Source organism: Rugamonas fusca, from assembly GCF_014042365.1.
Taxonomy (GTDB): domain Bacteria; phylum Pseudomonadota; class Gammaproteobacteria; order Burkholderiales; family Burkholderiaceae_D; genus Rugamonas; species Rugamonas fusca.
On sequence record NZ_JACEZS010000001.1, the window covers coordinates 170,867 to 227,958 of the forward strand.

Below are 57,092 nucleotides of genomic sequence, written 5' to 3' on the forward strand. Positions count from 1 at the left end.
ATCACGGCCTTCGGCCTGGTGCCGCTGCTGCTGGCCAGCGGGCCCGGTTCGGAAATCCAGAAGCCGCTGGCCATCGTTGTCACGGGCGGCCTGCTGAGCGCAACGTCGCTGACCCTGATCCTGTTGCCGCTGCTGTTCCGCCGCTTCGGCGTGCCGCGGCAAGGCTGAGAGAAAGAATGAACAGAAAATGAGCAGAGAATGACCATGACGACCGATACGAACTACGAGGCCATGCTGACGCTGGCCATTCCCGGCGCGCTGGAGGGCGACGTGCTGGATTTCCTGCTGCTCCACCCGGAGCAGGCGCCCGGATTCTCCGTGGTGGACGCCCACGGCATGGGCCAGGGCGCCACCCTGCATACGACGCTCGAGCAGGTGCAGGGCCGATGCCGCCGCAAGCTGGTGCACGTGGTGGGCACCGTGGACGGCCTGAAAACGCTGGTGGCCGCGCTGGCGGCGGAACTGCGCAACGCGGAAGTGGCGTGGTGGCTCACGCCAGTGCTCGCGTTCGGGAGGATGGTATGAAGCGCATCGCGGCCTTATCGATATGCGCGCTGCTGGCGAGCGCACCGGCCTTTGCCCAGCACCCGGCCGAGCCGGGGCTGGCGCTGCTGCCGCCCGAAGCCACGGTGCGCCAGGTGCTGGCCGCCATGCCACAGTTGCGCGAGGTGGCTTTGCAGGGTGAATTGGCGCAGGCCACCAAGGCGGGGCTGGAGGCTGGCCGGCACGAATGGACGGTGCGCGCCGGTATGAGCACGCGCAACGAGCTGGCCGGCCCCACGTGGCGCGAGCAGGAACTGGCGCTGGAGCGGCCCGTGCGCTGGTTTGGCAAGGCGGCCCAGGATGCGGCCATCGGCGCCACCGGCGTGGCCGTGGCGCAGGCGGCGCACGAGGATGCGTGGCATGAAGCGGGACGGGCCCTGATGACGGACTGGTTCGCCGCCGTGCGCGAGAACGTGGCGGTGGCACGGCTGGAGCAGCAGCACGCGCTGGCCGGGCAACTGGTGCGCATCGCTGTCCAGCGGGTCAAGGCGGGCGACGGTGCGGCGCTGGAGCAATTGCAGGCCGAGACGGAGCAGTCGCGCGTGGCGGCGCAGTTGCAGCAGGCGCGCCAGCGGGGCGCGCTGGCGCAGCAGCTGTTGCACTCGACTTATCCGGGCTTGCCGGCCGCGCCGGTGGCGGACTTGCCGGTGCCGCCCGAGCCCCAGGGCACGGCCGACAGCTGGGTCGCCAGCATCGTGGGCCACAATCACGAGCTGGAACTGGCCGAATCGGAGGCGCAACTGGCCGCGCAGCAGGCACGCCGCACCAGCGCCGAGCGCATGCCCGATCCGACCGTGACCGTGCGCGCCAGCCGCGAACGGGGCGGACAGGAACGGGTGCTGGGCGTGATGCTGTCGGTGCCGCTGCCGGGCGCCGGCCGCGGCGCGGACACGCGTGCCGCCACCGCGCGCGCCGGGCAGGCCAGGGAGCGGCTGGACATGGCGCGCATCCGGGTCGATGCGGCGGCGCGCCGGGTGGTGCTCGACAGTGGCCACAGCCGCCAGATCTGGCAGACCATGGACAGCATCGCCCAGCAAAGCGAGCGCCAGGCGGCGCTGATGATGAAAGCCTACGCGGCCGGTGAAATCAGCTTGAGCGAGGCGTTGCTGGCGCGCCGGCAGGCACTGGATGCGGCGCTGGCCGCCCAGACGGCCCAGCTGGATGCACTGCAGGCGTACGCGCGGCTCAAGCTCGACGCCCATATGCTGTGGGCATTCGAGGAGTGAAGGCCCGCCCTCCGTCAGGCCGCGCCGCCCGTCCCGGACGCGCGTTGCTGGGCGATGGGCAGCACGATCTCCACGCACAGGCCGCCCTCGGGCCGGTTGCTGGCCGTGATGCCGCCGCCGAGCGCCTGCAACACGTGCTGGGCGATGGCCAGGCCCAGGCCGTGGCCATCCGTATCGTTGCGCGTGTTGGCGGACCTGAAGAAGGGCTGGAAGATGGATGCCAGTTCTTCCACCGCCACACCGGGCCCGTTATCGAGCACGCGGATGCACAGCTGGCGCGCGTGGTCCCGTGGCCGCAGCTCAAGCCGCACGGTGCCGCCTTCGGGACTGTGCTTGATGGCGTTGCGCACCACGTTCTCGATGGCGCGCGCCAGCAGGTCGGCCTGGCCGATCACCACCACGTCGGCTTCGCCGTCGCATGTCACGCTGCGGTGCTGGCTGGACGCCTCGAAGCCGGCGTCGTCCACGATCTGCTGCAACAGGTCGGCCATGCTGATTTCCTCCTGCCCCGCACCAAGCGCGCCCGCTTCCAGCCGCGATAGCGTCAGCAATTCGCCCACCAGCTTGTCCATCCGGACGCTCTCGCGTTCGATGCGGGCCATCGAGGACGCCATCTTTTCCGGTTGCTGGTGCGCCAGACCGATGGCCGCCTGCAGGCGCGCCAGCGGCGAACGCAGTTCGTGCGAAACGTCATGCAACAGGCGGGTCTGGCCGTCGATCAGGCTGCGCAGGCGCGCCGTCATGCGGTCGAAATCGCGCCCCAGGTCGTTCAGCTCCGTGCCGCGCTTGCCCGACGCGTCGACAAAGCGCGGCGCCAGGTCGCCGCCGGCGGCCGCCTCGAACGCGGCACGCAATGCCCGGATCGGGCGTGAAAAGTACCATGCCAGCAGCACCGCGAACAACAGGCTGGCCAGGATGGCCGCCACGATGGGGACGTAGGGCGCCAACGGCTGGAAGCGGGGATTGCGGCCATCGGGCGGCGGGCCGGCGTGTGGTGGATGGCCGTCGCTTTCGGCGCCGGGCGGCGGCATGTGCGGCGCGCCACCATCGGGCGTGGGCCGTTCGCCACCGTCGCGTGGCATTGGCGGCGGCCCGCCGGGACCGTCGCCGGGACCATGGCGCGGTGGTTCTCCCATGCGCGGGTCGGCCAGGCCGGCCAGCAGCGGATTGGGATAACCGCCGTCGAATCCGCGCAGGCGCTCGTGGGAGGGCAGGAACAGCAGGTAGTGCCGGCCGCCGCCATCGCCGGCACCGCGCACGTCGCGCACATCGCGTACAACAGGGCGGGCATCGTCTTCTTTCAGCAAGGCCCGCGCCTCGGCCAGCATCGCCGGGCTGACGGCGCGCCCCAGCAGTTCCTGGCCCTGGGCATCGACGGCGTACACGCGGTGGTGCCGCATGGACGCCAGCAGGCCGCGCAGCGCCTCGGCACCACCGAATTGCAGCGTGGCGGCGGCCGAGTTGATGGCCATTTCCGCCGGCGGGCTGGTATCGATGACGGTGCCGGCGGCTGCGTTGCGGTTCTTGAGCCATACGGCGCCGCCGATGCCGACCGTGGCTGCCAGTTGGGCCAGCAGGATGGAGAGGAAGAACTTCCAGAACAGGCGGCCCACGGCTTAGTCCTTGATCAACTGGTAGCCCTGGCGGTACACGGTCTGCAGGCAGGAGCGGCCGTCGGCGATGGTGCCCAGCTTGTGCCGCAGGCTGCTCAAATGGACGTCGATGTTGCGGTCGAAGCGGGCCATGGGCCGGCCCAGGCCCTGTTCGGACAGGGTGTTCTTGCTGACGGGCCGCCCGGCGTTGCGGGCCAGGACTTCGAGCAGGTTGAATTCGGTGCTGGTCAGCTGCAGCTTGACGCCGGCCCAGGCGGCGCGCCGTTGTTCCGGCCACATGGTGAGCTGGCCGACCGTGAGCGTGGCGAGGCCGCCGCTGGCATCGGCCGGCACGGCCTGGGCGCGGCGCAGGATGGCGCGGATGCGGGCCGTCAGCTCGCGCGGGGTGCAGGGCTTGGCCACGTAATCGTCCGCGCCCAGTTCCAGGCCGACGATACGGTCCGTGTCGTCGCCGCGCGCTGTCAGCATCAGGATGGGCAGCTGGCTGCTGGTGCGGATGCGGCGCAGGGTTTCCAGTCCGTTCATACGCGGCATCATCACGTCGAGGATGGCGATCGCATAGAGTCCCGTGAGCGCTTCGGCCGTGCCGGCTTCGCCATCGTGGACGGCCTTGACGTCAAAGCCTTCCTGCTCCAGGTATTCCTGGAACATGCCTATCAGTTCAACATCGTCATCTATCAGCAGTACTTTGCTCATCGCAGCGTGGGTGGGGCAGTGTGGATGCGGCCATCATAACGCAAGCGGCGAGCCTCCCGGCCCGGTTTTACCCGCTTTTACATGAGCGCAGGCCATCGTCTTTACACGGATTTACCTTGTCCTAACGGCGCTTTACACCTCCCGGCCAGAAAATGGCGGCTCCAATGCATAACCAAGGAGCTCTGTCATGAATATCAAGAAAACCAAGCTGCAAGCACTCCTGCTGGCCGCGATGCTGGCCCTGCCGCTGGCCGCCAATGCCGACGTGGCCGCGATGGCCGATGGCGCGCCGGGCGCCGGCCCATTGTGTGGGCATCCTCCCGGTCCCGGCGTGGATGACGGCCATCCGATGCGCGGGCCGGAAGCCATGCGCGGTGGCCCCGCCATGCCGGGCATGATGCCGTTCGGCGGTCCCGGCATGGCCGGTGAACCACCGTTCCTGCGCGGCCTGGACCTGAGCGAAGCGCAGCAGGACAAGGTGTTCGCCATCCTGCATGCGCAGGAACCCTACCTGCGCGACCAGGGTAAGGCCGCCGCCAAGGCCCATGCCGCGCTGCGCGAACTGGCGCATGGGGCGCAGTACGACGACGCCAAGGCCGCGTCGCTGGCCCAGGCTGGCGCCCAAGCCATGGCCAACATCATGCTGCAGCACGTGCGCATGGAGCAGAAGCTGCTGGCGCTGTTGACGCCGGAGCAGCGCAAACAGCTCGACGAGCGCGGGCGCCCGCAGGATCAGCCACGCCAGCCGCTCCGCGCCCCGCGCCAATAACCAACCCTACGCATTCCACGCCCCCCAATTCAGGAGAACACGATGTCGATCAATGCCCTCAGCGCTGGCAGCAGCGCCGTCAGCCAGATGAATTTCTTGAACCGTGCCAGTGCCACGTCCGGCGCCGGCGACAGTGGCCCGGTACGCGGCGGTCCTCCGCCGGGCGGCCATCCGGACGGCGGTGGCTTTGTCGCGGCCATTGCGAACGCGCTCAAGGAAATCGGCGTGACCAGCGCCAACGGTACGTCGGGCACGGATTCGTCGGCCGGCGGTACGGCCAGCGGCACCAGCGACACCGCGTCCGCCAGCGACACGTCGTCCACCGATGGCGGCAACGTGGCCCAGGCGCTGGGCAGCTTCCTGCAAAGCCTGATGGGCGCGCTGCACGCGCAAGGTAGTGCCAATGACGACGGGCCGCCGCCCTACGGCGAAGGCCAGCAGGGGCAAGGCATGGGCGCTGCGGGCGGCCCCGGTGGCGCCGGTGGGCCGGGCCGCTTGGCGTCCGACCTGCAAAGCCTGATCTCGAAGCTGGGCAGCGGAACGTCTACATCGTCCACCAGCGATGCGGATGGAACCACCTCCACCGATACCACTTCTGACCTGTCGAGCACATTCAAGAACTTGCTGGACCAGTTGAGCGGTAACAGCAGCACCAGCAGCACAGACAGCAACGACAAGCTGGCCAGCTTCCTGCAGGCGCTGTCGAATAACCTGTCGGGTGCCGGCAGCAGCGGCAACTTGATCAACACCACCGTGTAAGGGCGGCGCAATGGAGACCAACCGCGCGGCACATGGCCACAGCCTGGCCGATGATCTGGCCGCCATGATGCGGATGAACGCCAGCCGGCGCCAGTCCCTGCGCTGGCTGCTGGCCGGCGCTTCGGCACTGCCCGTACTGGGTTGCGGTGGCGGATCGTCCACCACGGACACCAGTATGGCCGGCACCAGCGCAAGTTCCGGCACCAGCGGAACCAGCACCAACGGATCGGCCGGTTCCTGCGCCGTGATACCGGAGGAGACGGGCGGCCCGTACCCGGCCGACGGCACCAACAGCAACGGCACGGGCAGCGGCACGACCAGTGTGCTCAACTTGTCGGGCGTGGTGCGCGGCGACATCCGTGCCAGCTTCAATGGGCCGACGGCGGTGGCGGCCGGCGTGCCGTTGACGATCAAGCTGCAGATCATGAACGCCAACGGCAGCTGCGCGGCCCTGCCGGGTTACGCCGTCTACCTGTGGCACTGCGACCGTGACGGCAACTATTCGCTGTATTCGAGCGGCGTGACGGACCAGAACTACCTGCGCGGTGTGCAGGAGGCGGACAGCCATGGCAACGTCACCTTCAGCACCATCTTCCCCGGCTGCTACGCGGGGCGCATGCCGCATGTCCACTTCGAGGTCTATCCCACGCTGGCCAGCAGCGTGAGTGCGGCCAACCGGATCAAGACGTCGCAGTTCACGTTCCCGATGGCGACGCTGAACGAGGTCTACGCAAGCGCCGGTTACAGCGCCAGCGTGCGCAACCTGGCCCAGATCAGCTACGCGACCGATAACGTGTTCGGCGACGGCACGTCCTTGCAGATGGTGGCCGTGACCGGCAACGCCACGGACGGCTACGTCGCCACGTTGACGGTGGGCGTCAGCGCCTGATATCGCGCTGGCCACACGGCGGCAAAGGCATGCGGCAATGCGCCGCATGCCTGTCTGCCGGCGGGCCATTCCTTCCCATCATGGTCTTCTCCATGTCCTCAGCCCGTGGGCGAAAGCGATTTCGCCGCCACGGCGTCAAATAACGGGCTATCCGAACCTGATTTCGCGACGTAGGCACGGTTGCCGCCGCACGCGCGCTGGCATGGTGCTTGCGATACCTCGGTCACAGGCGCGTGTGCGCCCATTCAACCGGAGTCCCTATGAACCTGCGCCTGCTCGATTACCGCCCCGAGCTTGAATTCCTCGAAGCGCCCGGCGGCGCCGGCCTGGCCGGCGGCGATGAACTGACGCTGGCCGCGCGGCTGCTGGAATTGCATGGCGGTGCGCAGCTGGATCGCTTCATCGACGCCATGGTGCGGGGTGGTGGCGCACCGGCGCCGCTGGCGGAATCGCTCAAGCGGGCGGCCCGCCAGGTACTGCCGCTGCATGGGTGGCCGGGCTCGCCCCTGATCGAATCGTTGCGGCGGCGCGGCAAGAGCGACCCGATCGCACGGGCGGCGCGCATCTTCGGTGTCGAACTGGAGGGCTTGAGCCCGGAAGACAAGGAATTCGAACTGGCGCAGCGCTTCGTGCGCTTTGCCCGCGAGGCGATCCGGCTGGCCGCCGATGCCTCCAGGCCCGCCGGTGCCGCGGCGGCGCTGGCCGAGGCCGCGCGCAGCCATGCGCCCGGCCTGCTCCATTGCGCGGCCGGGCGTATGGGCCGATGGCAGCGGCAGGGCGACCGTATCGTCGTGTACGACTGCTGACAGGTTGTGGACGGATAGTCTTAGCGGCGCGCCGGGCGGCCTGTTCGCCCGCGCATTTTTTGTTTGACCACAGATGGGGAGTTCACCATGCATGACATCGATCGTACAACGCTGGAATTCGGCCAGCAGGAAATGTCCGGCTACGAGGCCGAACAGTATGAATTCGGCCAGGGAGAGTGGGGCGGCGAGATGGGCCAGCAAGGCATGTTTTCGGAATCGGAGGAGATGGAATTGGCCAACGAACTGCTCTCGGTCAGCAACGAGGCTGAACTCGAACAGTTCCTGGGCAGCTTCCTGCGCAAGGCCGCGTCGGTGGCCGGGCAGGTGATCAAGTCGCCGATCGGCCAGGCCATCGGCGGCGTGCTGAAGGGCGTGGCCAAGAAGGCGTTGCCGCTGGCCGGAGGCGCCATCGGCGGATATTTCGGCGGCCCGCTGGGCGCCAAGATCGGCAGCGGCCTGGCCTCGGCGGCCGGCGGCGCGCTGGGCCTGGAGGCGGAATCGATCAGCGGCGAGGACCGCGAATTCGAGGGCGCGCGCCAGTTCGTGCGCCTGGCCGCCGATACCGTCAACCGTGCCGCCGCCGCGCGCGGACCCGGCGATCCGCGCGCCATCGCGCAAGCGGCTGCCACGGCGGCGGCGCGCCAGTTCGCTCCCGGCCTGCTGGCCCGCGCCGGCGCCATGGGTGGCGCAGCGGGCGGTTTCGGCGCCGCGCCCGGCATGGCCGCTGGCGGGCCGATGGCCGCCCACGGCCGCGGCCAGTCGGGCCGCTGGATGCGCCATGGCCACAAGATCGTCCTGTACGGAGCTTGAGCGCCATGGCCATCAGCGCATTCGCCGTGTGGATGCTGACGCAGGAGGCGCGCTCGCTGCAGGCGCGGCTGGAGCGCCTGCGGCCGTTCGCGCTGATCGAGCCGATGGTGCCGGCGGCGGCGCTGCTGCCGCAAGCCCAGACGGCCATCGAAAGCTACCTGGCGCGGGGGCGGCGCGAGCTGCATGGCATGGTGCACGACTATCTGGCCTGGCTGCGGGGGCCGGCCCGGCGCACGGCCAGCGCGGCCGACGCCCAGCGCCGCTTCACCTTTGTGCGCCTGCGTTTCAACGCCGCACTGACCCAGTTCGACTTGTTCAACGAAGTGATCACCCAGCGCAGCGAGCACGAAAACGGAGTCTGGCTGTCCGGGCTCGATGCGGTGGCGGCCGATGCGCTGACGCTGGCCGGCGCGTATTACCAGGCCCCGCCCGTGGTGTGCTATCTCGATCGCGGCCCGGGCGCGGCCATACGGCGGGCCCGCACGCGCTTGCCCGGCGGTGGCGAGAATCCCGTGGCCATCGTGCGGGTGCCGCGCGAGCGCATGGTGGGCAGCGGCATTGCCTCGTCGCTGGTGCATGAGGTAGGGCACCAGGGCGCGGCGCTGCTGGACCTGGTCAACTCGGTACGGCCGCTGCTGCAGGCCATGCAGCGCGGTGGCGGCGGCGCGCCGCAGGCATGGCAGTTATGGGAACGGTGGATTTCCGAGATCGTGGCCGATTTCTGGTCGCTGTTGCGGGTGGGCGTGGGGGCCACGCTGGGACTGATCGGCGTGGTCAGCCTGCCGCGCGCGTTCGTGTTCCGGCTGAACGCGGACGATCCCCACCCTGTGCCGTGGATACGGGTCAAGCTCAGTTGCGCCATGGGCCGCAGCGTCTATCCCCATCCGCAGTGGGAGCGCCTGGAACGCTTGTGGGAGTCGTATTACCCGGCGGCCGGGCTGGCGCCGCCGCAACTGCAAGCGCTGGCTCAACTGCAGGACAGCATGCCGGCCCTGGTTGGCCTGCTGGTGCAGCACCGGCCGCCGTCCTTGCGTGGGCGCTCGCTGCTGGACGTGATGGACGCGGGGGCGCGCCAGCCCAGGCGGCTGCAACTGCTGTTCCGCTTCTGGAACCGCAACCCGGCGCGCATGTACCGCGCCGCGCCCTCGCTCGTATTCGCCGTGCTGGGTCAGGCCCGGGCCGACGGCACGCTGGCGCCCGAGGACGAGGCGGCGCTGCTCGAGCGCCTGCTCACGCACTGGGCGCTGCGCACCACCTTAGATACCAGCGCCGTATGCGGCGCGCATCAACATCGTTTGTCCACCCTGGAAGGAGCATGATATGACAACCAAGAACCCGGCGGCCGCCGATATCCGGCCCGGCGCGGTCCAGGTCAGCGTGCATGACAAGGCGACCGGCGCGGTCGTCGTCAACGCCGCCATCGCCCTGTATCGCGGCGCAGGCGACTGCGCCAAGTTCGATCCCGTAAAATGGAACGGCGCCCAGGAAGCGCCGATCGACGTGCGCGTGACCGACGCGCGCGGCTATGCCACTTTTTCCGACCTGCCGCCGGCGGCCTACGTGGCCGTCTACGACCATTTTCCGGTTACGCCACCCCAATGTGCGCAGGTCCATGCTGGCTGCGCCGCCTTGCTGTGTTTTGACCTGGAGGTGGACCCGGAGGTGACGCTGAGCTTCGAGACGCCCGATTGCCAGCCCAGTGACTGCCACACGGCGCGCGTGAGCGATCGCGTGACGGCGCAGGTGGGCTTCTTTGGCGACGCTACCGACGAAGTGCGGTCCCATATCGACGTGGTGCCGCTCGCGCCCTGGAGCAAGGTGCGCGGCGAAGACTACCAGTTTACCTGCACCGTGCGCCGGCCCGGCGTGCAGCGCTTCGAGGCGCAAATGCTGCTGGGCCGGCGTGCCGGCCCCGCGCTGGCCGGGGTGGCCGGACCGGGCGCGCCAGATGCTGGCGGGCCGCCGGCGATGATCGCGCTGGCCGCCGAGTTCGAGGCGGAGGAACGCACGCCCCAGCTGATCGCCGGTAACGTGGGCGTCTCGCTGTCGCGCACGGAGACGGAACCGACGGAGGATTTGCCGCTGTGGACCCTGATCCGCAACAGCACCGAGGCGATGAGCTTCACCAACTACCTCCATTTCATCGACAGCCTGTTCTGCGCCGAGCCGTCCAACAGCAACGTGTTCGGCCCGGCCGGCTTCGAAGGGGAGCGCTTCCTGAAGAAGGCCGACCGCTTCCACCACCTGCGGCACCGGCGTGCGCTGCCGTTCACGGACGCCGAATCCTACCGCGTGCTCAAGGCGGCCACGGAGGCGTTCGTGATGGTCAACTGCGGGGTGCTGAGCAAGCCGCTGGCCTTCAATCCCGACGAGGACAACGCCTACCTGGACCGGCGCGATATCCCGCCCGGCAAGGACCTGGAGACCGTGCTGCTGAACGACTACCTGGAAAAAGTGGACGGCACGGCCACCTTGCCCTACCTGGCCATCATCCGCCGCAAGCTGCACGACATACCGATCCAGCTGGCGCATGGCCGCGAGCATGACGCCGACCTGTGCTTCGGCATCCTGCAGGACAAGCTGGCCAATCCCTGCCTGCTGGAGCTGATCTGGTCGTACTGGCACGAGGAAGGCATGCTGGTGCAGACCATGAACGCGATCACCCAGCGCTTCCAGAACGTGCGCGGCCCCGGCGCCAACGACCCGCTGGCCAACACGGAGATCGACATGCTGCGGCCGTTGAGCAACCTGATCTGGGGCTACACGCAGGACGAACAGCACCGGCTGACGGTGGTGCGGCGCAATTACGAGTACGACCACCACTACGGCGTGCGGCTGGACGGCAAGGCCGTGCAGCGCATCCGTGCGGCCGACACCCGCTCCAAGTTCCTGGAAGCGTTCCACCACCTGCTGCGCCAGTGCACCCAGTTCTACAAACAGGACGACGACACCACCGTCAAGGCCGATGCCTTCCCCGTGCTGAACGCGCTCAAGGAAGTGCACCTGATCCTGTCGCAGGGCGCGCACAACCAGTTTGGCGACTTGCCATCCACGGCCCGCATCGAGATGCTGATGCAGCAATGGCTGCTGGCGCGGCCCGAGTTCCGCGAATTCCTGCCCACGCGCCTGATGGTGGCCTACCCGGAACCGTGGATGGACCGGGTGGACGCGATGAAAAAGCTGCAGGGCTGGACCGACACCAGCGTGGTGCACTTCCGCAGCCTGGCCATGTTCGGCGAACAGGTCCTGCTGTCGGTGCGCTATGGCGCGTGGGCCGATATCTACGAGCCGACGCCGGCCTTCAACTGGGCCCGGTTCTGGCGGCCGCAGGTGCAGGGCTATATCCACGCCTACCGGGCCGCCACCGGCGTCGACCTGTCGGTGGAGAAGGTGGACGCGGTAGCCGAGGCGACCATCCCGTCCGTGCTGCTGCGCCAGCGGCTGGCCGAGCAGGTCCGCAGTACGGCCTGATGCGGCATGGCTGATTTTTGCAGCGCGCTCTATCTGGGCCTGCGCCATCCGTCGGCGGCGCTCGCTGACTGGCCAGCGCTGACGCTGGGACGCCCGGCGGCGCTGGAGGAGGCGCCGGGCGCGGGGCAGGTGGCGGCGGATCTGGCGCGCTTGCAAGGCAGCGAGGCGGCGTTGCTGATGCCTTCCACGCTGCATCTGTTCTGGGATCTGTTCGGCGTGCTGGCGGACCAGCCGTTGGCATTGCTGGTCGATGGCGGCGCCTATCCGATCGCGCGCTGGGGGGCGCAACGGGCCGTGCTGCGAGGAGCGACAATGCAGATCTTTCCGCATGGCGCGGCGCAGGTGGCGGACCGGCTGGCGTGGCGGGCAGCGCTGGCGGGGAGACGGCCTTTGATCCTGGCGGACGGCTATTGTCCGGGCATGGATACCGGGCCGCCGCTGGCGGCCTACGCGCGTATCGCGGCCGACAAGCACGGCTACCTGGTGCTGGACGATACGCAGGTATTGGGTGTGAAGGGCGGGCAAGGCGGTGGTTCGCTGCGCCTGCCGGGCGTGGTGGGGCCTCACGTGATGGTGGGAGCCTCGCTGGCGAAGGGCTTTGGCGCGCCACTGGCGGTGTTGGCCGGCAGCGCCGCAATGATGAAGCGGTGCGCCGATCGCAGCGAGGTGCTGCGTCATTGCAGCCCGCCGTCGGTGGCGGCGATCGCGGCGGCGGGGCGCGCGCTGGTCATCAACCGGACCTGTGGCGACAGGTTGCGCGCCCGGTTGTGGCGCAACGTGGCGCGGTTCCGGGCCGGCGCGGCGCTGCGTGGCATGTTTTGCCGGGGGGGCGCGTTTCCCGTCCAGACGGTGCCGCTGCCTTGCGGGGCTGCGCCGGCGCGGATGCAGGCGGCGCTGGCATCACGGGGTATCCACGCCGTCGCCCAGTGGACGGGTCGGTGCGGTGCACTCACATTTCTGCTGCGTGCCGACCACCGGCCGGAGCAAATCGAGCGGGCGCTGGATGCGCTTGCGATTTTGTTGGAGAAGGCATATGAACCAGAAATTTGACACGTTGCCGTTTCCGGCCCAGGGCGGGGCGGCACAGCAGGAAGGGGAGTACGAGCTGGAAGCGGAGCGCGGCCGCCCGATGTTGCGGGGCGGCGCATTCCGCGCGGGCGCCGGGGGCACGATGGGTGGCAAGGGGCGATGGCGGCAAGGGGGGATGCGGGGACCGCAGCCGCAGCGCGGCCACCATCCTGGCCATCCCTGGCCACACCACCGGCCGTACTACCGGGGCTATTACAACGCGGGGTTGTGGCCATCCGACGATACGCCGGTGATGCATCCGCCATACTGCGATTGTTCGCAATGCGGCGGCGCGGCGACATTCGATGTGCTGCCATTCGGCGCGACGCAGGACTATCCCGGCTTGCCGTTCAGCGCGGACCGGGAGCAGGAACTGGCAATGGAACTGCTGTCCGTGTCCAGCGAGGCGGAGATGGAGCAATTCCTGGGGAACGTGTTCAGCAGCGTGTGGAACGGCGTGAAGAAGGTGGCTTCGCCGCTGGGCGGCGTACTCAAGGCCGTGGCCAAGCGCGCCTTGCCCTACGTGGGCGGCGCGTTGGGATCGTTGATTCCGATACCGGGTGTGGGTACGGCGCTGGGGCGGGCGGTGGGGGCGGTTGTTAGCCAGGCGCTGGAAATGGAGTTCGAGGGCATGGCCCCGCAACAGCAGGAATTTGAAGCGGCGCGCCGTTTCGTACGGCTGGCCGGCACGGCGGCCCAGCTGGCAGGGCAGGGAGATGGCAGCCCGGCCTCCGTTCGTACCGCCGTGCTGGTGGCGGCCCGCCGCCATGTCCCCGCATTGACGCGGCCAGCGCGTGCCGGCGGGGCCGTCGGGTCGCAAGGCGCCACGGCCATGCCAGCGGGCGTGACGGGGCGCTGGCGCCGCCGTGGCAATCGGATCGTGCTGAGCGGCGATTTCTGATGGCCACGACCAGTACGCACGAGGCTCGCCGTGATCATCGACTGCCATTGCCACGCCGGACCGGGCGACGGCTTGACCGGCCCCTGGGATGCCAATGCGGGGCTGGAGCGTTACTTGCGGCGGGCTGCGCGTGCGGGCATCGGGCGCAGTGTGCTGTTCGCGGCGTTTCACTCGGATTATGCGCGGGCCAACCGCGCCGTGGCTCGCATCGTGGCCAGCGCGCCCCAGCGGCTGCTCGGCTTCGCCTTCGTGCACGCCACACGCGACCGGGGGCGCATCCGCGCCATGTTGCGCGAGGCGGTGGAACAGTTCGGTTTTGTGGGCGTCAAATTGCATCGCCACGACGCGCGCATCAGCGGCGAAGTGTGCGACGCGGCCCGTGCCTTCCGCCTGCCCGTGCTGTACGACCCGGTGGGCGAGGTGGCGGTGGCCGAGTTGCTGGCGCAGGATTACCCGGACGTCGATTTCATCCTGCCCCACCTGGGCAGCTTCGCCGACGACTGGAGCGCGCAACTGGCCATGATCGACCAGCTGGTCCGGCATCCGAACATCTACACCGACACGGCCGGCATCCGCCGGTTCGACCTGCTCCAGCAGGCCGTGCGGCGGGCCGGCGCACGCAAGGTGCTGTTCGGGTCCGACGGGCCGTGGCTGCATCCGGGCCTTGAACTGCACAAGATACGCCTGCTTGGATTGTCGCAGGAAGATGAAAGCCTGATCCTGGGGGATAACCTGCGGCGCTTGTGCCGGCTCGCCTGACCGGAAGCGGGTGCGCATACAGCCATGGTTCGCTCAAGGCTGGCGACCATCGGCGGGACGCGCCTTGCGGCGTATTTGCAGCGCGCGGTCCGTCACGCCCAGCCGCTGGGCCGCGCGCTGGTTGCTGCCGCCCTCCTGTTCCAGCACGATGCGGATCGCCGTGTCGGCGCTGGCCTGGGTAATGCGGGCCAGGCTCATGCCCTGGTCCAGCGCGTGGCGGATCGCGCCCGCGAAGGCAGCGTCCGGCCACGGCGCGGCCAGCGTTGCGGCGCATGGCGCGCGCTCATCGGGCGGCACGGCGCCCGGTGTGATGGGGCCGCAGCCGCAATGGCGGTGCCACAGCCGGGCCACCGTCTGGCGCAGCTCACGCACGTTGCCGGGATAGTCTCGTGTGAGCAGGTAATCGCGCACGGCCGGATCGAGCTCGCAAACGGGCTGGGGCGCCGCATGGGCGGCAAGGAAGTGCGTCACCAGCGGCAGGATATCGTCGCGCCGTTCGCGCAAGGGCGGCGTGCGGCAACGCCAGCCGGCGATACGGTACAGCAGATCGGCGCGGAACCGGCCGCAGGCCACGTCCGCTTCGAGGTCGCGGTTGGTGGCGCAGATCAGGCGGAAGTGGCTCGGCTGCCAGCTGTTGCCGCCCACCCGTTTGTACTTGTGCTCCTGCACTACGCGCAGCAATTGCGCCTGCAGCGGCAGTGGCAGTTCGCCTATCTCGTCCAGGAACAGCACGCCCTGATCGGCCTGGGCGAAGGCGCCATCGCGCGCGGCGACCGCACCTGTGTAAGCGCCCCGTTCATGGCCGAACAATTCGCTGCCGGCCAGTTCGGGCGCGAGCGTGGTGCAATCGAGGACGGTCAGCTCGCCCGCGCAGCCGCTGAGCCGGTGGATGGCCTGGGCGATCAAATCCTTCCCGGTGCCTGTTTCACCCGTGATCAGGACGGATGAGCTGCCGAACGCGGCCACTTCCACCACATCATCGACGAGGGCGCGCCAGATGGCGCTGCGGCCCACGAGCGTCTGGCGTACCGTGTCCGATGCAGCCAAGCGGGCGACGGCCAGCCGGCGCTGGATACGGGCCAGCAGCGGAGCGGGATCGGCATCTCCGGCCGGCCACCACAGCACATCGGCCGCCCCGGCGGCCAGCACGGCCCACGATGAGGCGGCCGGCGGCGGGGTCGCGCCGCACAGCAAGGCGAAGACATGGCCGTCGTCACGTTGCGGCGCCAGCGCCGCCAGTGGCGTCGGGTCGGCATCGTCCAGCAGCACGATGTGGCAGCCAGGGCCGTCGCCAGCGCTGTCGAGCACGGCAACGCCGGCGCGCACCAACCGCGCCGCCAGCAGCGCGGCGCGCTTGGACAGGGCGGGCTGGGCGTGCAGCCATACGGCGGTGGTCGTGGGAATCATGTCTGTGCCGCAAGCGGACTCGCGCGGGCGCACAGTGCACCGGCACGAGGAATCGTGCTGCACTATAGATTGGCCGGCCATGCCCACGTTTGAGGTGTGCCAATAGTGCGCGGCCAAAAAAAAATCGGGGACGTACCCCAATTTCCATCATGTGAAAATTGGGGTGCGTCCCCGATATTTGTTTATGCCGGCTTACTGTTTGACGCAGTCCACGAAGTAGCCGCGCTTGCCGTCCACTTCGCGCTTGACCAGGCCGTGCACGTCCGTCTCGAAGCCGGGGAAGCGCTCGTTGAAGTCGCGCGCGAAGCGCAGGTAGTCGACGATGGTCTTGTTGAAGCGCTCGCCAGGAATGAGCAGCGGGATGCCGGGCGGGTAGGGCGTCAGCAGGATGGACGTGATGCGCCCTTCCAGTTCGTCGATCGCCACGCGCTCGATCTCGCGGTGCGCCATCTTGGCGAACGCGTCCGACGGCTTCATGGCGGGGATCATGTCCGACAAATACATTTCCGTCGTCAGGCGTGCCACGTCGTAGGCCTTGTAGAAGTTGTGGATCTGCTGGCACAGGTCGCGCAGGCCCATTTTCTCGTAGACCGGATTGGCCGCCGCGAACTCGGGCAGGATGCGCCACATTGGCTGGTTCTTGTCGTAGTCGTCCTTGAACTGCTGCAGTGCGGTCAGCAGCGTGTTCCAGCGGCCCTTGGTAATGCCGATGGTGAACATGATGAAGAACGAGTACAGGCCGCACTTTTCAATGATCACGCCATGCTCGGCCAGGTACTTGGTGACGATGGAGGCGGGGATACCCGTCTCGGCGAACGTGCCATCGAGCGCCAGGCCGGGGTTGACGATGGTAGCCTTGATCGGGTCGAGCATGTTGAAGCCCGGTGCCAGCTTGCCGAAGCCGTGCCAGGTGTCGTCGGCGCGGATGATCCAGTCCTCGCGCGAACCGATGCCGTCTTCCGCGAAGTGGTCCGGGCCCCACACCTTGAACCACCAATCCTTGCCCCATTCCTCGTCGATCTTCTTCATGGCGCGGCGGAAGTCCAGCGCTTCGACGATCGATTCTTCCACCAGGGCCGTGCCGCCCGGTGCTTCCATCATGGCCGCGGCCACGTCGCACGAGGCGATGATGGAGTATTGCGGCGAGGTCGAGGTGTGCATCAGGTAGGCCTCGTTGAAGGCATCCTGGTCCAGCTTGACGGACTCCGATTCGCGCACCAGCACCTGCGACGCCTGCGACAGGCCGGCCAGCAGCTTGTGGGTGGACTGGGTCGAGAAGATCATCGACTCCTTGGCGCGCGGACGGTCCTTGCCGATGGCGTGCATGTTCTTGTAGAAGTCGTGGAAGGTGGCGTGCGGCAGCCACGCTTCGTCGAAGTGCAGCGTGTCGATCTTACCGTCCAACATTTCGCGCAGCGTTTCCACGTTGTAGATCACGCCGTCGTAGGTGGACTGGGTGATGGTGAGGATGCGCGGCTTCTTGTTGGCCGCCTCGCGCGCGAACGGGTTCGCTTCGATCTTGCGGGCGATGCTCTCAGGCGTGAACTCTTCCAGCGGGATGGGGCCGATGATGCCCAGGTGATTCCGGGTCGGCATCAGGAACACGGGAATGGCGCCGCACATGATGATCGAGTGCAGGATGGACTTGTGGCAGTTGCGGTCCACCACCACGATGTCGCCGGGGGCGACGGTGGAGTGCCACACCATCTTGTTCGAGGTCGAGGTGCCGTTGGTGACGAAGTAGCAATGGTCGGCGTTGAAGATGCGCGCCGCGTTGCGCTCGGAGGCGGCCACGGGGCCCGTGTGGTCGAGCAGCTGGCCCAGTTCTTCCACGGCGTTGCACACGTCCGCGCGCAGCATGTTCTCGCCGAAGAACTGGTGGAACATCTGGCCGATGGGCGACTTCAGGAACGCCACGCCGCCCGAGTGGCCGGGGCAGTGCCACGAGTAGGAGCCGTCGTTGGCGTAGTGGACCAGCGCGCGGAAGAACGGCGGCGACAGGCCGTCCAGGTAGGACTTCGCTTCGCGGATGATGTGGCGCGCCACGAATTCCGGCGTGTCCTCGAACATGTGGATGAAGCCGTGCAGCTCGCGCAGGATGTCGTTGGGGATGTGGCGCGAGGTGCGCGTTTCGCCGTACAGGTAGATGGGGATGTCGGCGTTCTTGTAGCGGATTTCCTCGACGAAGGCGCGCAGCGATTTGAGCGCCAGGTCGGTTTCTTCCACCGAGCCGCCGCCGAATTCCTCGTCGTCGATCGACAGCACGAAGGCCGACGCGCGCGATTGCTGCTGCGCGAACTGCGACAGGTCGCCGTAGCTGGTCACGCCCAGCACTTCCATGCCTTCTTTTTCCATCGCGGCGGCCAGGGCGCGAATGCCCAGGCCGGACGTGTTCTCGGAACGAAAATCCTCGTCAATGATGACGATGGGGAAACGAAATTTCATGCTGTCTCCAGAAAAGAAGACCGCCCCTGACTGTTGTACAGGGGCGGGCTGGGCGCCCGTGACGGTGTTTCGGGGCGGATAAAAAAATTAAGAACGGGATTCTCGCAGAAATGGGGGCGCCGTGGTGAAAAAAATGGGCCCTTTTTTCCGCGTTGCTCCGGTTCCTGTCAGTGGCCGGCGGCGCCGCCGCCCAGCTTGAGCAGCAGGGCGCCCAGCGGGTCCACGTGCAGCCACGCGAACGCGCCCAGCGCGATGCCGACGCCGGCCACGCCGTAGGCGGCCGCCTGCAACCATTTCTTCCTTGTCAACAAAGTGATGGCCGCCAGCGAGATGGCGATCTGCTCGGTCGTGGTGGCCAGCGCCCACTGGTGGTGGGCGTGCATGGCTTCATCGGACTTGTGGTTCCATTCCTTGGACGATTCCTCCCACTTTTCCGCTTCCTTCTTGATGTCTTCCTTTTCCGACTTGTAGCGCGCCACTTCCGATTTGTAGCGCTCGACGTCCACGCCGGGCAGGGTCATGGCCAGTTCGGCCAGGTTCTGCTTGTTGGACTTGGCCTGGTAGTAGTTCCAGCTGTTGGCGGCCTGGGTCTTGTCGATGGCGGCGTTGTTCTTGAACAGGGCCGCGTCGTTCTGGGTGGCGCCGCCCTGGTAGCCGAACATGGCGCCCACGGTGGCCAGGATGGCCGTCATGACGGCGATGTTATTGGAAAAGCTGTCGCCACCGTGGGCGGCGTGTTCCACCGCGTGATCGTGGGGGCCGTGTACGTGAAAGCCGTGACCTGACATGGTTGTATGTTTCCTCTAAAAGATATGGATCTGGCGTTATTGGGCGGCCCGGCGGCGCAGCGTGACGAAGGCGTATTCCAGGCCGGTGGCCGAAACGTGCGCCTCGCGCGCCGTCTCGACCCACGCATCGTCGGCGATGGCGGGGAAAAAGGCGTCGCAGGAGAAGGTTTGGTTGATGCAGGTCAGATCAAGCTGATCGGCCAACGCCAGCGCCTGTGCGTAGATCTCGGCGCCGCCTATGATGTAAGCCGGAATGTCTTGTACCAAGGCAATAGCCGCCTCCAGCGAGCTGGCCGTTTCCACGCCGTCGTGGCGCCAGCCGGCGTTGCGGGTGATGACGATGTTGCGCCGGCCCGGCAGCGGGCGGCCGATGGATTCGAAGGTCTTGCGGCCCATCAGGATGGGATGGCCGGTCGTCAGGCGCTTGAAATGGGCCAGGTCTTCCGGCAGGCGCCAGGGCAGGGCATTGGCGATGCCGATGCCGCGCTGGGCGTCCATGGCGACGATGATGTTCAGTTGGCTCATGTGATGGTGCGATTTGGAAAATGAGGGTCAATGAGGCGGCGTGCCCACATTATCGTTGAATTCGGCTTGTGCCGGGGGAGCGTCACGTTCACTTGCAAAATGATATTTATATCAATTATTCCAGAGTGAAAATGTGTGAGTTTCAATTGTGATTTTTTGCGTATTGTACGAGGGAATTGTTAGCGAGTTCTAGTTGGAAATTTAACAACCACAGGGAAGCGACTATCCACCAAGAACAATATCAAGGGAGAAGACATGTTCGCGAATCTGAAAATCAGGACCTTGGTGACCGGCGCGCTGGCCGTGCTGCTGGCCCTCTTGCTGGCCAATGGCCTGATGGGTATCTATGGGGCCGGCCATTCCGTGGGCCTGGTCCAGCAGGTCACGCTGCGCGACCAGCGCAACAGCACTGAGCTGAACGCCATGCGGCTGGACATGGAGCAAAGCCGCAGCCAGATCCTGCAGGCGCTGCAGCACAACCCGGAGCTGGCCTGGGCCAAGCTGCACGACCATCCCTTGACGGTGCACTTTGACCTGATCGCCACATTCACGGCCCGCACAGCCAAGCGCTGGGACGCATACCTGGCGGGCATCGCCGCGCCCGAGGAGAAGCGCCTGGCCGAGCAATGGTACGCCGACAGCGCGGGCCTGGGCCTGGAAGCGATCAACGCGGCCGGCGCGGCCATCAAGGGCGACAAGTGGGACGAAGCGGAAGCGATCCTGATCAAGCAGATCAACCCATCCTACCGCAAGGGCGACGAAGCCCTCAAGGCCTTGACCGAATTCGCAGTGACCAAGGCCAAGGCCAATGATGCTGCCGTTGGCGCCAGCCTGGCCTCGACCACCTGGACCATGGTGGCGGTGCTGGCGATCGGGCTGGTGGTGGGTGGTGTCGTGGGCTGGTCGTTGCTGCGCGCCATTTCCACGCCGCTGGAGCAGGCCATGACCATCGCCACGCGGGTGGCCGGCGGCGACCTTACGGGCCGCATCGAATCGCACAGTGACAATGAAATCGGCGCGCTGCTTGCGGCGCTGGACCGGATGAAGGGCAACCTGGCCGGCATCGTGCATGAAGTGCGCGGCAGCACGGACACGATCGCCAGCGCGGCGGGACAGATCGCGGCCGGCAATATGGACCTGTCGGCCCGCACCGGCGAACAGGCCGGTTCGCTCGATCGCACCGCCCACGCCATGGAGCTGCTGACGGGCACCGTGCGCCAGAACGCCGACAACGCGCGCCAGGCCAACCAGCTGGCGCAGTCGGCGTCGGAAGTGGCCGTCAAGGGCGGTACCGTGGTGAGCGAAGTGGTGCAGACCATGGGCTCGATCAACGATTCGTCGCGCAAGATCGTCGACATCATCGGTGTAATCGACGGTATCGCGTTCCAGACCAATATCCTGGCCCTGAACGCGGCCGTGGAGGCGGCGCGCGCCGGCGAGCAGGGACGCGGCTTCGCCGTGGTGGCATCCGAGGTGCGCAACCTGGCCCAGCGCAGCGCCGGCGCGGCCAAGGAAATCAAGGAACTGATCGGCGACTCAGTGGAAAAGGTCGGCACGGGCGCGCGCCTGGTGGACGAGGCCGGGGCCACGATGCAGGAAGTTGTCACCAGCATCCAGCGCGTGGCCGACATCATGGGTGAAATCACCCAGGCCAGCCAGGAGCAGACGGCGGGGCTGGACCAGATCAACGCCGACATCGGCCAGATGGACGCCATCACCCAGCAGAACGTGGCGTTGGTGGAGGAGGCGTCGGCGGCCGCCAGCTCGCTGCAGGAGCAGGCCGGTTCGCTGGCCCAGGTGGTGAGCGTGTTCAAGCTCGATGGCATGGCACCGGCCCGCACCGCGACGCCACGCCCGTCGCAACCGGCCGTCCGGCCCGCGCCTGTGAAAGCGCTCAAGCCGGCGGTCCGGCGCGTTCCCAAGGCCGCGCCGGTGGCGGCGCAGGCCCGCGCCAAGGCCGTGGCGAACAGCACGCAGGGCAACGACGACTGGGAAGAGTTCTGACGCGCGGCCTCACCAGGAGCTAGCGCACACGATCGCAGGCGGCGAGTGCCGGACGACGGGTGGCCGATGACGTGTAGGCGTTTAGGCTCGTGGTGGTCGCGAGTGAGTTTTCGGGCAAGTTTAAGGGGGAGTTTTGAGACCGTTACCGCCCCATTGCAGACCTTTTGCGGGAGGGACAACCACGCTTTCAATGTATGAGTCGCGTGAGGTCAGTTTGATCTGGGCCACCCCACGGGTAAGGAACATACGAATTCACGAATTGTAGAATCGACCTACTCTCGGGATCATAAACTTCAAGAATGGATTTCACTCGGAATTCCTTACCTTTATAGCGTACTAATGCAACGGGACTATTCGAAAGTCCACGCGAGCCCCAGGTTTCTTTAGTCGCATACCACGTGGAAATAACGGGAGTGGAGCTAATCACGAATGCCTCGCCGTTGTAGATGGTGTCAATTCGCGTGACTCCCATGATGGGGAGAGTAGCGTCAAGACCGCGAAATCGTTCGCTCAAAAATGGGAACTGCCCCGGTGAATGTGCAGAAGCATCGGTCGAAACGATTTCCTGTTCCGGCGCCGCTTCCACATCATTAAATTGTGCGAAGTAGTGCCTTGATGTCTCAGTCTTGCCCCAAAAGTTGGGTGCCATCACTGTGACAGTGACACGCTGAAAGCCATGCTGTGCGCGTCGAACAAGTTCTTTCAGCGCGACCTCCGTCGTTGTTGGCCCTAAGGTGCTATCCATGCGTTCCACGCGCTTTACTGACTCTTGTTCTATGTTGAATGGTCCGGTACTCGCGCCTCTAGATAGAACAAACAGTTTGGTTGGATGGGAACGATCATCGATAACTCGGGATGCGTCGTTCATGAAGGGATCCAAATCTTTATCAGCGCCGGACGAAAGGTCCTGACTTTGCGCTTCACAGTCCCCCCGTAGGTTATAGATCAAGACTTTATTGCTGCCGATATCTGATGTAATAAACCCGGCGCCGCTTCTTTCCCAGCGCTGGTGTAGCTTCCCATCAGCTTCGCTGGCCTGCAATGTTCCTCGACATTCGAAATAGTGCCGAAAACTATATTTTTTACCATCGGCATTAATAACTATGTCATGCTGAAAATACTGCGTGCTACCGGGTATAGAAGCGCACCCGTTCAGCGCAAATAGTGTGGCAAAGCTGATCAGCCAGCGTATCTGCCCCATAGAGGCAAACACAGCGGACACGTACTCTCCAAGCTGGCGCGGCTTAACACCGCGACATATGCTCAGCTTCTGCAGACGCTGCATTTGGGTCTGATAAGCCATCATTCTTTTCTCTTAAATATAGCTACTTGATGATCTATATCGAATGACTGCTTGTGGCCATTGTCGGTCAGCTTTCTAGGCTTACTTTCTTATCACGACAACAAACGTAAATGCTGTCGCAATGCCTATTCCGACGCCAAGAGCGAATCCCAAAGTAGAACTGTGCAGGGCAACAGCGAGTGCAGTTCCGGCCCCGGCCCCGACGCCAGTACCAAGTATTAGGGGTAGTATCATTTTCGTTCCTTGTTTAGGAAATCATCTACGATTACAACGGCGGCTATTGGCCGCTGGCGGCATGTAGCATCTACCATAAGGTCCACAAGGTCCTATGGGGGCCTATTTCATTGGCGCTTGCATATTCAGCTTGGCGGCCCCTACATTTTCCTGGAATCGTTTGTCGATAATGGCAACAGCTCCCACCTGCGGCGGTTGAGCGCGCAATTCCCATTGCAGGCAAATCTGGTTGTAGCCCCCCTGGCATCCACCTGTTTGAAACGAGAAGTACCTTGTTTCCCCCGCCCGCACATCGATTTCAAATTCGACGGCCTTCATTGTCACATCCACTGGCCACTTTTGTCTGAGGGTGTGCCGCCCCGGGGAAAGTGCCACCCATGAATAGCCACCTTGATCGAGATCGAATACATTGACGCCATCCACATAAAAGTAAGCGCTACGGGCACCCAATGCAAAGGCGGGGCCCCTATATACATAGACTAACGCCTTATTCGCGTCAACATTCTCAGCAGGCTTGTAAATAGGCCCAGTAGCGGCGCAGGCCGAGATGAGCGAAGAAATGAGTAATAACAGGATTCGATTCATATTAATTATTAAGTTGTAATGGTAGGCCGCTTCTGGCCGGATGCAGCCGAAAAGTCCCAGCATATCATCTTGCTCAAATGGAAAATGCACAGATTCTCACGCCGCTTTGTTTATCGCTGCGGCGCACCGCAACACGCTTAGAACGTAATCCGTCCTGAGTGTTTTATCAATTGCGCAACAGTGCACATAAATACATAATGCTCAGGATGGATATCCTCACTCGACTTCGTCGTATTGCCGCACTATGCCTCGCATTCGCGACAGTACCTGCCCACGCCACGGGAAACCAGGCAACGAAACCGCTTCCGTTAAAGCTGGTGTTGTCCCAGGAATGCGGCACGGCCAAGGGCGAAGCGCTGGAGACCTTTAAAGGACGCCTGCTCTCCTGGTGCCCCTTTGATGGCACAAAGTTGACGGCCGAAACGAATGATGCAACTGCACTAGCAGGACGGCGGCTGTATGTAAGCATGGACTTGGCACCGGTGAGCCAGTCTAAGCTGCCGATTGGGCTCATCCTGTCCACTTTTAATTCAACTTGGCAAGTCAAAACGCACATCGGCGCAATTTTCCAAGTCATGGAAGGGAGGCTTGAAGCCAGCATTTATGTGCCGGAAGATGCTAAAAACGTCTCTTGGACACTATCAGGCGGCCCCTCACATGCGCTGCCCGCTGGCCTCGTCATCCGCGACGCACAAGCCTCGGTCAGCGAGGCGAAATTCCGTCCAGGTGAAATGTGCGCCCCCTGCCGCCAACACCTGGATGAGGTCATGGAACGGGTACGCCGCGAATTCCTGTTTGCCGACCGCATGCAATTGAACGAACTGGAAGGCGCCTTGACCCTGGCGGCAACGGGAGCCCGCGATATACATGAGTTGGATGGCCCCATGAAGGAGCTGGCCCGCCAATTGAGCGCAGTAACAGTGGCTGCGGGCTTGGCCCCGCACGGGACCTATCTAACCAAGGCCGAGTTTGCCTCGAACGCATTCTCCATTCCAGCCTCTCCAGCGCCCCAACTGCAGCGCCAGGAAGCCCACGCTCCGCTGTTCGAAACCAAGCTCCTGGACAAGCCCGTCGGCTATATACGGCTACGCTCTTTTCTACAGGCCGACTTCACAGCGGGCGAAACGTATGCGCGCGCCTTGCGAAATGCCATTGTCAGTTTGCACCAGGAGGGAGTCAACCGTTGGATTCTCGATTTGCGTGAGCATGGCGGCGGCACGCTTTTCCCTGCCATTGCGGCGCTGCGGCCGTTGCTGGGCAATGGCGGTGTAGGGTACTTTGTTGACGCAGGTGGCAAGCAGGGCGGCCCTTGGCTATGGGGAGTTCTGGGCCTGCCCCGCGGGACGTCAGGCGTTTATTTTACCGACCAGGATCCGGCGTTCAACGGCGAAAATGAAGCAACGGCAATCCTGCTTGGCCCAGTAACAGCCAGCAGCGGAGAAATGGTGGCCATCGCCTTCCATGGCCGTTCCAATACCTGAAGCTTCGGTACGCCAACCGCTGGATATACCACGGCCGTCAGCGGAACAACTGATCGCTATGGAAATTTCTTCGGTATCGCATCTGGGTACGCGGCTGACCGCAATGGGCAGCGCATTTTCCCCAAAGTTGTGCCTGATGTCCTGCTCGCTGACCAGCCTGAAACGCCGGATCCGGCACTCAGTGCCGCCATCAGCTGGCTGGGAACCCAACAATGAATTCTGACCAGGCCGGGCGCTAGCTTACGAACATGCCTCCCTCGCACCATGTAATGGGCGACGTTTTCAGCAAATCCATATCGCCAATTTGGGACGGCCGCTATTGTCGTACTCGGCCGACGACTCTCAAGGTAACATGTTGCTGAAGCGAAAACTTCGCAAATTGTCACGCCAAGCGGAGGTCCCCCTCGCTGTCACTTGCTATCAAAGAACTGGGGCGGCGCCGTTTGCCAATGCTTCAACGCGTGAACAGGCCATGAACCATTCCGCCTACCAACAGGGCAACGGCAAGTTTGCCAATTCTGAAGCTCCGTTTGCGTTTCTCGGAGAACAGGTAACACGACATGGCAATGCGCGGACGTGCTGCGATTCATGTTATTTCAGGCGCCCGCCGACAGCACTGTTGGCGGCGTCGGGCTGCGCCCCTTTAGGGTAGCCGCTTGCCGGGCCGGGGGCGGCCATCGACAAAGGTCAGGGTTTGCACCGGCTGGCCGCCATTAGGATCGAATCGCAGGGTCGCGTCTTTTTCCCGGAAGAAGAAGCCATGGTCGCCCGCGGGCACCGCTTCCAACGGTTGTGGGCCGAGTGGCGGACCGGCCACCAGCAGGCGATCGCCGTCGCGGAAGACGCGCAAGGTCGTGTTCGATACGCGATACTGGCCCACGTAACTGTCGAACAGGGCGGTCTTTGCCGGCACCGCTGGACGTTCGATTGGATGGAAGTCTTCCCAGCCATATTCGATGGCGATGCTGCGCATGATTTCCTCCACCAGGGGCCAGCCGCCATCGCCATTGGCGAGAATGACGGCGCCCTGGCCGGTGCGCGCGTAGGCGAACAGCAGGGCTTTGTAGCCGATGTTCGAGCCGCTATGGTGGAAAGCTGGTTCGCGGCCGGCGTGATCGAGTTCGACTCCCAGACCGTAGTCGTCGCGTACCGTCGTGAGCATGGCGCGCGCCTGCGCTTGCGGCAGCCACGTGGGCAAGGTGCCGGCGGCGGCGCGCTGGATAGCGATCGCGAAGCGGGCCAGGTCGGGCGCGGTGCTCCAAAGCCCGTCTGCGGCCAGTTCGATATGACGGCGCCAGCGGCCCGGCAACACCGTGCCTTCGAGATCGTGGCCAGCCGCGGCGCGCGCGGCGACGGCCGCCGGCAGGGAGGGGGCAAACGCGGAATCGCGCATGCCGAGCGGGGCGAGCGTCATCGTGCTGGCCAGCATGTCGAAGGGCTGGCCGCTGGCGTCGGCCAGTGCCTGCTGCATGGCGGCATAGCCGAGGCTCGAATAGGCGTAGTCGTTGCCGCCGCTCGGCGTGACGGGAGGATTGATGGCCGGCTTTTGTCCGTGCAGCACTTGCAGCAGCGTTGGCATGGGTACGTCCACGCCGTAGCCCGGCAGATCGAATTCCGGCATGCCTGCCGTGTGGCTGAGCAGCGCACGCAGGGTCACCGGTCTTGCCGTGGCGGGGACTTTCCATGTAAGCAGCCGCTGGTTGACGTCTTCGTCGAGCTTCACTTTGCCGGCTGCGGACAGCTGCAGGGCGAGTACGGCAGCAACGGGCTTGCTGACCGAACCAACCTGAAACGGTGTGTCAGGCGTGACGGGCTGGCTGCCGCCGGCGTCGGTGACACCATAGCCGCGCGCCCATTCGATGGCGCCGTGGTTGATCACAGCGATGCTCACGCCAGGAACACGCCATTGGCGCATGCGATCGGCCAGGCGCATGGTACGCGCGGCCTGACCTGCCACGGCCACCGGTTCGCGCAGGCCATTCTCAATGCGCGCGATGCGTTCCTGCAGTTGCGGGTGATCTTCCTGGGCGGCGGCCGTCCCGCAGGCGGCGAGCATCAACATCAATAAGGGTCGTAACATGATCTCGTTGTCAGCTAAAAGGTGCGCATCCTGGCAATCCAGGGCGCAATAAAAAACAGTTCAAATGTTATTGATGCGGTGCACGCGGGCCACAAGCCGATTCTGCGTTCGTTCCGCTTGGTGGCAGGCTGCCGCCGGCGGCGGTCAGGATAGCAGTTTGCCAAACCGTAAAGATCACAGATTGTCACTTGCGGGCAAGTCTGGCCGTAAAGTCTGGGCTACGACAGTTGTTGGACATTGCCAGCCGGTCGTCATTGAACGTGCGCCGCACAGTATGATCTGGCACAGGACCGCCATGCGCGGACCGTCTTACGATGGGCATTTCCGCCGGTGCGCCCGTCATGTTGTTCAATTCGCAGCCATTCCTGTTGCTGTTCCTGCCCGTCGTCCTGGCCGGCTTTTTCCTGCTGGGCCGCCGATCGGTGACGGCCGCTGCGTGGTGGCTGGCCGCCGCCTCGCTGTTCTTCTACGGATACTGGAACCCGCGCTTCCTGCCTTTGCTGCTCACTTCCGTCGTGCTGAACTACCGGCTGGGCGCCCGGTTGCAGCGCAGGCCAAGCCGGCGTTGGCTGGCGGCCGGGGTCGTGGCCAACCTGCTGGCCCTCGGCTGGTTCAAGTATGCGGGCTTCCTCGCCGCGTCAGTCCACTTGCCGGTGCCGGAAATCGTGCTGCCGATCGGGATTTCATTCTTCACTTTCACCCAGATCGCCTTCCTCGTCGATACCTGTGTAGGCAAGGCCAGCGAGGGCCGCTTCGCGCACTACCTGCTGTTCGTGACCTACTTTCCCCATCTGGTGGCCGGCCCCGTGCTGCACCACAAGGAGATGATGCCGCAGTTCGCGGACCCGCGCATCTACCGTCCCCGTGCGCTCGATTTTGCCGTCGGCGCCACCATCTTCTTCGCCGGGCTGGCGAAGAAGGTGCTTATCGCCGACAACATCGCGCCGTATGCGAACGCGGTGTTCAATCACAGCAGCAGCCCGTCATTGCTGCTCGCATGGGGCGGCGTGCTGGCCTACGCCTTCCAGTTGTACTTCGATTTTTCCGGCTATTCCGACATGGCGATCGGGCTTTCGCGCCTGTTTGGCGTGCGCCTGCCGCTCAATTTCGCGTCGCCGTACAAGGCGGCCAGCATCAGCGAGTTCTGGCGCTGCTGGCATATGACCCTGTCGCGCTTCCTGCGCGATTACCTGTATGTCCCGCTGGGCGGCAACCGCCACGGCAAGATGCGCCGCTACGCCAACCTGATGGCCACCATGCTGCTCGGTGGCCTGTGGCACGGGGCCGGCTGGAACTATATGATCTGGGGCGGTTTGCATGGCATATATCTGGCCGTTCACCATGCGTGGTGCGCGCTGAGTCTGCCGCTGGCGCGCCATGCCGGGACCGCGATCACCTTCATCGCCGTCTGCTACGGGTGGGTGTTCTTTCGCGCACCGGACCTGCACGGCGCGCTGGTGTACGTGGCGGGCATGAGCGGCGCCAACGGCGTTGCCTTGCCGGACGCCTTCGCCAGCAGGCTGGGCGGCCTGTTGCCGGCCGTGCAGCGGCTGGGCATCACCTTCTACGGCGGTGGAGGTAGCCAGTTCATCGATACCTGGAGCGCAGTTGCCGCTGCCGGCGCCATCGTTTTCCTGTGTCCCAACACGCAGCAGATCATGGCGCGCTTCGGCCCCGCGCTCGATGGCGGCCCGCATCGTCCGGCGCGGCTCGCGTGGGCGCCCACGCGCGGGTGGGGCGTGGTCATCGGCCTGATCGCGTTGCTGGACCTGCTCTCGCTCAATCGTCCCAGCGACTTCCTGTACTTTCAGTTCTGATGCACGCCCATGCCCGCACCTTCCTGCGCACCGTCCTGCTCACGCTGGCGACGGGCGCCGCCGCCTGCACGGCGTTCGTGTATGTGGTCGATCCCTACGGCCTGTATGGCGCCGTCAACCGCGCCGGTGTCAACGCGGTCAAGCCGTCGCTCACGCGCTACCAGGAGGAGATCAAGGCCAGCAACGCGCTGCGCTCCGGGGCCAGGAATTTCATTTTCGGTAATTCGCGGGCCGAGATCGGGTTTGACCCTGACACCGTGGGCAATGCCTACAATCTGGCCATCGCCGGCTCCGTCATGGAGAGCGTGATCAGCGAGATCGCCACCATGCGGGCACATGGCGTCCGGCCGGCCAGCGCCATCGTGGGCATGGAATTCCTGAACTACGCTGACGCGCCGCGTTCCGCCCATCCCGAGGCGTCGGCGCTGCCGGCGGACCGCGCGTTCTGGCGCTTCGACACGCTCTTTTCCTTCACCTCGCTCAAGGACAGCGTGCGCACCTTGCGGATCCAACAGGATGACTACGCCGAGTCCATGAGCCCGCGCGGCTTCAACCCGCTGCGCGAATACCTGGCCTACGCCCGTGTCGATGGTTATCACCTGATCTTCCAGCGCCGCGCCGAGGAGAACGCGGCCAACTACCTGCGCAAGGCCCGCACCAGCTTCAACGCGGACCAGGCCCGGCGCGACACCCGCCGCATACTCGACATGCTGGCCGCGCCGGGCGCGGACATTAAACTGGTCATCTATCCCTACCACGCCCAGGTACTGTTGCTGTTCGAGGAAACCGGGCTGTGGCCCTGGTTCGAGGCGTGGAAGGCGATCCTGGCGGAAGAAGTGGCGGCCGCGCGCGCCCGCCATCCCGGCGCGCATATCCTGCTGGCCGATTTCAGTGGCTTTGGCGCGCGCCAGTGCGAGGCGGTGCCCCCCAGCGGCTCGCCTGCGGCCACGCAATGGTATTGGGAAGGAGGGCACTTCAAGAAGGCGCTCGGCGACCAGTTGCTGCATGCGCTGGCGAGCGGCCAGGGCTATCAAGACCTTGGCATGGTGCTCGATACGGCCACGCTGGAGGCGAACCGCGTGCGGATCGCACAAGAGCGCGCCGCCTGCCTGGCGGCGCGGCCTGGGCTGCTGCGGGAGGTGCGCGCGATTGTGGATGGCCAGCGCCGCATTGCCGGCCAGGGCTAGCAGTGCCGGTTACTTAACCTGTTGCATTTTTCTCGTCTTTGCGTAGGCGTGCTCCTACGTTGCCATTTTTCACATCGCTCGTGCAAGCCGCGAACGCCGGTTTTTCATAGGGCAGAGCTTGGAAGAGCGGCTGCCATGATCGTCGAAATATATTTTTGGAAATATTTCCTGTGCGAATTGAAATAGTGTCGCACGATAAATGCTGTCATTTTCACCATGCTAAGATCAAAAAGCAGTATGTGATCAACCCACGGGAACGCAAGTTCCCGCTCTCCATGGAGGCAATATGACTAAATTCAAATCGGCGCTCGCCGTTGTTGCGCTTGCCGGCGCGGCTCTGGCAGGTGGCACCGCAGCAGCCGCCGATATCAGCCAGCCGGCCCAAACGCTGACCCTGGGCGCCGGTGCCAACTTCTTTGGCCACGTGTTCAACCTGGGTAACGACGGCAACACCTTCAGCGACCGCTACAATTTCTCCACCGGCGGCGCCGGTAACCTGGTGGCCCAAGTGTCGGCCATCAGCCCGGCGCAAACGGATGGCATCAAGATCACGGGCTTTTCCCTGTTCAATTCCGGCGGCCTGTCGCTGGGCGGCACCCAGGTGCTCGATGGCAAGGTTGACCTGTGGACGCTGGTGAGCTCCCATTTGGTGCCCGACAGCTACTACCTGCTGGTGACGGGGCAGGTCCTGTCCAATGCGCCGACCAGCTATAGCGGCACCTTGATCACGTCGGCAGTACCCGAGCCTGCCACCTACGGCATGCTGGTCGCAGGCGCCATCCTGGTTGCCTACCGCAGCCGTCGCCGCAACGACGCGGCGTAATCTTCATTGTTCGCCTGAACGGAGGCCGCGGCCTGCGTTTTTGCCTCAGTCCCGCCGCAGGCGATACAATCGGGGCTTGCCGCGCCTTGCCGGCCAGCCCCGATCCTGCCATCCATGACGTTAGACCAATTACGGATTTTCATCGCCGTCGCCGAACGCGAGCACCTGACCCAGGCGGCCAACGCGCTGGCCCTGACGCCGTCGGCCGTTAGCGCCGCCATCCGCGCGCTGGAAGACCGCTACGGCACGCCGCTGTTCAACCGCGTCGGGCGGCGCATCGAATTGAGCGAAGCGGGCCGCATCTTCCTGGCCGAAGCGCAAGCGACGCTGGCCATGGCCCGCAACGCCGAGCTGACGCTGGCCGAACTGGGTGGACTGAAGCGGGGCGCGCTGCGCATCCACGCCAGCCAGACCATCGCCAGCTACTGGTTGCCCGCGCTGCTGGTGCGGTTCCGCCAGCACTATCCCCAGATCGAGCTCACGCTCACCATTGGCAACACGCAAAGCGTGGCGCAAGCCGTGGTGGAGGGCGGCGCCGACCTGGGTTTTGTGGAAGGCGAAATCGACGAGGCGGAATTGTCGGTGCAGGTGGTGGCCGAGGACCGCATCGCCGTGCTGGTGGCGCCCGGCCACCGCTGGGATGGCCAGGTGGGCGTGACGGGCGAGGAATTGTTGACGGAGCGCTGGGTGCTGCGCGAGCACGGTTCCGGCACGCGCTCCGCGTTCGAAGGCATGCTGGGCGCGCTCGGTATGGATGGCGATCGGCTGGACGTGGCGCTGACGCTGCCGTCCAACGAGGCCGTGTGCGCCGCCGCCATGTACGGCGGTTTTGCCACCGTCGTGTCGGAACGGGTGGCGGCCGCCTATTTGCAGGCTGGCCTGCTGCGCAAGGTGGACTTCCCGCTGCCGGCCCGCGCGTTCCGCCTGCTGCGGCATCAGGCCCGCTACCGGAACAAGGCCTCGCTGGCGCTGGAAGCGCTGATCGCCTGAGCGGCCGGCGTTGCGTCAGGCGATGTGCAGCAATTGAATCAGGGTGGCGCTGAACACGCCAAGTACCACCAGCGACAACATCACCACCGACGTGACACGGCCGCCGGCGCGCAGCACGGCGCGCGCATCCACGCCCAGGCCCAGCGCCGCCATCGACATCACCGTCAGGTAACCGGCGCCTTCGTGGGCAACGGACAGCACGGGCTCCGGCAGCACATTGGCCGAGCGCAGACCCATCATCACCAGGAAGCCGACGATAAACCAGGGCACCATCTGCGACAACGGCGGACGCTTGCCGGCGTCGTCGCGTCCCAGCAGCGACAAGGCCAGCACCACGGGGCCCAGCATCAGCACCCGCACCAGCTTGACCAGCGTGCCGATATGGACGCTGGTCTGCGACACGGTGGCGGTGGCCGCCAGCACTTGCGGCACGGCGTACACCGTCATGCCGGCGAACACGCCGTACTGCACGTCCGACAGGTGCAGCAGCGGTACCAGCAGGGGCAGGGCCAGCACCACCACCACGCCCAGCACGGCCGTGAAGGCGATCGACGCGGCGACGTCCTTGCCGTCCGCATTGATGACGGGGGCCACGGCCGCGATAGCCGAATTGCCACAGATCGAATTGCCGCAGGCGATCAGCAACGCCATCTTGCCCGGCAGGCCGCTGGCGCGGCCGATGCCGTAGCTGCCCGTGATGGTGACGGCCACCACCAAGGCGATCCCGACGATCATCGACACGCCATGTTCGAGGATGGCGCCCGCACTGACGGAGGCGCCCAGCAGCACGACGGCGACTTCGAGCAGGGTTTTGGCGCTGAACTTGACGCCGGCCTGGTAGCGGGGCGCGAGGCCGCGCGCCGTGCAGAGGATGGTGCCGAGGACGATGGCCAGCACCAGGCTTTCCAGCCAGGCGCGCCCGAACAGGAGGACTTCCAGCCATTCCAGGCCGTGGGCGGCGACCGTGACGGCGCCGCACAGGAGCAGTCCGGGCAGGAAGACTTGTGCGTTTGTTATTACTTTTTTCATCACCGCTGCGCTCCGTTATTACATTATTTGTGTAACGGATTATCGGTGGCGCATATTGTTATGTCTATTTGTAAGTTATTGATGAATCATTCGATTAAATCGAACGATGTAAATATAAGCTTATGTCGATCCAGTTATATGCTTAGTTGAGGCCGTGAAACTCGCGCAAGGCCCTGGCGAGGGTGAACGGGGCTTCCGGCGGAATCATGTGGCCACAGTCGCGCAGCATGACCAGGTGGCTGCTTGGGCAGCGCGCGTGCATGGCGCGCAGGTCGGCCGGATCGACCTTGTGATCGTCCTCGGAACCGACCAGCAGCACGGGGCAGCGCAGTTCGGGCAGACGGTCCAGCAAATCGGTCCGTTCAGTTGAGGCGGCGAATTGCGCCAGCAGCAGTTCCTTGCCCAGTTCGAGCGCCATTTGCCGGATCACGCCGACCACTTCCGGCTTGTCCAGATTGGACGGGTGAACGAACTCGCGCAACTGGGCGGGCGCCATGCCGCCGTAGGCGTGGCTGGCCAATACCTTCATGGTGCGCTGGCGACGCGCGATCTCGTCCGCCTCCAGTCCCTTGGCCGAGGCGGCGATCAGCACCAGCGACTTGACGCGCCCGGGATGGGCCAGCGCATGTTCCAGCGCCAGGTAGCCGCCCAGTGAAAATGCCACCAGGTTGGCCGCCGGTGCGCTGTGCGTGGCGATGGCGTGGCGCATGGCGTCGCGGTCGTGCGCTTCATGCAGGGGCACGAAACGGCAGTCCACGGCGTCGCCCAGCAGCGGCGTCAGGCCCGACCACATGCGCGCGTCGCACATGGTGCCGGGAATGAAGTCCAGCCGGATCACCGTGCTTTATACAGCCATGGGCGCCGTGATGGGCGCGTGGTGCTGGTAGCCTTCCAGCGAGAAGTCGGACGGCTCGATCAGTTCCAGCCATTCGGGCTGGTACTTGCCCGTTTCGGCGTAGGCCGGCACGCGCTCCGAAATCACCAGCCTTGGCGCGGGGAAGGGCGCGCGCGTGAGCTGCTCCCTGACCATGTCCAGGTGGTTTTCGTAAATGTGCGCGTCGCCCACGAAGTAGGTGAACCAGCGTGGCGTGTAGCCGGTCAGGCGGCCCACCAGATGCAGCAGGGCCGCGCCTTCGGCAAGGTTGAACGGCGTGCCCAGGCCGATGTCATTGCTGCGCACGTACAGGCAAAGCGAGATTTCACGGGTGGCGGCGTTGGGGATGAACTGGTACAGCAGGTGGCATGCCGGCAGCGCCACAGCGTCCAGGTCGGCCGGGTTCCAGCCGTGGAACAGGATGCGGCGGCTGCCGGGATTGTTGACGATGGTGTCCAGGCATTCGCGCAACTGGTCGATGGCCTTGTACAGCAGGACCTTGTCCACGCCTTCATCCTGCAGCGGCGCGATCACGCGGAAGCCGTTGCGCTGCGCTTCCTCGATCTGCGCCGTCTGGTCGGCGGCGATCAGCTTGTAGCCGGGCCAGCCGCGCCACTGCACGCCGTACACGGGGCCGAGGTCGTCCTCGCCCAGACGGTAGGGATTCTCCAGCCACTGCTTGTTTTCATTGGCGTTCTGGTCCCACACCTTGCAGCCCAGCGCGCGGAAGTCGGCCGCGCTGCGCGAGGCGCGCAGGAAGGCACACAACTCGCCCACGACGGATTTGAACGCCAGCTTCTTGGTCGTCACGGCCGGGAAACCGTCGTTGAGCAGGTCGAAGCGCATCATGGCGCCCGGCACGCTCAGCGTGCGGATGCCGGTGCGGTTGTCCTGCCAGCTGCCGGTGTCGAGTACCGTCTTGATCAAGTCCTGGTATTGCTGCATTCAATTCTCCAACGTGAGGCGGGGGCGCGCGGCCCGGAAAGGCGGTTATTGTAGCAGGCCGGTTGTTGTCGCGATGCCGGGGCGGCGCTCAGCGCGCGGGGCCACGGCCGCCGGTCCTGGCCTTGCGCTGGCCACCCCCAGCGCCACCGGCCGCAGCCTTGCCGGCGCTGCGTGCGAGCGACTTGGCGCCACGCCCGCCGGCCACGATGATGGCGCCGCGCGGCACGGCGGTGCCAACCGGGCCCGCCTTGGGGCCTGCTTTCGAACCAGCCTTGGGGCCACCGCTTGGGCTGGACGGTTTGCGCGCCGCGGCCGGCGCGGCGGGGCGCTGGCCGCCGCCTGCTGCGAGAGCCGCCTTGCCGCCCGGCGGCCCGGTGAAAGGCCGCTTCTTCTTGCCGGCAGCGGTGGCTGGCTTGGCTGCCGATGCGCCGCCGGTGGCGGGCACCCGATGGTCGGCCTCGAAGCCCGGTTCTTCCTCGCGCGGGATCACCTGGCCGGTGAGCTTTTCGATGGCGGCCAGCAGGCCCACTTCGTCGGCGCAGACCAGCGACACGGCTTCGCCCGTGGCGCCGGCGCGGCCGGTGCGGCCAATGCGGTGCACGTAGTCTTCCGCCACCGTCGGCAGGTCGAAGTTGACCACCTGCGGCAGCGCTTCGATGTCGAGTCCGCGCGCGGCCACGTCGGTCGCCACCAGCACTTGCACTTGCGCCGTCTTGAAGCGGTCCAGTGCGCGCAGGCGGGCAGGTTGTGGCTTGTCGCCGTGGATGGCGTCGGCCGTGATGCCTTCCTCCAGCAGCATCTGCACCAGTTGTTCCACACCCTTGCGGGTCTTGACGAACACCAGCACCTGGCCCCAGCGCAGCTTCTTCATCAGGTGCAGGAACAGTTCCGGCTTGCGCTTCTTGTCGGTCGGGATCAGCCACTGCTTGACGGTCTTGGTGGCCGTATTGCGCGGGCTGACCTGGATTTCGACCGGATTGTTCAGCAAGCCCTTGGCCATGCTGCGGATCGCATCGGAGAACGTGGCCGAGAACAGCAAGGTCTGGCGCGGCTTGGGCATGGCCATGAACAGCAGGTCGAGGTCGTGCGAGAAGCCCAGGTCCAGCATGCGGTCGGCCTCGTCCAGCACCAGTGTTTGCAGCGACTCGAAGCGGATGGCCTCCTGGCGCAGCAGGTCCAGCAGGCGGCCGGGCGTGGCCACCAGCACGTCCAGGCCCTTGCGCAACTTGTTCACCTGCGGCTCGATCGGCACGCCGCCATAAGCGACGAAATAGCGCAGCGGCACATTGCGGCCGTAGGTGCGGAAGCTGTCGTACACCTGTTCGGCCAGTTCGCGCGTGGGCACCAGCACCAGGCAGCGCACGGACTGCGGCGCCACCGTGCCTGCCATCGTCAGCCGATGCAGGATGGGCAGCGCGAAGCCGGCCGTCTTGCCGGTGCCGGTCTGGGCGGCGGCCATCAGATCGCGGCCGGCCAGCACGGCCGGTATCGCCTGCTTCTGGACTGGCGTGGGTTCGTGGTAGGCCAGCGCTTCGAGCGTGCGTAGCAAAGGATCGATCAGGCCGAGGGATGCAAATGTCATGGTGTGGTGAATAAGAAGCGGGAAGGGCGGCGCGGAAAAAACCGGCCGCCGGATTAATTGGTCAGGGCGGCGGCCCACAGGGCCAGGATTTCGCGCACGCGCTCGTCGGACAGCGACAGCAGGTTGTCGCCGACATACAGTTCGACCACGCTGTGCTCCGGCAGCGCGCCGTGGCTGGCGCGATTGAACAGCCAGATACCGTGCCTGGCCGCGATATCGTTGCGGATTTCCATGGCCCGCTCGCGGCTCACCGGCAGGTGCAGGTGCAGCATGTTCGCGTGCGGATGGGCCGGATTGACCATCATGCGCGGGTGCGCGCGCAAGGCTTCGTACAGCCATTGCGTGCGGCGGAAATAGTCCGGCATGGCCGCCAGCCGCGCATCGAATTGCATGGCTGCCGCCACCACGTAAGGCGAGCGGTGCACGATATTGCCACCCTGGCGGCGATACCATTCGGCGGCCCGGGCCACGAAGGCGTGGCTGCCGGCCAGCAGGGCGCCACCGAGGCCCCCTATGCCTTTGTACAGCGAGACGTAGACGCTGTCGAAACCGGCGGCGATGTCGGCCACGGGACGGCCATAGGCGGCAGACGTTTCCCACAGACGCGCACCATCCATGTGCAGGTGGATGCCTTGTTCGGCGCAGTGGCGCTTGATCGCGTCCAGTTCTTCCCAGCCTGGACACTGGCCGCCGATCTCGCGGGCCGGCAGTTCGATGGCCGCCGCGCCCAGTCGGTCCGGGATCGCCTGCAGTTCCTCCAGCGTCCACGGGCGATGCTGGTCGCCGATCTGCAGGACGTGGAAGTGGTCGAACAGCTGATGGTTGCCCCGTTCATGGCGCAGGATGTGGGCCGTGGGATGCAGCGCCACCAGCTTGCTGCCGCGTTCATCGCAGGCCAGGCGCAGCGCCGTAGCCTGGGCCATGGTGCCGGTGATGCAGAACACGGCCGCCTCTTTGCCCAGCAGGGCCGCCACTTTCGCCTCGAACTGCTGCAGCAGCGCGCCGTCGCCATAGGTGTCGTGCGCCACGCTGTTGGCCTCGCACCATGCCGCCATGGCGGCGAAGGTCTCGGCCGGCGTGGGCTGCCGGTGGCCCGGCAGGACGGTGTGGCATTGCTGGCGCAGTTCGGCGTCGGTCACATCCGGCTCCGGTCAGTGGACCACGTGAACGTTGTGGAACTGCAGGGCCGCCAGGTTGGCGTACACGCCGCCCAGCGCCACCAGCGAAGCGTGGGTGCCGGTTTCGACGATCCTGCCGTCTTCCATGACGATGATGCGGTCGGCGCGCTGCACGGTGGCCAGGCGGTGGGCGATGATGACGGTGGTGCGGGCCACCATGGCCGCTTCCAGCGCCGACTGGACCAGGCGTTCCGATTCCGCGTCCAGCGCGCTGGTCGCTTCGTCCAGCAGCAGCAGTGGGGGATTCTTGAGCAGCGCGCGGGCGATGGCGATCCGTTGGCGCTGGCCGCCGGACAGGCGCACGCCGCGCTCGCCCAGGAACGACTGGTAGCCTTGCGGCAGGCGTTCGATGAATTCATGGGCGGCGGCCAGCTTGGCGGCCTGGATCACTTCCGCATCGGTGGCGCCGGCGCGGCCGTAGCGGATGTTTTCCATCGCATCGGCCGAGAAGATCACCGTATCCTGCGGCACGATGCCGATCGCGTCGCGCAGCGTGTGCAGGTCGAGGCGGGTGATGTCCACGCCATCGAGCTTGATGGCGCCTTGCTGGGGATCGTAGAAGCGCAGGAACAGCTGGAACAGGGTGGTCTTGCCGGCGCCGGAAGGGCCGACCACGGCCACGGTTTCACCGGGCTTGATGTCGAGCGACAGGTGTTCCAGCGCCTTGGTGTCCGGACGCGAAGGATAGCTGAACGAGACGTCCTGCAACGTCAGCGCGGCGCCGTTGGCCGCGCGCGGCGGCAGCGCCAGTGGCTGGGATGGCGATTCGATGCGCGACTTGGCCGACATCAGTTCCAGCAGGCGTTCGGTGGCGCCGGCGGCGCGCTGGGCCTCGCCCATCACTTCGGACAGGGCGCCGATGGAGCCGGCCACGATGGAGGCGTACAGGATGAACTGGCCCAGGTCGCCGCCGGTCATGCTGCCTTCGATCACGGCGTGCGCGCCCAGCCACAGCACGAACACGATGGTGCCAAACACCAGCACGATGGCGATCATGGTCAGCAGCGCGCGGGCGCGGATGCGGCGCATGGCCGTCAGGAAGGCGCCTTCCACGGACGCGCCGAAGCGCGCCGACTCCACTTTCTCGTGCGTGAAGGCCTGCACGGTGGGCATGGCGTTCAGGATTTCGCCGGCCATGGCCGAGGCGTCGGCGATGCGGTCCTGGGAGTCGCGCGACAGCTTGCGCACGCGGCGGCCGAACATCACGATCGGCAGCACCGTCAGCACCAGCAGGCCGATAATGATGGACGACAGCTTGACGCTGGTGACGAACAACATCACCAGCCCGCCGAAGAACAACAGCATGTTACGCAAGGCCATCGAGATGCTGGTGCCGACCACGGCCTGGATCAGCGTGGTGTCGGTGGTGATGCGCGACAGGACTTCGCCCGTTTGCGTCGTCTCGAAGAATTCCGGGCTTTGCGTGACCACGTGCTTGTACACGGCGCTGCGGATATCGGCCGTGACGCGCTCACCGAGCCAGGACACCGTGTAGAAGCGGGCCGCCGTGGCCAGCGCCAGCACGGTGGCGACGGCGAACAGGGCCAGGAACACCAGGTCCACATGCTTGATGCTCTTGCTGCCGGCGGCGCCGCCGAAGCCCAGGTCGATCATCTGCTTGAAGGCGGCGGGGATGGCCAGCGTGGAGGCGGCGGCCACCACCAGCGCGATACCGGCCATCGCGAACTGGCGGCGATACGGCCGCAGGAACGGCATCAGGCCCTTGAAGGCGGCCAGGCTGCCCTTCTTCAGTTGGCGGGATTCTGTGGGAGCTGCGGCGGACGGTGTGCTGGCGGTGGTGCTATTTGTCATCGTGTTGGCAGTATTAGTGGTAATCGTTTTCATAATTTCATGGCCCCCGCATACCCGGTCAGTTCCAGGTAGGCGCGGCCCGCCGGTACGCCGTCGCGGCTGACCGTAACGGCGCCTTCCCAGTACACGGCGCCGGTCGAGCGCCGCGAATCGAGCTCCTGGTCGTCCTGCAGCGGCACGATGCGCCACGCGGTACGGCCGGTGGTGAGCAAGGTGGCGACGGGATACTCGGCATTGGTGCGGGGCGAACGCCACCGCCGCTGCGGGGTAAAACTGACCTGGTCCGGCGCGTAATGCGTGATCTTACCGGATGCATCGCGCCATGTCGCGTGCGCCCATAGTTTACCACCTGTGGCGCTTCTGATCTGGAAAGCCATCAGGGCCCCGCCGTCGTCCAGGTTGGCGCCCACCCAGTCCCAGCCCGAAGCGGCCGGATCGAGCACCTGGGACGACCATTCGTGATCGAACCAGCTGCGCCCGGACACGGCCTGCGCCTTGCCCTGGCGCGTGACGGTGCCGGTCGTGGCCAGTTGCGGCTCGCTGTAGTAATAACTGGCCTGCGCTGGTTGCGGGCCTTTGCGCGAATAGCCGGCGTCGCCTTCCAACAACAGTGGCTGGGTGGGCGCCAGCCGCAGCGCCAGCGCAAAGGCGGGCGTGTCCACGCTGATGCGGTAGCTGCCGTCGGCGTCGCGCACCATGCGCCAGGCGTCGAGCTTGACGTCGGTGTCGCCCACCTTGGCATAGGCCAGGCCGAAGCCCTCGCGCGCGCTGCGCTGGTCGTGCAGCAGCTTGCCATGGACCGGATCGGACAGGGCGGCGTGGCCGATGATCATCTGTTTGGGCGCGAAGCGGCTGGGATTGGCCCGGTCATGCGGGGTGGCGCTGCGGAAGAACGTGACCTGGTAGCCCAATGGCTTGCCATCCGGCCCCGTGAGCCAGCCCGTCACGTACCACCATTCCGTCTTGAATTCAGGATGGGCGCCGTAGCTGGCCGGGAAGGGCAGCGGCGCGGCCAGCGGCGTGACGGCGGCGTATTGCGGCGGCGCGGCCAGCGCCGGCGTGGACAGGATGGCCGCCACCATCAGCACGAAACTGGATGCCAGGCGTTTCATCGTTACCAGTCCTCCCTTACCGCGCGTATCGGCCCGCCGGACAGGGCCTGGCGTCCGGACAGCAGCGCCGTCAACGCGGCGGCGCCCAGCAGCAGGGAGGCCACGGTGGCCAGCAGGCCCCAGGGCAGGTGCAGCTGCATGGTCCAGTGGAACGATTGCGGGTTGATGACGAAAACGAGGATCAGGCTGATGAACCAGCCCAGTACGAAGCCGGTGACGATGCCCAATCCCGTCAGCGAACCGCCTTCGATGGCGAGGATGGCAAGCACCTGGCGCCGTGTGACGCCCACGTGGCGCAGCATGCCGAATTCGCGCGCCCGCGCCAGCGTCTGCGCGGAAAACGTGGCCGCCACGCCGAACAGGCCGATCACGATGGCGATGGCTTCCAGCAGATAGGTGATGGCGAAGCTGCGGTCGAACACCTGCATGCTCATGGCGCGGATGTCGGACGGCTGGCCGACATCCAGGCGCGCGCCGAACGGCAGGCGCTTCAGGCGTTCGATCGCCTGCGCGGCGCTGGTGCCCGGTTGCAGCCACAGTGCCGCATCGCTCACTTCCAGGTCGCCGGTGATGGCACGGTAGTCGGCCAGGCGCATCTGGATCGAGCCGGTGGGCCGGGCGTAGTCGCGCCATACGCCAGCCACGAAGAAGGCATGCGATTGTCCGGCCAGCGGCAAGGTAATGCGCTGGCCACGCGCCATGCCATACAGGTCGACCATCGCTTCGGACACCCACACGGGCGGCACGCCGGCCGGGGCGGGCAGGGAGGGGCCGATCAATGGCAGCAGGCGGCCGGGATCGGCGGCATCGATATAGCGCGCCATCAGCGCCACATTGGGCCGGTCGGCCGCCAGCGATAGCGGGCGGACCCGCAGGAAGTCGGCCTTTTGCACGCCCGGCAGTGCGGCCAGCGCGGCCTGTTCCGGCGGCCGCAGGCCGGCCGTGGCGCCGCCGCTGGCCGAGCGCACGTACAGGTCGGCAGGCAGCAGGTGTTGCAGCCAGTCGTCCAGCGAGATGCGGAAACTGGCCACCATGATGGCCATGGCCACCATCAGGCTGAAGCTCGACAGCACGCCGCCCAGCGCGATACCGGCCTGGCCGGAGGCGTTGGCCAGGCGCGCCAGCGTCAGTGTCAGCACGGGCGAGGCGTCCGGCCGGTGGGCTGTGGCGGCGCTCCAGCGCGCGTGCGCGGCGCGGAACACGGTGGCGGCCAGGCGCGGCATGAGCGCGATGGTCCCGACCAGCAGCAGGGCGACGGACAGGTAGCCGAAGATCGGCAGTTCGAACACGGGCGGGGCGCGGCTGAGCAGCGCGGCCAGCGCCAGGCTGGCGACGGCCGGCCAGGTGGTGGCCACGCGCGCGATGGTGGCTTCTTCCGTGCCCGACTTGAGGGCGACGGCCGGCCGGGCGCGCGCCGCTTCCCATGCCGGCGCGGCGCAACCCAGCAGCGCCACACCCACGCCCAGTCCGAAATAGACGAACGCCGCCACCGGAGTGAACTGGACCGACGGCTGCACGCCGGCGAACAGGCCCGCGCCCAGGTCGGCGCCAAAAAAGCGCAGCATGGCGGCCGCGATGCCATAGCCGGCCGCGATCCCGATGGCTGATCCGACCACGCCCAGGCACAGCCCTTCCAGCAGGATCTGGCGCAGCAGCCGATGGCGGTCCATGCCCAGCACGCGCAGCAGGGCGAACTGGCTGCGGCGCCGGATCACGGACAGGGCCTGGGTCGAGAACACCAGGAAGGCGCCGGTGAACAGCGCCACCAGCGCCAGCACCGTCAGGTTGACGCGGTAGGCACGGCTCACGCCTTCGTTGCGGCTGTTCTGTTCCTGGTCGTTAGGCTGGCCGACGCGGAAGCGGCCTGGATAGCGGCGCTCGAGCTCCCGCGCCAGCTGGGTCTTGAAGGCCTCGCGGTCAACGCCGTCGCGCAGCTTGAAGTCGATGCGCGACAACTGGCCCAGCTTGTCGAAGCGCCATTGGGCTGCGCCGATGTCCATGACGCCCAGGCGCTGGCCCGCACGCGCATGCAGCAACGGACCGGCCACGCGCAGGCGCACGGTGTCGGTGCCGCTTTGCAGTGCCAGCGTGTCTTTCGGCTTCAGCCTGAGCCAGGACAGGGCGGCGGGCGACAGGAAGATGGCGTCGTCGGCCAGTGCGTCGTAGGGCTGGTCGTCCGCCGGCACGCCCATCAGGTCCGGTGTGACGAACGCGGCCCGCATGGCGTCCACGCCGATCACTTTGAGTGCGTTGCGCTGGCCCGGCAGCGACGCGTCAAATTCCAGCACGGGCGAGGCGACGGCCACGCCGTCGCGGGTGGCCAGGTCGGGATAGACCGTTTCGTCGAAAAACGCTTCCGTGCCGCGCACCTGCACGTCGGCCACGCCCGACAAGCCCTTGATGGCGGACGAGAATTCGTTGAACGCGGCGGCGTTGATCAGGTGGATGGCGAAACCGAGCGCGATGCCGATGGCGATGGCGGCGATGGCCGTGACGGCGCGCACCGGGTGGGCGCGCCATTCGCCCAGCAGCAGCCAACGCGACAGGCGGCGCAAGCCGGCGGCCACGGTGCTGCGGTCAGGCGTGGCTAGGACTGCGGGCATTCGAGCGCCAGTTTGTCGGCCGCATACCGGGCCCGCAGCTGCGCGTGGGTGGCCGCTTTGCCACTGGCGCTCCTGGCCGCATCGTCGGCCCATTGACGTTGCAGTGCGAGGCGGCCACATTTCAGCCGTCTGGCTTCGGCGGCGCGCTCGGCGCGGGCCTGGGCGCGCGCATCGGCCTTGTCCCGTTTCTCGCGTTCCTTCTGGAGCGTGTCCGCTTCGCGCCTGGCGCCGGCCAGTTCGGCGGCGGAACTGGCCGCCGCGTTGGCGGATGGCGTGGCCGGCGCATTCAGTACAACGCCGCGTCCGTCCGCGCACGGCTCGGTGCCGTAGCTGATCTTGCCGTCGTCGGACGTGCATTTATAAACTGGCTGCGCGCAGGCGCCGGCGGACCACAGCAGGCCGGCGGCGATCAGCAGGCGCGCCAGCCCGGTCACAGGATCTTCCCCGGATTCATGATGCCCAGCGGGTCCAGCGCGGCCTTGATGGCCCGCATCAGGTCCAGCTCCACGGCGCTCTTGTAGTGCGCAAGTTCATCGCGCTTGAGCGCGCCGATGCCATGTTCGGCCGAGATGGAGCCGCCAAACGTCACCACGCTGTCGTGCACCACGCGGTTGACGGCGGCCTGGTTGGCCAGGAAGGCTTCGTGCCCGATGCCGTCCGGCGGCGCCACGTTGAAGTGCAGGTTGCCGTCGCCCAGGTGGCCGAAGCACACCAGCTGGCAACCGGGGAAAGCCTGTTGCAGCAAGGGCTCCGTGGTGGCGATGAATTGCGCGATGCGCGACACGGGCAGCGAGATGTCGTGCTTGATGTTCTTGCCGGCCGCGGCCTGCGCCAGCGGGATATGTTCGCGCAGCTGCCACAATCCGGCCGACTGCGCGATCGAGCTGGCCACCACGGCATCGTCGATGATGGCTTGTTCCAGCGCCGCGCCGATGGCGTTTTCCAGCAGCGCTACGGCATGCGGCTCGGACTCGTTACTTGATAACTCAAGTAATACATACTGGCCGTGCTGCGCCGCGAACGGCTTGGGCAGCTGGGGGAAATGCTGCGCCACCAGCGCCAGGCAGAATCCGGACATCAGCTCGAAGCCCGTCAGGCTGGCGCCGCAGCGGTCCTGCATCAAGGTCAGCAAACGCAGCGCGTGCTCCGGTGTGGGCAGCGCGGCCAGCGCCGTGATGCAGGCTTTGGGCTGCGGATACAGCTTGAGCACCGCGCCCGTGATCACGCCCAGCGTGCCTTCCGCGCCGATGTACAGGTCGCGCAAGTCGTAGCCCGTATTGTCCTTGCGCAGGCCGCGCAAGCCATCCCACAACTGGCCTTGCGGCGTCACCACTTCCAGGCCCAGGCACAGTTCGCGCGTGTTCCCGTAGCGCAGGACGGCCGTGCCGCCCGCATTGGTGGAGAGGTTGCCGCCGATGCTGCAACTGCCTTCGGCCGCCAGCGAGAGCGGGAACAGGCAGCCTTCGGCCGCTGCCGCTTCCTGCACCTGCTGCAGGATGCAGCCCGCGTCGACCGTGATGGTGCGGTTGACGGGGTCGACGGCGCGGATGCGGTTCAGGCGTGCCAGCGACAGCACCACCGCGTCGCCGCTGGCGTCGGGCACGCTGCCCAGCACCAGGCCCGTGCGCCCGCCTTGCGGCACCAGAGGCACCCGCCACTGCGCGCAGGCCGCCACCAGCAGGCGCACCTGCTCGACCGAGGCTGGCCGCAGCACGGCGGCGGCCTTGCCGGTGAAGCGGCCGCGCCAGTCGGTCAGGTAGGGCGCCATGCCGGCGTCGTCGCAGACGACGAATTCATCGCCCACCACGCCGCGGCAGTGGGTCAGGAAATCCTGCAGGGAGGTGGTGGACAGGCTCATTTTGCGCGGTTGACTTTATCGAGCAGTTCCTTGGCCATGCGCTTGGCGGCCTTCTTGTAGGGGCGCAGGTACAGCACGGCGCACACGAAATAGACGCACACAATGGCCGCCTCGCCCCAGCCCAGCCAGGCCGACATCGTGCCCTTGTCGCTGTAGCCGCGCACCACGCCCTCCGTGAAGTACAGCAGGATCATCATGGACGACCATTGCAGCGTGTAGATGTCGCGCTTGAACACGCCGTACAGGGGGACCAGCAGCGGTACGGCCTTGAGCACCACCCACGAGCCGCCCGGATGCAGCGGCGCCAGTACCATTTCCCACAACACGCACCAGATGATGAGCAACACCAGGCTGGCCATGGCGCCCCGGTGGAAGTAGCGATGCAGCTTATCGTTGACCATCATTGCTCCCGCAGTTTGACGGCCGTCTCGGCCAGGCGCCGGCCCAGCGCGACGGCCAGCCGTTTTTCGTCATCCGTGATGGCCAGTTTGCCATCGAGTCCCGCCCAGTGGCTTGCGCCATATGGGGTGCCGCCGCTGGCCGTGGTCATCAGTTCGGGATGGGTGTAGGGCAGGCCCAGCACCATCATCCCGTGGTGGAACAGCGGGATCATCATCGACAGCAACGTCGATTCCTGGCCGCCGTGCAGGCTGCCCGTGGACGTGAACACGCAGGCCGGCTTGCCCGCCAGGGTGCCGGACAGCCACTCGGCCGAGGTGCCGTCCCAAAAATACTTCATGGCCGAGGCCATGTTGCCAAAGCGCGTGGGCGAGCCCAGGGCCAGCCCGGCGCATTCCTTCAAGTCATCCAGTTCCACGTAAGGCGCGCCCTCGGGCGGCACCTCCGGCTGCGTCGCCACCGTCACCGTGGAGACGGCCGGCACCGTGCGCAACCGGGCGTCGCAGCCGGCGACGCTTTCGATGCCTTGTGCAATCAGTTCCGCCAATTTGCGGGTCGCGCCATGACGCGAATAGAACAATACGAGAATAATCAGATTGGATTGGTTCATGGGAGGTATTATAGGGCCCTTTGACGGGTGGCATGACTGCTACTCTTGCATCCTGATTATCGAGTCCATGTTTTTAAAAACCGTTTCCATGTTCTGGCAATTCCTGAAACAGCGCTGCATCGGGGGCGCGGAGGCCGTGAAGTCGCTGTCGTGGCAGCAGATCCGCGACCTGCTGCTGTTCGCGCGCCGCCGCCTGCGCGAGGAAAGCCTGACCCAGGTGGCCGGCAGCCTCACCTTCACGTCCGTGTTCGCGCTGGTGCCGCTGCTGACGATCGCGCTGGCCATCTTCACCACCTTCCCGATGTTTAACACCTTCCGCAATTCGCTGGACGCCTATTTTATCCAGAGTGTGATGCCGAAGGCGATCGCCAACACCATCATGGGCTACCTGACGGGCTTCGCGGCCAAGGCCACGCGCTTGTCGGCCGTGGGCGCGGTGGCGCTGGTGGTGACATCGGTGGCCATGATGAATACGATCGAACAGGTGTTCAACCGGATCTGGCAGGTGCGCCGTGAGCGGGGCTGGACCAAGCGCATCCTCGTCTATTGGGCCCTGATCACGCTGGGGCCACTGCTGATCGGCGCCTCGCTGACCCTGTCGTCGCACTTCTTCATGGCCACCAGCGACCTGGTGGGCGGTATCCCCGTGCTGGGTGCGCTGGTCTACACGATCTTGTCGATCGCCCTGACGACGGCCAGTTTCACGCTGCTGTACGTGATCGTGCCCAACCGCGAGGTCGAATGGCGCGACGCGGCCTGGGGCGGGCTGGTGGCCGGCCTGGCGTTCGAGGTGGCCAAGCGCGGCTTCGCCGTGTTCATCACGCATTCGCCCAGCTATTCGAAGATCTACGGCGCGCTGGCTGCCTTGCCGCTGTTCCTGCTGTGGGTGTACGTGTCGTGGCTGATCACGCTGGTGGGCGCGCTGCTGGTGGCGGCGCTGCCGGTGGTGAAGTACGAGCGGTGGTGGCACGAGGCCGTTCCCGGCGGTGAGTTCGTGGACGCCATGGCCATCCTGAAAGTGCTGTACGCGGCGCGCCAGAACAGCGACACGGCGCTGGTGAGCGCGGGCGCCATCCGCCGCGCCACGCGGCTCGGCTTCGATGAAATGGATCAGCTGCTCGAAAGAATGGCGGGCGCAGGCTGGGTGGGGCGGATGCAGACGGAAGCGCCGCGCCGGGTCCAGTGGGGCAAGCGGGTCAGCGACGGCGGCGACCATTGGGTATTGCTGGCCAACGTGGCGCGCCTGACGCTGGCCGACGTCTACCGCCTGTTCGTGTTCGGCGGCATGCCCGTCAACGCCGGGGTGGTGGCCGAGGACGACGAGCGCGACGTGCGCGCCGCCCGTGACGCGGCCGCACTGGCGCGCGCGGTGGAAAGCGCCGTCGAGCAGGGATTGGGGCGGACGCTGGCCGAGCAGTTCGGCTAGTCGCTCGGCCGGCGCGCCACGGCGCCGGCCAGGATCACGCGCTATCGGCTGACAAAGCCGTAGAGCGCATCGAGCACCGCGTCCGGCTGTTCGGACATGAGCGAGTGGCCGCTGTCGACCTGCACCACCTTGCCGTGGGCGATGGTGGAGGTGAGCAGCTTGGTCGAGCGCGGTGGCGTCATCATGTCCTTGCGGCCGAACAGGAACAGGGTGGGGCAGCGCACCGATTGCGCGGCCGCTTCGCCGTTGGCGTAGCTGTTGCAGGCGCTGAAATCCGTGTGGAACACGAGCGCGGGATTGATGGCCGAGATGCGCTGCATCAGCCGCCGCGCGCCATCCATGACGGAAGTGCCCGGACCGGCGCTGGACGGCCGGCGCGTGGCCGACGAGTGCGACCAGATGTTGACCATGTCGATGGCCGCCGCTTCATCGGTGCGCGCAGTTTCCAGCAGCGCGTCCGACACCTTCATCGGATAGGTCGAACCGATCATGCCCAGGTGCGTGACCCGCTGCGGCGCCCGGAACGCCGCTTCCAGCGCGATCAGCGATCCCATGCTGTGCCCGAACAGGGCTGCCTGCCGCACGCCGGCCGCGTCCAGCACGGCCAGCAGCCAGTCGGCCAGCGCTTCCACGCTGGCCTTGGCCGCGCCCTGGCTGCGGCCGTGGCCCGGCAAGTCCACGGCCAGCACGCCGTAGCCATGGTGGGCGAAAAAGCGCGTCTGCAGCGTCCACACGCTGTGGTCGTTCTGCGCGCCGTGGATGAAGACCACGGTGGGCAGGCTGGCATCGAACGGCTTGCCGCCGGTGTAGCAATAGGCGTCCACGCCTTCCACGTTGAGCAGCATGTCAGGCTCCTTGCTGGGACAGTTTGAGGCCGCGGGCCAGGTCTTCGATCAGGTCGTCCGCATCCTCCAGGCCGACGGACAGGCGCATCGTGCTTTCCGTGATGCCGGAAGCGGCCAGTTGGTCGGTGGGCACGCGGAAGTGGGTGGTCGAGGCGGGATGGATGACGAGCGACTTCGCGTCGCCCACGTTGGCCAGGTGCGAGAATACCTGCAGGCCTTCCACGAAGCGCTTGCCGGCCGCGCGGTCGCCCTTGATGGTGAACGACAGCACGGCGCCGCAGCCCTTGGGCAGCAGGGTCTTGGCCAGTTCGTAGTCGGGATGGGTGGGCAGTTCAGGGTAGGACACGGCCTCCACGGCCGGGTTGGACAGCAGGAATTCGGCCACCTTGCGGGTGTTGGCCACGTGCCGTTCCATGCGCAGGCCCAGCGTCTCCACGCCTTGCAGGATGGCGAACGCGTTGTGCGGGCTCATGATGGCGCCAAAGTCGCGCAGCCCTTCGCGCCGCGCGCGCAGCGCGAATGCGCCGACGGTGGATTCTTCCGTGAACACCATGCCATGGAAGCCGTCATACGGTTCGCACAGTTCGGCGTAGCGCCCCGTCTTGTCGTGCGCGGCCTGCCAGTCGAAGGTGCCGCCGTCCACCAGCAAGCCGCCCATGGCCGTGCCGTGGCCGCACAGGAACTTGGTGGCCGAGTGGAACACGAGGTCGGCGCCGTGCTCGCACGGGCGCAGCAGCCAGGGCGTGGTGAAGGTGGAGTCGACCATCAGCGGCAAGTGGTGTTCGTGCGCCAGCGCCGCCACTTGCGGCACGTTGAGCACGTCCAGGCCCGGATTGCCCAGCGTTTCGGCGAACAGCACCTTGGTGTTGGGGCGGATCGCGGCGCGCCACGCGTCGATGTCGCGCGGATCGACGAAGGTGGTCTCGATGCCGAAGCGCTTGAGCGTGTAGGCCAGCAGGTTGTGCGAGCCGCCGTACAGCGCGCGCGAAGCGACGATGTGCGAGCCGGCGCCGGCGATGGTGCACAGCCCCAGGTGCATGGCGGCCTGGCCGCTGGCCGTGGCGATGCCGGCCACGCCGCCTTCGAGCGCGGCGATGCGTTCTTCCAGCACGGCGTTGGTCGGGTTGCTGATGCGCGAGTAAACGTGGCCGGCGCGCTCCATGTTGAACAGCGAGGCCGCGTGATCGGCGTCCTGGAAGGCGAAGGCGGTGGTGAAGTAGATCGGGGTGGCGCGGGCGCCGGTGGCCGGGTCGGGTGACGCGCCGGCGTGCAGCGACAAAGTATCGAAGCCAGGGTAGTGTGGGCCGCTCATTGTGTCTCAGCTGGTTGGTTGGAATGCTGGGCATCCTACCCTGAAACGTGCAGTAGCAACAGTGGCAAAGAATGTTGCGTTTTGATTATCCGCAACGCTGGATTTTTTGACGGGCTTAGGCTACATTCGCTATAAGGCTACGACAAGTAGAAATCTCATTCATATAGCCCATCACAAAGCGGATAGGACGGCCCAAAATGAAAGTTTCCGAAATTCTCCAGGTTAAAGGCAATATTCTTTACACCATTTCCCCCGACCAGCCGCTGGTGGAAGCGGCCAACACGATGGCTGAGAAAGACATCGGCTCGCTGGTGGTGATGGAATTCGGTGATCTGGTTGGCATGCTGACCTTCCGTGAAGTGCTCAAGGCCGTGCACAGCAACGATGGCGCCGTGGGCGGCGGCACCGTGCGCAAGCACATGGACGACCACCCGATCACCGTCACGCCGGACACGGAAGTGAACGAAGTGCGCCGCATCATGCTGGAAAAGCACGCGCGCTATCTGCCCGTGATGAACGCCAAGACCCTGCTGGGCGTGATCTCGTTCTACGACGTGGCGCGCGCCGTGCTTGAAGCGCAGAGCTTCGAGAACCGCATGCTCAAGGCCTACATCCGCGACTGGCCGGCTGAAACGACGGAATAAGCGCCGCCGCGCCGCCAACAAAAAACGCTATCGGACGATAGCGTTTTTTTCGGCCGTACGGTGAGAGGGGGCCGTATCAGCGCGGGTCAGGCGGCGCCTTGCAGCGCGTCGTCGCTGAGCCAGCTGGTCAGCACGGGCGCCGTCATCGGGCGCGCGAACAGGAAGCCCTGGGCCAGCGGGCAGCCCAGCGTTTGCAGGATCATGGCCTGGCGTTCGTCTTCCACGCCTTCCGCGATCACGGCCAGGCCCAGGTTGCGGCCCAGCTGGATCACCATTTCGGCGATGCTGCTGCCGCGCGCGGAACCGGTGATCTCGGTGACGAAGGCGCGGTCGATCTTGAGCCGGTCGATCTGCAGCCGCTGCAGGTAGGACAGCGACGAGAAGCCGGTGCCGAAATCGTCGATGGCGATGCTGACGCCGGTCTGCTTGATCTGGGCCAGCATCTTGATCAGCAGGTCCGGTTCCTCCATGGCCATCGATTCCGTGATTTCCAGTTCCACGAATTCAGGCGGCGCCTTGGTATCCTCCAGCGCCGAGCGCAGCATCTCCAGGAAGTAGGGGTGGCGGAACTGCACCTGCGATACGTTAATCGACATCATGAAGTTGTCGTGGCCGGCCGCGCGCAATGTCACCAGTTCGCGCATGGCGGTGCGCATCACCCATTCGCCCAGGTCGATGATCAGGCCCGAATATTCGGCGATCGGGATGAAGCGGTCCGGCGAGATGAACTTGCCGTCCGGCGTCTGCCAGCGCAGCAGGGCTTCGGCGCCCATCGGCCGGCGCGTGACCAGGTCGATCTGCGGCTGGTACACCACGAACAGCTGGTCCTGGCCGAAGGCCGTGCGCAGCGCGTGCATCATGCGCACCCGCTCGCGGATCTCCACGCCCATGCTGCGCGAGAAGTAGAAGTGGCCGGCGCGTTGCTGCAGCTTGGCGCGCTTGAGGGCGATGTCGGCGTCCTTGAGCGCGTCGGCGCCGCTGCCGTCATGTTCGTTCAGGCGCACCAGGCCCAGGGTGGCCGACAGGCGCACGTCCTGGCCCTCGATGTTGAACGGGGTCTGGAACAGGGCCAGGATGCTGGCCGGGTTGACCTGGGTCGAGTCGCCCAGCACGCAGAAAATGTCGCCGCCGATGCGCGCCACCGTCAACTGCTCGCCCAGGCGCGACTGCAGGCGCTGGGCTACCGTCACCAGCAGCGTGTCGCCGAACTGGTGACCCAGCGCGTCGTTGGTTTCGGCGAAGTGGTCCAGGTCCACCAGCGACAGGGTGGCCGTTTCGCGGGCCGGGCTGGCCAGCATCTCGTCCAGGATTTCGATCAGGCGGGTGCGGTTGGGCAGCTTGGAGAGCTGGTCGTAGAACGCCGCATTGTGCAGGTGCGAGACCAGTTCCACGTTGTCCAGGCCCACGGCGACGTTGCTGCAGAATACTTCCAGCAGCCGCTCGTCGATGTCCGTCATGGCCCGCTGCATGTCGAGGAAGGCGACGAAGTCGCGGCTGGCTTTGCCGGCGAAATACAGTGTGATGTAATCGGGGCCGTACAGGTTGCGCCGCTCCGTGAGCGACTGCTCCATCGCCGCGTACATGCGCGGGTCGGCCTTGGCCGTCAGCTGCAAGCCTTCCAGGTGGCAGTAGGCGCCGGCCGTGGCCATCACCCGCCATTCGTCGCAGCCATCCTCCGGGCACTCGCGCACGCACAGGGCGCCGCTGGCCTGCTGGCCCATCAGCGAGGCCGACTGGTGCAGCACGCCGGCGGCGAAATTGTGCACGCCGTGCAGGGTCATCAGCTCGGTGCTGGCCAGCACGATCTGGTTCAGGCCGCGCCGGCTGTCGTTGATCTTGCGGATTTGCTCGTAGGAGCGGATGGCCGCCGTCACCGTCGTGTACAGCTTGATGCGGGTCAGCTCGGATTTGGTCTTGTAATCGTTGATGTCGAAATCGCGGATGGCGTCGATCTCGGGCGCGTAGCCCGGTTGGCCGGTGCGCAGGATGATGCGCACGTCGGTCAGTTTCAGCGTTTCGCGGATGTAGCGCACCAGGTGCAGGCCGGCGTCGTCCTGTTCCATGACCACGTCGAGCAGGATGACGGCGATTTCCTGTTCATGCTTGAGCATCTCGCGCGCCTGGCTGGCCGAATAGGCGTGCACGAATTCCAGCGGCCGGTGCTGCATGTCCAGGTTGCCCAGGGCAAAGGTGGTGGTCGAGTGCACATCCTCATCGTCGTCGATGATCATGACCCGCCAAACGCTGCGCGCGCCCGTCGCTTCCGCCGCCGCCGGGTGCTCTTCTAAGAATACCAGATCGTCGTGATCGTCCTTGGATTGCTCAAGGGGGGTGATCGATGGGGGCATGTGTCGCATCTCCAGGATATCTTGGTGTTCTCGGATTAAGTATATAGCGAATTGTTGCGGAGAACGACGTTTTCGGCAGTTTCCGGGCGGCATAAGGTGTCAAAGTGCAAGTTTTGTCGGGATGGCGACAACAAACGACGCGCCGAAATTTGTACTAGTGCGTACCATGTTGTCAAAATGCTGCCTGGCGGTCACGCCGGAGGCCATGGACTGGTAAAATGGCCGCTTCCTTCCTTCCACCATGACGATATCTATGTCCGGCAATACCTTTGGCAAGTTGTTTTCCGTAAGCACTTTTGGTGAATCCCACGGCCCCGCGATCGGTTGCGTGATCGATGGCTGCCCGCCGGGCCTGCCTTTGACCGAGGCCGATATCCAGCCCGAGCTGGATCGCCGCAAGCCCGGCACGTCGCGCCACGTGACCCAGCGCCAGGAGTCGGACACGGTGGAGATCCTGTCGGGCGTGTACCAGGGCGTCACCACCGGCACCCCGATTGCGCTGCTGATCCGCAACGAGGACCAGCGCAGCAAGGATTACGGCAACATCGTCGACAGCTTCCGCCCCGGCCACGCGGACTACACCTACTGGCACAAGTATGGCGTGCGCGATCCGCGCGGCGGCGGCCGCTCGTCGGCCCGCCTGACGGCGCCCGTGGTGGGCGCGTCCGCCATCGCCAAGAAGTGGCTGCACCAAAAGTATGGCACCGTGTTCAAGGGCTGCATGAGCCAGTTGGGCGATATCGCCGTGCCGTTCCAGGGCTGGGAGCACGTGGCCAACAACCCGTTCTTCGCCGCCAGCGGCGACGCCGACCTGATCGCGCGCATGGAAGCGGCCATGGATGAGCTGCGCAAGGCCGGCGACTCGATCGGTGCGCGCATCGATGTGATCGCGCAGAACGTGCCCGTGGGCCTGGGCCAGCCCATCTACGACAAGCTGGACGCCGACATCGCCTACGCCATGATGGGCATCAACGCCGTCAAGGGCGTGGAAATTGGCGCCGGTTTCGCCGCCGTGGCGCAAAAGGGCACCGAACATGGCGACGAGCTGACCCCGGAAGGCTTCATCGGCAACAACGCCGGCGGCGTGCTGGGTGGTATCTCCACCGGCCAGGACATCACCGTCTCCATCGCCATCAAGCCCACCTCGTCGATCCGCACGCCGCGCCGTTCGATCGACAAGGACGGTAATCCCGTGATGGTGGAAACCTTCGGCCGCCACGACCCGTGCGTGGGCATACGCGCCACGCCGATCGCCGAAGCCATGCTGGCCCTGGTGCTGATGGACCACGCGCTGATGCACCGCGCCCAGTGCGGCGATGTCCAGGTCACGACCCCCGACATCGCGCTGACGGCGCCGCGCTAAGCGTTCCTCATCAGGGCGGGGCGGGGCGGCGGCGCCCAGTTCCGCCAGTACCGTCGCAGTATCGTTATTCGCGCCGCAGAGTCCACGCCATGCCTGCCCAAGCCATCAGCTTCGCCCTGTTCCTGTGCGCCTACTACGCGCACGCGGGCACCTTCTCGACCTACGCCACGCTGTTCTTCGCCGGCAAAGGCATGAGCGTGGGGCAGATCGGCGTGTTGATGTCGATGATCCAGGTGCTGCGCATCGTTGGCCCTAACGTATGGGGCTACGTGGCCGACCACAGCGAGCGGCGCGTCTGGGTGCTGCGCATGACGGGCGTGGCCGCGCTGACGGCGTTCTCCGGTTTCTTCTTTGGCCAGACCTTCGTCCAGTTGCTGCTGGCGATGGTGCTGCTCAACCTGTTTACCAGCGCCCAGGGGCCCCTGTGTGAAGCGTTGATGCTGTCGGAGATGCGGGGCGACCTGACCTACTATGGCCGCATCCGGCTGTGGGGCTCGATCGGCTTCATCGTCAGCGTGATGCTGGCCGCCTACGCGCTCGACGCCTGGGGCATCATGGCCTTGCCGTGGATCGCCGGCGGCCTGCTGGTGTGCGTGCTGCTGGCCAGCCTGCGTCTGAAGGAAGTGAAGCGGCTGGAACACAAGACGGCGCCGCCGCCGTTGTGGATGCTGCTGCGCCGGCGCGAGGTGATCGCCTTCTTCTGCTCCACGGCGCTGATGGTGTCGGCCCACACGGCCTTGTACACCTTCTACTCGCTGTACCTGGAGCGCCACGGCTACAGCAAGACCCTGATCGGCACCATGTGGTCGCTGGGGGTGACGGCCGAGGTGCTGCTGTTCTATTTTCAGGCGCCGCTGTTCCGCCGCTGGGGCGCGCGGCGCCTGATGTACGTGGCGCTGGGCGTGGGTGTGCTGCGCTTCGCGCTGATCGGCGCCGCGCCGCAGCAGGTGGCGCTGCTGGCCGGCGCCCAGCTGCTGCACGCGGCCACCTTCGCGCTGCATCATTCGGCGTCCGTCACCACCTTGCAGCGCTGGTTCTCCGGGCCGTTGCAGGCGCGCGGGCAGGCGCTGTTCATCAGCCTGTCGTATGGCATCGGTGGTTCGCTCGGGGGCTTGTTCCTGGCCCAGTGCTGGCAGCGCCTGGGGCCGCAGTCGGTGTACTTCGTGGCGTCGCTGATGGTGCTGGGCGCGGCGCTGGCTGCCGCGCTGTCGTTCCGCTGGCAGCGCCTGGATAGCCTGCGCTAGCCTGGCGGGCCGCCGGGTCGCCTACGCGGTGCGGTTGATGACCACCGCCTCCAGCTTGTGGCGGCGTTCCACGGCCTTGACCACCAGCGCCCGCATGTCGTTGAGCAGCGCGAATTCCGTCTGGCTCAGCTGGATGGGCGGGAAGGTCTCATCCCAGTCGCCGTACAGGAAGCCGGCTGGCTGGCCGTTCGACGACAGCGGCAGGATCACGAAGCTGCGCGCGTCGGACATGGTGTCCTTCCACCACTGCGGCAGCTTGGCGGCGAACTTGGCGTCCCTGGCGTTCTCGATGAAGATCACGCGGTCGCTGTTGAGGGCCGCGTGGAACACGTTGGGCTCGTAGCTGTCCGAGAAGGTCATGGCCGGCAAGCGTTCCTTGACGCCTTCGCCGAAGCAGATCTTGGCCGCGTACTGGCCTTCCTTGCGGTTGCGCACGAAGGCGACGGCGCGCGAGAAGTCCAGGCCCTGGTACACAGTCTCCAGCGCGATCGACACCATCTGGCCAGGGCTGGCCGTGTCGAGCACGTCGCGCATGTCGGCCAGGCCGGACAGCAGGATCTTGTTGCCTTCGGCCCGCTGGCGGGTGCTGGCCAGTGCCTTGGCGCGCCGTTCGGCCGGGCGCGACAGGGGCGCGATGGTCAGATCTTCGGCCGCCACGATCTTGGCTTGCTCGATGGCGGCCATCAAGTGGTCCGGCTCCACGCCCAGCATGCCGGAATAGCGTTCCGTCAGCTTTTGCACGGCGGCCGCGCCGGCCGCGTCGTCATGCCACAGCGAGTCGGCGCACAGGGCCGACATGGTCGACAGGCCGGCGATCCAGTCCGTGGGGCTTACTTCCGCGCCAGGTTCAACCGGTTCGAGCTTGCGCATGCCGTTGATCAGGCTTTGCGGCAGGCCCCAGTGGCGGGCGGCCGCGTGGCCGATGTCCTCCAGGCTCAGGCCCAGCACTTCGGGCGCGATGTCGTCCACCGTCAAGCCTTCCGCGTCGGCCCGCTGCTGCAGGTCGTGCCAGCGTTCGGGCATGTAGAAGGTCAGCATCATGCGCCCCAGCGTGTGCAGCATGGAGCACACCACGGCTTCCTCCGCGTGGCGGCTCTCGGCGCTGGTGGCGATCTGCTGGGCCACGATACCGGCCAGCACGGCCTTTTCCATCTCGATGTGGGCGATGCCCGTGTCGGGCGAGGAGGCCGACAGTTCCTCGATCAGCTTCAGACCCAGGGCCAGGTGGCCGATGGCCTCCGTGCCCAGCACCAGTACGGCCTTGGAGACCGTGTTGACGTGCTGGCCGAAGGCGGAATACATGCCGCTGTTGGCCAGCCGCAGCACCTTCTGGGTCAGCACGGGGTCCGACAGCACGGTCCGCGCCATGTCGAATTCCTGCTCGTCCTCGCCGCGCATGGCGCCCAGGATGGCCGTGATGGCCTTGGCGAAACCAGGCATGTCACCCTGGCGTCGGGTGCATTCCCACATCTCGGACAGGGTTTTCTCGCCCAGCGGGGTGGGGGCCTTGAAGCCGGCGCTCATTGGTGCACCTGGCGCAGTTCTTCCGGCAGCAGGTTGGCGTAGGTGCTCTCCTTGAGGGCAGTCATCGCCACGTTGGCCGGCATGGGCTTGCCCGTCAGGTAGCCCTGGATGTACTGGCAGCCGCGGTCATCGAGGTAGTGCAGCTGTTCTTCCGTCTCCACCCCTTCGGCCACCACGGACAGGTCCAGGTGCTTGGCCAGGTCCAGCACGGCGTTGCAGATGGCGCCATCCTTCTGCGAACCGGGCAGGTCGCGGATGAAGGTGCGGTCGATCTTGAGCACGGAGATGGGGAAGCGCTTGAGGTAGGCCAGCGACGAATAGCCGGTGCCGAAATCGTCGATCGCGATGCGCGCCTTGCGCAGCGCCATTTTCGACAGGATGGTTTCGGCATGGATGGGGTCCACC

Annotated in this window: 49 protein-coding genes (2 of these 49 running past the window's edge); 23 read left to right on the forward strand and 26 right to left on the reverse strand. The window is 66.0% G+C overall.

The genetic code is table 11. The features are described from left to right. The 3 genes in view from H3H36_RS00670 to H3H36_RS00680 are tightly spaced (at most 36 nt apart) and all read left to right on the forward strand, a layout consistent with a single transcriptional unit that may run on beyond the window. Positions 1–168, forward strand: the 3' end of a protein-coding gene (locus H3H36_RS00670) for an efflux RND transporter permease subunit (protein WP_182213055.1). Its footprint begins 2,895 nt before the window's first position; the window shows 168 of its 3,063 coding nt (coding positions 2,896–3,063); its start codon lies off the left edge, out of view; its stop codon occupies positions 166–168. 36 nt (positions 169–204) lie between these two features. Further along, complete coding sequence (locus H3H36_RS00675; protein ID WP_182213056.1) at positions 205–525, forward strand: DUF3240 family protein; 321 nt, start codon at positions 205–207, stop codon at positions 523–525. Continuing rightward, positions 522–1,769, forward strand: a complete 1,248-nt coding sequence (locus H3H36_RS00680) for a TolC family protein (RefSeq protein ID WP_182213057.1) — start codon at positions 522–524, stop codon at positions 1,767–1,769. Before H3H36_RS00675 ends, H3H36_RS00680 begins: the two co-directional genes overlap by 4 nt. 14 nt (positions 1,770–1,783) lie before the next feature. Here H3H36_RS00680 and H3H36_RS00685 read toward each other — a convergent pair whose 3' ends face one another. After that, a complete protein-coding gene (locus H3H36_RS00685) occupies positions 1,784–3,382 on the reverse strand; it encodes a sensor histidine kinase (RefSeq protein ID WP_182213058.1) in 1,599 nt (532 codons plus the stop codon). A gap of 3 nt (positions 3,383–3,385) precedes the next feature. After that, on the reverse strand, positions 3,386–4,078 hold the full coding sequence (locus H3H36_RS00690) for a response regulator transcription factor (RefSeq protein ID WP_182213059.1): 693 nt from the start codon (positions 4,076–4,078) through the stop codon (positions 3,386–3,388). Positions 4,079–4,265: 187 nt separating this feature from the next. Between H3H36_RS00690 and H3H36_RS00695 the strand changes: the two genes are divergently transcribed. The 10 genes from H3H36_RS00695 (at position 4,266) to H3H36_RS00740 (ending at position 14,310) form a co-directional block, all read left to right on the forward strand. After that, positions 4,266–4,847, forward strand: coding sequence for a Spy/CpxP family protein refolding chaperone (locus tag H3H36_RS00695; protein WP_182213060.1), 582 nt, complete (start codon positions 4,266–4,268; stop codon positions 4,845–4,847). 42 nt (positions 4,848–4,889) lie between these two features. Further along, positions 4,890–5,606, forward strand: coding sequence for a hypothetical protein (locus H3H36_RS00700; RefSeq protein WP_182213061.1), 717 nt, complete (start codon positions 4,890–4,892; stop codon positions 5,604–5,606). Between the two features lie 10 nt (positions 5,607–5,616). Continuing rightward, complete coding sequence (locus H3H36_RS00705; protein ID WP_182213062.1) at positions 5,617–6,495, forward strand: dioxygenase family protein; 879 nt, start codon at positions 5,617–5,619, stop codon at positions 6,493–6,495. Between the two features lie 260 nt (positions 6,496–6,755). After that, positions 6,756–7,301 (forward strand): hypothetical protein, encoded by a 546-nt coding sequence (locus tag H3H36_RS00710; RefSeq protein ID WP_182213063.1) that lies wholly within the window; start codon positions 6,756–6,758, stop codon positions 7,299–7,301. An 87-nt stretch (positions 7,302–7,388) separates the two neighbouring features. Then, positions 7,389–8,111 carry a hypothetical protein gene (locus H3H36_RS00715; protein ID WP_182213064.1) on the forward strand — a complete coding sequence of 241 codons (723 nt, stop codon included), beginning with the start codon at positions 7,389–7,391 and terminating at the stop codon, positions 8,109–8,111. Between the two features lie 5 nt (positions 8,112–8,116). Then, a complete protein-coding gene (locus tag H3H36_RS00720) occupies positions 8,117–9,430 on the forward strand; it encodes a hypothetical protein (RefSeq protein WP_182213065.1) in 1,314 nt (437 codons plus the stop codon). A gap of 1 nt (position 9,431) precedes the next feature. Next, positions 9,432–11,582 (forward strand): 8-amino-7-oxononanoate synthase, encoded by a 2,151-nt coding sequence (locus H3H36_RS00725; RefSeq protein WP_182213066.1) that lies wholly within the window; start codon positions 9,432–9,434, stop codon positions 11,580–11,582. Positions 11,583–11,588: 6 nt separating this feature from the next. Beyond that, positions 11,589–12,632, forward strand: a complete 1,044-nt coding sequence (locus H3H36_RS00730) for a PLP-dependent aminotransferase family protein (RefSeq protein WP_182213067.1) — start codon at positions 11,589–11,591, stop codon at positions 12,630–12,632. Then, a complete protein-coding gene (locus tag H3H36_RS00735) occupies positions 12,616–13,551 on the forward strand; it encodes a hypothetical protein (RefSeq protein WP_182213068.1) in 936 nt (311 codons plus the stop codon). Before H3H36_RS00730 ends, H3H36_RS00735 begins: the two co-directional genes overlap by 17 nt. A gap of 30 nt (positions 13,552–13,581) precedes the next feature. Continuing rightward, positions 13,582–14,310 carry an amidohydrolase family protein gene (locus tag H3H36_RS00740; RefSeq protein ID WP_182213069.1) on the forward strand — a complete coding sequence of 243 codons (729 nt, stop codon included), beginning with the start codon at positions 13,582–13,584 and terminating at the stop codon, positions 14,308–14,310. A gap of 33 nt (positions 14,311–14,343) precedes the next feature. Here H3H36_RS00740 and H3H36_RS00745 read toward each other — a convergent pair whose 3' ends face one another. The 4 genes from H3H36_RS00745 to H3H36_RS00760 form a co-directional block, all read right to left on the reverse strand. Beyond that, positions 14,344–15,717 carry a sigma-54-dependent transcriptional regulator gene (locus H3H36_RS00745; RefSeq protein ID WP_182213070.1) on the reverse strand — a complete coding sequence of 458 codons (1,374 nt, stop codon included), beginning with the start codon at positions 15,715–15,717 and terminating at the stop codon, positions 14,344–14,346. 192 nt (positions 15,718–15,909) lie between these two features. Continuing rightward, positions 15,910–18,162 (reverse strand): arginine/lysine/ornithine decarboxylase, encoded by a 2,253-nt coding sequence (locus tag H3H36_RS00750; RefSeq protein ID WP_182213071.1) that lies wholly within the window; start codon positions 18,160–18,162, stop codon positions 15,910–15,912. Between the two features lie 167 nt (positions 18,163–18,329). Continuing rightward, the gene (locus H3H36_RS00755) at positions 18,330–18,950 is read right to left on the reverse strand and encodes a DUF4337 domain-containing protein (protein ID WP_182213072.1); all 621 of its coding nucleotides are present in this window, start codon (positions 18,948–18,950) and stop codon (positions 18,330–18,332) included. 36 nt (positions 18,951–18,986) lie between these two features. Beyond that, complete coding sequence (locus H3H36_RS00760; RefSeq protein ID WP_182213073.1) at positions 18,987–19,475, reverse strand: dihydrofolate reductase; 489 nt, start codon at positions 19,473–19,475, stop codon at positions 18,987–18,989. Positions 19,476–19,730: 255 nt separating this feature from the next. Between H3H36_RS00760 and H3H36_RS27415 the strand changes: the two genes are divergently transcribed. Next, positions 19,731–21,479 (forward strand): methyl-accepting chemotaxis protein, encoded by a 1,749-nt coding sequence (locus tag H3H36_RS27415; RefSeq protein WP_182213074.1) that lies wholly within the window; start codon positions 19,731–19,733, stop codon positions 21,477–21,479. 187 nt (positions 21,480–21,666) lie between these two features. Here H3H36_RS27415 and H3H36_RS00770 read toward each other — a convergent pair whose 3' ends face one another. Together H3H36_RS00770 and H3H36_RS00775 are read right to left on the reverse strand one after the other, a co-directional pair. Continuing rightward, a complete protein-coding gene (locus H3H36_RS00770; protein WP_182213075.1) occupies positions 21,667–22,785 on the reverse strand; it encodes a hypothetical protein in 1,119 nt (372 codons plus the stop codon). Between the two features lie 333 nt (positions 22,786–23,118). Then, the gene (locus H3H36_RS00775) at positions 23,119–23,664 is read right to left on the reverse strand and encodes a DUF2846 domain-containing protein (protein WP_182213076.1); all 546 of its coding nucleotides are present in this window, start codon (positions 23,662–23,664) and stop codon (positions 23,119–23,121) included. Between the two features lie 143 nt (positions 23,665–23,807). Here H3H36_RS00775 and H3H36_RS00780 point away from each other — a divergent pair, with 143 nt between their 5' ends. After that, positions 23,808–25,082 carry a S41 family peptidase gene (locus H3H36_RS00780; protein ID WP_182213077.1) on the forward strand — a complete coding sequence of 425 codons (1,275 nt, stop codon included), beginning with the start codon at positions 23,808–23,810 and terminating at the stop codon, positions 25,080–25,082. Between the two features lie 643 nt (positions 25,083–25,725). Here the strand turns inward: H3H36_RS00780 and H3H36_RS00785 are convergent. Beyond that, a complete protein-coding gene (locus H3H36_RS00785) occupies positions 25,726–27,144 on the reverse strand; it encodes a serine hydrolase domain-containing protein (protein ID WP_182213078.1) in 1,419 nt (472 codons plus the stop codon). A 359-nt stretch (positions 27,145–27,503) separates the two neighbouring features. On the opposite strand from H3H36_RS00785, the gene H3H36_RS00790 reads away from it, so the two are divergent. The 4 genes from H3H36_RS00790 to H3H36_RS00805 all read left to right on the forward strand — a co-directional run bounded on the left by H3H36_RS00790 (position 27,504) and on the right by H3H36_RS00805 (position 31,979). Further along, positions 27,504–28,979: an MBOAT family O-acyltransferase gene (locus tag H3H36_RS00790; RefSeq protein WP_182213925.1), complete on the forward strand. Its 1,476-nt coding sequence runs from the start codon at positions 27,504–27,506 to the stop codon at positions 28,977–28,979. Beyond that, a complete protein-coding gene (locus H3H36_RS00795; RefSeq protein ID WP_182213079.1) occupies positions 28,979–30,166 on the forward strand; it encodes a hypothetical protein in 1,188 nt (395 codons plus the stop codon). Before H3H36_RS00790 ends, H3H36_RS00795 begins: the two co-directional genes overlap by 1 nt. Before the next feature lie 286 nt (positions 30,167–30,452). Continuing rightward, the gene (locus tag H3H36_RS00800; protein ID WP_182213080.1) at positions 30,453–30,989 is read left to right on the forward strand and encodes an FxDxF family PEP-CTERM protein; all 537 of its coding nucleotides are present in this window, start codon (positions 30,453–30,455) and stop codon (positions 30,987–30,989) included. A 114-nt stretch (positions 30,990–31,103) separates the two neighbouring features. Further along, on the forward strand, positions 31,104–31,979 hold the full coding sequence (locus tag H3H36_RS00805) for a LysR family transcriptional regulator (protein WP_182213081.1): 876 nt from the start codon (positions 31,104–31,106) through the stop codon (positions 31,977–31,979). Between the two features lie 15 nt (positions 31,980–31,994). On the opposite strand, the gene H3H36_RS00810 is transcribed toward H3H36_RS00805, so the two are convergent. The 12 genes from H3H36_RS00810 to wrbA all read right to left on the reverse strand — a co-directional run bounded on the left by H3H36_RS00810 (position 31,995) and on the right by wrbA (position 45,981). Next, positions 31,995–33,008, reverse strand: a complete 1,014-nt coding sequence (locus H3H36_RS00810) for a YeiH family protein (protein WP_182213082.1) — start codon at positions 33,006–33,008, stop codon at positions 31,995–31,997. 142 nt (positions 33,009–33,150) lie between these two features. Then, entirely contained in the window at positions 33,151–33,846 is a 696-nt protein-coding gene (locus tag H3H36_RS00815) for an alpha/beta fold hydrolase (RefSeq protein WP_311196547.1), read from the reverse strand. A gap of 6 nt (positions 33,847–33,852) precedes the next feature. Continuing rightward, a complete protein-coding gene (locus H3H36_RS00820; protein ID WP_182213083.1) occupies positions 33,853–34,827 on the reverse strand; it encodes a thymidylate synthase in 975 nt (324 codons plus the stop codon). An 88-nt stretch (positions 34,828–34,915) separates the two neighbouring features. Continuing rightward, the gene (locus tag H3H36_RS00825) at positions 34,916–36,409 is read right to left on the reverse strand and encodes a DEAD/DEAH box helicase (RefSeq protein ID WP_182213084.1); all 1,494 of its coding nucleotides are present in this window, start codon (positions 36,407–36,409) and stop codon (positions 34,916–34,918) included. A 53-nt stretch (positions 36,410–36,462) separates the two neighbouring features. Continuing rightward, entirely contained in the window at positions 36,463–37,548 is a 1,086-nt protein-coding gene (locus H3H36_RS00830) for a threonine aldolase family protein (RefSeq protein ID WP_311196548.1), read from the reverse strand. Between the two features lie 12 nt (positions 37,549–37,560). Then, the gene (locus H3H36_RS00835) at positions 37,561–39,399 is read right to left on the reverse strand and encodes an ABC transporter transmembrane domain-containing protein (protein WP_182213085.1); all 1,839 of its coding nucleotides are present in this window, start codon (positions 39,397–39,399) and stop codon (positions 37,561–37,563) included. A gap of 29 nt (positions 39,400–39,428) precedes the next feature. Continuing rightward, a complete protein-coding gene (locus tag H3H36_RS00840; RefSeq protein WP_182213086.1) occupies positions 39,429–40,511 on the reverse strand; it encodes a lipocalin-like domain-containing protein in 1,083 nt (360 codons plus the stop codon). A gap of 2 nt (positions 40,512–40,513) precedes the next feature. Then, positions 40,514–43,114: an FtsX-like permease family protein gene (locus H3H36_RS00845; protein ID WP_182213087.1), complete on the reverse strand. Its 2,601-nt coding sequence runs from the start codon at positions 43,112–43,114 to the stop codon at positions 40,514–40,516. After that, positions 43,099–43,548, reverse strand: a complete 450-nt coding sequence (locus H3H36_RS00850) for a DUF4124 domain-containing protein (RefSeq protein ID WP_182213088.1) — start codon at positions 43,546–43,548, stop codon at positions 43,099–43,101. Before H3H36_RS00850 ends, H3H36_RS00845 begins: the two co-directional genes overlap by 16 nt. Then, positions 43,545–44,972: an FAD-binding oxidoreductase gene (locus H3H36_RS00855; RefSeq protein WP_182213089.1), complete on the reverse strand. Its 1,428-nt coding sequence runs from the start codon at positions 44,970–44,972 to the stop codon at positions 43,545–43,547. Before H3H36_RS00855 ends, H3H36_RS00850 begins: the two co-directional genes overlap by 4 nt. Then, the gene (locus H3H36_RS00860; protein WP_375539558.1) at positions 44,969–45,376 is read right to left on the reverse strand and encodes a DUF2069 domain-containing protein; all 408 of its coding nucleotides are present in this window, start codon (positions 45,374–45,376) and stop codon (positions 44,969–44,971) included. The genes H3H36_RS00855 and H3H36_RS00860 overlap by 4 nt, the downstream gene beginning before the upstream one ends. Next, positions 45,373–45,981 (reverse strand): NAD(P)H:quinone oxidoreductase, encoded by a 609-nt coding sequence (wrbA, locus tag H3H36_RS00865; protein ID WP_182213090.1) that lies wholly within the window; start codon positions 45,979–45,981, stop codon positions 45,373–45,375. The genes H3H36_RS00860 and wrbA overlap by 4 nt, the downstream gene beginning before the upstream one ends. An 88-nt stretch (positions 45,982–46,069) precedes the next feature. On the opposite strand from wrbA, the gene H3H36_RS00870 reads away from it, so the two are divergent. Then, on the forward strand, positions 46,070–47,407 hold the full coding sequence (locus tag H3H36_RS00870) for a YihY family inner membrane protein (protein ID WP_229219652.1): 1,338 nt from the start codon (positions 46,070–46,072) through the stop codon (positions 47,405–47,407). A 41-nt stretch (positions 47,408–47,448) separates the two neighbouring features. Here H3H36_RS00870 and H3H36_RS00875 read toward each other — a convergent pair whose 3' ends face one another. Both H3H36_RS00875 and H3H36_RS00880 read right to left on the reverse strand, forming a co-directional pair. Then, positions 47,449–48,252 (reverse strand): alpha/beta fold hydrolase, encoded by an 804-nt coding sequence (locus H3H36_RS00875; protein ID WP_182213092.1) that lies wholly within the window; start codon positions 48,250–48,252, stop codon positions 47,449–47,451. Position 48,253: 1 nt separating this feature from the next. Beyond that, on the reverse strand, positions 48,254–49,564 hold the full coding sequence (locus H3H36_RS00880; protein ID WP_182213093.1) for an O-acetylhomoserine aminocarboxypropyltransferase: 1,311 nt from the start codon (positions 49,562–49,564) through the stop codon (positions 48,254–48,256). 197 nt (positions 49,565–49,761) lie between these two features. Here H3H36_RS00880 and H3H36_RS00885 point away from each other — a divergent pair, with 197 nt between their 5' ends. Continuing rightward, positions 49,762–50,208 carry a CBS domain-containing protein gene (locus H3H36_RS00885; protein WP_182164089.1) on the forward strand — a complete coding sequence of 149 codons (447 nt, stop codon included), beginning with the start codon at positions 49,762–49,764 and terminating at the stop codon, positions 50,206–50,208. Between the two features lie 86 nt (positions 50,209–50,294). Here the strand turns inward: H3H36_RS00885 and H3H36_RS00890 are convergent, their stop codons facing one another. Next, positions 50,295–52,556 carry a GGDEF/EAL domain-containing response regulator gene (locus tag H3H36_RS00890; RefSeq protein WP_182213094.1) on the reverse strand — a complete coding sequence of 754 codons (2,262 nt, stop codon included), beginning with the start codon at positions 52,554–52,556 and terminating at the stop codon, positions 50,295–50,297. A gap of 253 nt (positions 52,557–52,809) precedes the next feature. Here H3H36_RS00890 and aroC point away from each other — a divergent pair, with 253 nt between their 5' ends. Then, positions 52,810–53,919 carry a chorismate synthase gene (gene aroC, locus H3H36_RS00895; protein ID WP_182213095.1) on the forward strand — a complete coding sequence of 370 codons (1,110 nt, stop codon included), beginning with the start codon at positions 52,810–52,812 and terminating at the stop codon, positions 53,917–53,919. 89 nt (positions 53,920–54,008) lie between these two features. Further along, on the forward strand, positions 54,009–55,163 hold the full coding sequence (locus tag H3H36_RS00900; RefSeq protein ID WP_182213096.1) for an MFS transporter: 1,155 nt from the start codon (positions 54,009–54,011) through the stop codon (positions 55,161–55,163). A gap of 21 nt (positions 55,164–55,184) precedes the next feature. Here H3H36_RS00900 and H3H36_RS00905 read toward each other — a convergent pair whose 3' ends face one another. Together H3H36_RS00905 and H3H36_RS00910 are read right to left on the reverse strand one after the other, a co-directional pair. Beyond that, a complete protein-coding gene (locus H3H36_RS00905; protein ID WP_182213097.1) occupies positions 55,185–56,687 on the reverse strand; it encodes an HDOD domain-containing protein in 1,503 nt (500 codons plus the stop codon). Next, positions 56,684–57,092 carry the end of a putative bifunctional diguanylate cyclase/phosphodiesterase gene (locus H3H36_RS00910; protein WP_229219653.1) on the reverse strand. The gene runs 1,265 nt beyond the window's last position, so the window shows 409 of its 1,674 coding nt (coding positions 1,266–1,674); its start codon lies beyond the right edge, outside the window; it ends in the stop codon at positions 56,684–56,686. Before H3H36_RS00910 ends, H3H36_RS00905 begins: the two co-directional genes overlap by 4 nt.

What these genes read in the sequence shown, in the direction of transcription:
- H3H36_RS00675 (WP_182213056.1), top strand. Translation starts at nt 205, where the DNA reads ATGACGACCGATACGAACTACGAGGCCATGCTGACGCTGGCCATTCCC.
- H3H36_RS00680 (WP_182213057.1), top strand. Translation starts at nt 522, where the DNA reads ATGAAGCGCATCGCGGCCTTATCGATATGCGCGCTGCTGGCGAGCGCA.
- H3H36_RS00690 (WP_182213059.1), bottom strand. Translation starts at nt 4,078, where the DNA reads ATGAGCAAAGTACTGCTGATAGATGACGATGTTGAACTGATAGGCATG.
- H3H36_RS00695 (WP_182213060.1), top strand. Translation starts at nt 4,266, where the DNA reads ATGAATATCAAGAAAACCAAGCTGCAAGCACTCCTGCTGGCCGCGATG.
- H3H36_RS00700 (WP_182213061.1), top strand. Translation starts at nt 4,890, where the DNA reads ATGTCGATCAATGCCCTCAGCGCTGGCAGCAGCGCCGTCAGCCAGATG.
- H3H36_RS00705 (WP_182213062.1), top strand. Translation starts at nt 5,617, where the DNA reads ATGGAGACCAACCGCGCGGCACATGGCCACAGCCTGGCCGATGATCTG.
- H3H36_RS00710 (WP_182213063.1), top strand. Translation starts at nt 6,756, where the DNA reads ATGAACCTGCGCCTGCTCGATTACCGCCCCGAGCTTGAATTCCTCGAA.
- H3H36_RS00715 (WP_182213064.1), top strand. Translation starts at nt 7,389, where the DNA reads ATGCATGACATCGATCGTACAACGCTGGAATTCGGCCAGCAGGAAATG.
- H3H36_RS00720 (WP_182213065.1), top strand. Translation starts at nt 8,117, where the DNA reads ATGGCCATCAGCGCATTCGCCGTGTGGATGCTGACGCAGGAGGCGCGC.
- H3H36_RS00725 (WP_182213066.1), top strand. Translation starts at nt 9,432, where the DNA reads ATGACAACCAAGAACCCGGCGGCCGCCGATATCCGGCCCGGCGCGGTC.
- H3H36_RS00730 (WP_182213067.1), top strand. Translation starts at nt 11,589, where the DNA reads ATGGCTGATTTTTGCAGCGCGCTCTATCTGGGCCTGCGCCATCCGTCG.
- H3H36_RS00735 (WP_182213068.1), top strand. Translation starts at nt 12,616, where the DNA reads ATGAACCAGAAATTTGACACGTTGCCGTTTCCGGCCCAGGGCGGGGCG.
- H3H36_RS00745 (WP_182213070.1), bottom strand. Translation starts at nt 15,717, where the DNA reads ATGATTCCCACGACCACCGCCGTATGGCTGCACGCCCAGCCCGCCCTG.
- H3H36_RS00750 (WP_182213071.1), bottom strand. Translation starts at nt 18,162, where the DNA reads ATGAAATTTCGTTTCCCCATCGTCATCATTGACGAGGATTTTCGTTCC.
- H3H36_RS00755 (WP_182213072.1), bottom strand. Translation starts at nt 18,950, where the DNA reads ATGTCAGGTCACGGCTTTCACGTACACGGCCCCCACGATCACGCGGTG.
- H3H36_RS00760 (WP_182213073.1), bottom strand. Translation starts at nt 19,475, where the DNA reads ATGAGCCAACTGAACATCATCGTCGCCATGGACGCCCAGCGCGGCATC.
- H3H36_RS27415 (WP_182213074.1), top strand. Translation starts at nt 19,731, where the DNA reads ATGTTCGCGAATCTGAAAATCAGGACCTTGGTGACCGGCGCGCTGGCC.
- H3H36_RS00770 (WP_182213075.1), bottom strand. Translation starts at nt 22,785, where the DNA reads ATGATGGCTTATCAGACCCAAATGCAGCGTCTGCAGAAGCTGAGCATA.
- H3H36_RS00775 (WP_182213076.1), bottom strand. Translation starts at nt 23,664, where the DNA reads ATGCTGGGACTTTTCGGCTGCATCCGGCCAGAAGCGGCCTACCATTAC.
- H3H36_RS00780 (WP_182213077.1), top strand. Translation starts at nt 23,808, where the DNA reads ATGGATATCCTCACTCGACTTCGTCGTATTGCCGCACTATGCCTCGCA.
- H3H36_RS00785 (WP_182213078.1), bottom strand. Translation starts at nt 27,144, where the DNA reads ATGTTGATGCTCGCCGCCTGCGGGACGGCCGCCGCCCAGGAAGATCAC.
- H3H36_RS00790 (WP_182213925.1), top strand. Translation starts at nt 27,504, where the DNA reads ATGTTGTTCAATTCGCAGCCATTCCTGTTGCTGTTCCTGCCCGTCGTC.
- H3H36_RS00795 (WP_182213079.1), top strand. Translation starts at nt 28,979, where the DNA reads ATGCACGCCCATGCCCGCACCTTCCTGCGCACCGTCCTGCTCACGCTG.
- H3H36_RS00800 (WP_182213080.1), top strand. Translation starts at nt 30,453, where the DNA reads ATGACTAAATTCAAATCGGCGCTCGCCGTTGTTGCGCTTGCCGGCGCG.
- H3H36_RS00805 (WP_182213081.1), top strand. Translation starts at nt 31,104, where the DNA reads ATGACGTTAGACCAATTACGGATTTTCATCGCCGTCGCCGAACGCGAG.
- H3H36_RS00810 (WP_182213082.1), bottom strand. Translation starts at nt 33,008, where the DNA reads ATGAAAAAAGTAATAACAAACGCACAAGTCTTCCTGCCCGGACTGCTC.
- H3H36_RS00820 (WP_182213083.1), bottom strand. Translation starts at nt 34,827, where the DNA reads ATGCAGCAATACCAGGACTTGATCAAGACGGTACTCGACACCGGCAGC.
- H3H36_RS00825 (WP_182213084.1), bottom strand. Translation starts at nt 36,409, where the DNA reads ATGACATTTGCATCCCTCGGCCTGATCGATCCTTTGCTACGCACGCTC.
- H3H36_RS00835 (WP_182213085.1), bottom strand. Translation starts at nt 39,399, where the DNA reads ATGACAAATAGCACCACCGCCAGCACACCGTCCGCCGCAGCTCCCACA.
- H3H36_RS00840 (WP_182213086.1), bottom strand. Translation starts at nt 40,511, where the DNA reads ATGAAACGCCTGGCATCCAGTTTCGTGCTGATGGTGGCGGCCATCCTG.
- H3H36_RS00845 (WP_182213087.1), bottom strand. Translation starts at nt 43,114, where the DNA reads ATGCCCGCAGTCCTAGCCACGCCTGACCGCAGCACCGTGGCCGCCGGC.
- H3H36_RS00855 (WP_182213089.1), bottom strand. Translation starts at nt 44,972, where the DNA reads ATGAGCCTGTCCACCACCTCCCTGCAGGATTTCCTGACCCACTGCCGC.
- H3H36_RS00860 (WP_375539558.1), bottom strand. Translation starts at nt 45,376, where the DNA reads ATGATGGTCAACGATAAGCTGCATCGCTACTTCCACCGGGGCGCCATG.
- wrbA (WP_182213090.1), bottom strand. Translation starts at nt 45,981, where the DNA reads ATGAACCAATCCAATCTGATTATTCTCGTATTGTTCTATTCGCGTCAT.
- H3H36_RS00870 (WP_229219652.1), top strand. Translation starts at nt 46,070, where the DNA reads ATGTTCTGGCAATTCCTGAAACAGCGCTGCATCGGGGGCGCGGAGGCC.
- H3H36_RS00875 (WP_182213092.1), bottom strand. Translation starts at nt 48,252, where the DNA reads ATGCTGCTCAACGTGGAAGGCGTGGACGCCTATTGCTACACCGGCGGC.
- H3H36_RS00880 (WP_182213093.1), bottom strand. Translation starts at nt 49,564, where the DNA reads ATGAGCGGCCCACACTACCCTGGCTTCGATACTTTGTCGCTGCACGCC.
- H3H36_RS00885 (WP_182164089.1), top strand. Translation starts at nt 49,762, where the DNA reads ATGAAAGTTTCCGAAATTCTCCAGGTTAAAGGCAATATTCTTTACACC.
- H3H36_RS00890 (WP_182213094.1), bottom strand. Translation starts at nt 52,556, where the DNA reads ATGCCCCCATCGATCACCCCCCTTGAGCAATCCAAGGACGATCACGAC.
- aroC (WP_182213095.1), top strand. Translation starts at nt 52,810, where the DNA reads ATGTCCGGCAATACCTTTGGCAAGTTGTTTTCCGTAAGCACTTTTGGT.
- H3H36_RS00900 (WP_182213096.1), top strand. Translation starts at nt 54,009, where the DNA reads ATGCCTGCCCAAGCCATCAGCTTCGCCCTGTTCCTGTGCGCCTACTAC.
- H3H36_RS00905 (WP_182213097.1), bottom strand. Translation starts at nt 56,687, where the DNA reads ATGAGCGCCGGCTTCAAGGCCCCCACCCCGCTGGGCGAGAAAACCCTG.